Raw genomic sequence first — 54,407 nt, forward strand, 5'->3', positions numbered from 1 at the left:
ACGAGCTCCTCGACGCTCATGCTCAGCTCGGCCGCGACCTCTTCCGGCATCGGCGCGCGGCCGAGGTCGACGGTCAGGTCACGCTCGGTGCGCGAGATCTTGTTGATGAGCTCGACGGTGTGCACCGGGATGCGGATCGTGCGCGCCTTGTCGGCGAGACCACGCGAGATCGCCTGGCGGATCCACCAGGTGGCGTAGGTCGAGAACTTGTAGCCCTGCGTGAAGTCGAACTTCTCGACCGCACGGACCAGGCCGAGGTTGCCTTCCTGGATGACGTCCATGAAGGGCAGGCCGCGCTGCGAGTACCGCTTGGCGATGCTCACGACGAGGCGGAGGTTCGAGGTGATCATGCGCTCCTTGGCGCGCTCACCGTCGCGGACGAGCCAGCGGAGTTCACGCTGCAGGGTCTTCGCCAGACCCTTCTCGGTGGCGAGCTTCTCTTCGGCGAAGAGCCCGACCTCGATGCGGCGGGCGATCTGCGCTTCTTCCTCGGCGGTGAGGAGCGAGAGACGGCCGATGTGACGGAGGTAGTCGCCGACCTGGTCGACCGAGGCACCGCGGACACCGGCGAGCTGCTCGTCGGCCTCGACCTCGGTGTCGAGGGAGGTGGTGGCGGACTCGGCGGTCGCGGTCTTCGATGCCGATGCCTTCTTGGTGGCGGTGCGGCGGGTGGTGCTGGGTGCAGCCGTTGCGATCGTCATGGTGTTTCTCCCTGCGTTCGACGGTGATGGCTTCGTGGGGTGGTACCGGGGGGTGCTGATGAGTAAAGCGGCCCGGAGGTGTACCCCACAAATCGTTCGGAGCGATTCTCAGGGATCTCCGTGCTTCACCCTCGGCAGCATCCCCAGCGGGGTACAGCACACCGCCAGTCTGGTCCCCCATCAGGCCCCGGATCAAGCCGGAACTGCCGTGTTTCCGGCGTTGCAGACGTGTTTCACCAGCGTTTCCAACCGTGTACCCCGAGCGACTGCGTACTCCGGACATGCAAAAGGGGTACGTGCGACCCGATCAGTGCGATCTGGTCGTCGTACCCCGAACAAGGGATGGGTGGGGGTCACCAGGAGGGTTCGAGCCACCCGTCCCGGCGCTTGGACACCTCGAGGTCGGCGTCTCGGTCGAACTCGTCGTACTCGCTCTCGATGTCCCCGACGAGGCTGCGGCCCGTGAAGGGATGTGCGGTGGTTGCCATGCGGACGATGCTCACCCCGGCACGCGTCGGCGAGGTGAACGGTGTGTGACGGTCCGTCGGCGCTCAGACGTCGAGGTCGTCGACGTCGCCCTCGTCGTCGAGGGCTCCACCGTCGGCGACGCCGGTGGCTCCGCCGGGTCCGTCCGTGCCGTTCGGCGCGCCGGATGTGCCCGACACCCGGTGGCCGAAGGCGTCCTCCACGTCGAGGTCGTCGAGGTCGTCGACGGGATCGGGGGAGGTCGGCATGCGCGACAGGATCACACCGCGCGGTGAACACGGGGTGAAGTGGATCGTGCGCGGGCGGCTACTCGCCGGGGGTCGGAGCCGGCGCGGGACGACCGTGCTCGCGCTCGAAGCGGGCGCGCTCTTCGGCCTCGACCTTGGCGTACGCAGCGCGCTCGGTCCGGTCGGCACGCATGATCGCGCGCATCACGAACCAGAAGATCAGGCCGACGACGATGGTCGGCGTCAGGGCGAAGACGATCCCGCTTACGACTCCATCAGGCACCCGAGCATCGTACCCCGGTGGACTCGGAGTTATTTGACCAGTGGGAACAGGATCGTCTCGCGGATGCCGAGGCCCGTGATGGCCATGAGCAGGCGGTCGATCCCCATGCCCATGCCGCCCGACGGGGGCATCGCGTGCTCGAGCGCCCGCAGGAAGTCCTCGTCCACACGCATCGCCTCGAGGTCGCCGCCGGCCGCGAGCTTCGCCTGCTCGACGAAGCGCTCCCGCTGCACGACCGGGTCGACGAGCTCGGAGTACGCCGTGCCGAGCTCGAAGCCACGGACGTACAGGTCCCACTTCTCGACGACGCCCGGACGGGTGCGGTGCTGCCGGGTGAGCGGCGAGGTGTCGACCGGGAAGTTCATCACGAAGGTCGGACGGTCGAGCGAGTCGATGACGAAGTGCTCCCAGAGCTCCTCGACGTACTTGCCGTGCGTGGCGTGGGCGACCTCGACGCCCTCGGCCTCGGCGAGCGCCTGCAGCTCGGACAGCGGGGTCTCCGGGTTGATCTCGCGCCCGGCGGCCTCGGACAGCGAGCCGTACATGTCGACGCGGGGCCACTCGCCACCCAGGTCGTAGGTGCTGCCGTCGGGCAGGGTGACCTCGAGCGCACCACCGGTGACGGCGCGGGTCGCGTTCTGCACGAGCTCCTGGGTCAGGTCGGCCATCTGCTCGTAGTTGCCGTACGCCTGGTACGCCTCGACCATCGCGAACTCGGGCGAGTGCGACGAGTCGGCACCCTCGTTCCGGAAGTTGCGGTTGATCTCGAACACCCGGTCGATGCCGCCGACGACGGCCCGCTTCAGGAACAGCTCGGGGGCGATGCGCAGGAACAGCTCGGTGTCGAAGGCGTTCGAGTGCGTCACGAACGGTCGGGCCGAGGCGCCGCCGTGCTGGGTCTGCAGCATCGGGGTCTCGACCTCGAGGTACTCGTGGGCGGTGAAGGTCTGGCGGAGCGACGCCATCACGGCAGCTCGAGCACGCACGGTGGCGCGGGCTTCGTCACGGACGATGAGGTCGAGGTAGCGCTGGCGGACCCGCGTCTCCTCGTTGAGCTCGTTGTGCAGGTTCGGCAGCGGCAGGATCGCCTTCGCCGCGATCGCCCAGTCGTCGACCATGATCGACAGTTCGCCGCGGCGCGAGGAGATCACGCGGCCGTGCACGAACACGTGGTCACCGAGGTCGACGAACTCCTTCCAGCGGGCGAGGGAGTCGTCCCCCACCTCGGCCAGGGAGACCATCGCCTGGATGCGTGCGCCGTCGCCGGACTGCAGCGACGCGAAGCAGAGCTTGCCGGTGTTGCGCGAGAACACGACACGGCCGGCGATGCCGACGACGTCCTGGGTCTCCTCGCCGGTCTCCAGGTGCGCGTACTGCTCGCGCACGGCCGGGATCGTCGTGGTGAGGGGGAGCTCGGCGGGGTACGCCTCGATGCCCGACTCCAGCAGCTTCGCCCGCTTGTCGAGCCGGACCTGTCGCTGCTCGCTGGTCTCCTGCTCGGCCAGTGCGGCGGCGTCGGTGATCGCGGTGTCGGGGGTGACGGTCTCGTCGGTCATGCGGGTGCGGCTCCGATGGTCGTGGGGGTCGGGGGAAATGCTACCCGCGCCACGCTCCCGCCCCGGAACCGTGCCCGCCGGACCAGGAGCCGAGGCCGCGGTCACAACACCCCGCATGCATCACGCCCGCCGGTCACGATCTGTCGGCCGGAGCGCTCGCAGCCGACAGGTCGTGACCACTCGGGGGAACTGAGCGGGGAGTCATGACCTCTCGAGCGCCCCGCCCCGGCCCGCCCCGCCCTGCCCCGGTCACGGAACCGCTAGAGCGTCGACTGCCCGTCGGCCGCGGTCAGCGCGTTGTCGACGGCGGAGCGGACGAGCGCCCCGAGGACGCGACCCGGGTGTTCGACACCGATGCCGGACAGGGTGCCTGCGGACTGGTCGACGATCGCCGTCGAGAAGCTCACGGCCGCCCGCACCGCATCGGCGTACGCGGGCCGGTCGCCCTCCGCCACGACGAACGGCTCGGCGCCCATCTCGACCACCAGGGCCTGCGCGATCGGCAGCACGGGTGCCGGAGCGGTCACCGCGCAGTACGCGTCACGGAGCCGTGACAGGTCGACGCTGGTGCCCGTGAACGCCATCGCGGGGTGGATCGCGAGCGGGATCGCGCCGGCCGCCATCGCCGGGGCGAGGATGCCGACGCCGTGGTCCGGGCTGGTGTGCACGACGAGCTGCCCGGGCTGCCAGATGCCGGCGTCGGCCAACCCCTGCACGAGCGAGGCGAGCTGGTCGTCCGGCACCGCGAGCAGGACGAGTTCGCTGCGCTCGACCAGGTCGGGCGTCGCGAGCACCGGGGCGCCGGGCAGCATCGCCTCGGCACGGTCGCGGCCCTCTTCCGACACGGCGGTCACGCCGACGACGGCGTGCTCCGCGTTCGCCAGGGCTGCTCCGAGGACGGGTCCGACCCGTCCGGCGCCGACGATGCCGACCCCGAGACGCCCGGCCCTCATCGTGCGGCTCCGGTGGGCGGGACGTCGCCCCACCCCGGGCCGGGAGGCGCGGCGTCCTGCCGGTGGGCCGCGGCGGGCCCGGCAGGGGCTCCGGACCCGGGCCACGGTGCGTCCGCAGCGTGTGTGGCGGACGCGGGGCGGGCCTCCCGTTCGCGCCAGCGGTGGGTCGTGTCGACGGCGGCGGCATCGACGGCGCGCTGGGTGGTCTCGGACCAGAAGCGCTGCGCGTCACGCGCGTCGAGCGCGCCGATGCGTGCCGAGACCGGACCGGCGACGGTGTGGACGTGGACGGTCGCGACCCGCAGGGCACGCTCGAGCGGTCCCTGCTCAACCTTGACGCTCTGCACGCGGGGCAGCGGCACGATGACGAGCGACCGCCAGACGGCGCCGAGCCGCAGCAGCACCGCGCCCTGCACGAACCGGTAGCCGTTGCGCCGGAACGCGAACGGGCGGAGCCACGCGCCTCGCCGTGGGGAGTGCACGAAGCCGCCGCGGTCACCCGAGGTGGTGAGGCTGTCGTCGACGACGTCCACGGCTTCGGCCGCGCCCTCGCGCAGGGCTTCCGGCGAGGCCTCGGGGCCGGCGACGACGGTGCCGACGAGCCCCGGCAGGATGATGTCGAGGACCTCGCGGACGTCCGCCGTCGTGCCCACGGGCAGCACGATCGAGGACACCTGCTGGTTGCTGGACGCCCCGTTGCCGGCGCTCGTCGCGCGGTTGATGCGGATGTCCCACCAGCCGAACGGGCGCCACAGCAGCGGCTGCGCGACGCTCACGGCGTGGATGCGCCCGGGCGGCAGCGTCTCGTTCGACGTCGAGACCAGCCCGAAGCCGATCCGGATGCCGTCACGCGTCTCGGCGATCGTGTACTGCAACGAGCGGGAGAACTTGCGGACGTAGTACCCGCCGGCACCGAGGACGGCGGGGAACAGCCCGAACAGCACCGCGAACTCGCCGGTGAGGGCGACGCTGACGATCATGCCGGCGATGACGAGCAGCAGGAACAGCGTCGTGCCGGACAGCAGCATCGACACGATCAGCCGCCCCGGGCGCACCTTGACGATGCGGGTGGCGTGCACGGCCGCCGGGTCGAGCTCGGGCGAGAACATCTCGTCGACGCGGTCCTGCAGTGCGCCGTGCGACTGCCGCGACGGACCACCGTGGCCGTCGTCGTCCTTGGCGCCGGACGCCAGAACCAGGATCCGCTGCCGCAGGTCGTCGGCGGCGCGGACCCCGAGGTAGGCGAGCTGCACGTTGGCGTCGTTGCCGGCCTGCGCGATCTCGAGCTTGGCGGTACCGAACACCCGGGGCACGAGCGGCCGCTGGATGTTGATGCCCTGGATCCGGTCGAGCCGGGCCTTGCGGTGGTTCCGGAACAGCACGCCGGAGCGCACCTCGACGATCTCGCCGGTGACGCGGAACTCGTGCATGCGCCAGGACAGGTAGAACAGCCCGATCAGCACCAGGAGCAGCACCACGATGCCGAGCAGGACCCAGCCGACGACGCCGTGCTCGTACACGTACCGGACCGGGTCACCGTCCTCCTGCTGGTCGCCGGGGATGAAGAACTCGACGAGCTGGTCCCGCAGGCTGTTCAGCACGTAGCCGAGGACGACGATGAGGAAGATCCCGCCCTTGAGCAGCGGGGTGAGCGGGTGCAGGCGGTGCCACTCGCCGTCGGTCAGGGGTGCCGCGGCGGCCGCGTTGCCCCCGGTGGGCGGCGCGGGCGGAGCGGGCGGCGGGGTGCCGGGTCGGAAGGTCACGAACGGCCCCTACAGTCCGGCGCGACGGGACTCGGCGAGCTCGACGAGGCGGTCGCGCAGCTCGTCGGCGTCCGCTGCCGGCACACCGGGGATCCGCACGTTGGTCGCGGCGGCGGCGGTGACGAACTTCAGCTCGCTCATGCCGAGCGCCCGGTCGAGCGGGCCCCGGGCGACGTCGACGAGCTGCATCCGGCCGTAGGGCACGGCCGTGAAGCGCTGCCACATCAGCCCGCGGCGCACGACCAGGTCGTCGTCGCGGAGCGCGTAGCCGATGGCCCGGACCCGTCGGGGCGTGAGCGCGGCGGTGATCGCCGTGGTGACCGCGACCGCGATGCCGACGGAGAGCCAGACGGTGCCGGCCCCGGAACCGAACCCGTCGTTGACGACGCCGATGAGCACGAGGCCCGCGGTGAGCACGACACCGATCACGAGCGTGGCGATGAGTTCGGTCCACACGAGCTTCGTGGACACCCGGTGCCAGGCGATTCCACCGAGGCCGAGGCCCGGCTCGTCGAGTCGTTCACGCGGCATCGCGGGCCTCCTGGGGTTGCTCGGTCAGTTCACCGTCGTCGAGCCGTTGCGGGGATCGTCACGGTCGTCGTCGTCACCCGGGGGTGCGACGCACATCCGTTCCGCGACCAGTGCGCAGACCGTCAGGACGATCCCGCCCCCGACGGCGATCACGTTCGGCAGGGTCGAGCCTAGCGAAGGCGTCGCGGAACGGGTCAGCAGGTACAGCACCAGGCCCAGGGCGAACCCACCGAGCAGCGTGCCGCAGATGCTGGACGCCTTCGCGAGCACGACGACCCGGGTCGCGTAGAGCGGGTCGACGGGCCGCTGCCGCCCGGCGCCCTCGCGTGCGTGGCGGCGCACCGGCCTGGCCATCAGCACGACGGCGACGCCGATGAACGCGAGCGTGATGCCGAGCGGGAGCGAGAACAGGAACGTCGGCAGCTGGCGCGACGCCAGGACGGCGTCGAGGGCGAACCCGGCGGCCACCGTCACGACGGCGATGCTGAGCAGCGTGGAGGCGCGGGTGGGCTTCATGCGCTGGTCGCGCTCCTCGCCGGTCTGGAGGCCCGTGCCGGCTCCGCGAACAGGCGCGGCTCGTCGACGCGCTCGGTGTCGTCCCCCACGGCGGCGAGCAGGTCTGCCACCGGTCCGGCGCCGGGCAGGACGGCCTCGGGGTCGGCGTCGAGCCAGGGGGCGAGCACGAACGCGCGCTCCGCTGCCCGGGGGTGCGGCACGACCAGGGTGTCCGTGGCGATCCGCAGGTCGTCCACAGCGACGACGTCGAGGTCGAGGGTGCGGTCGCCCCACCGGACCTCGCGCGTGCGGCCGTGGGCGTCCTCGATGCCGTGCAGGGCGTCGAGGAAGGGCTGCGGCTCGAGGTCGGTGTCGACGACCACGACGGCGTTCCGGTACCGGGGTTTCGAGGTGTCGAGCCCGTCCAGGGTCACGGCGACCGACTCGACCTCGCGGCTCGAGGCCACCGGCACCACCCCGGGCAGGGCGGCGATCGCGGTGGCCGCCGCGCGGAGGGTGCTCCCCCGGTCACCGAGGTTCGCACCGAGGGCGACGACGACCCGGTGGGTCATTCTTCTTCCTCGTCCGGCACCGTGGCGCCGCGGCTGCGGTGGATGGTGATCGAGACGTCGGTGAACGGCACGGTGATCGGCGCCTGCGGCTTGTGCACCGTGACCTCGGTCGCCAGCGCGGCACGGTGGGTGAGCACGGCCGCGGCGATGCGCTCGGCCAGCGTCTCGATCAGGTCGACGGGGTCGCGTTCGATCTCGGCGACGACCTGCTCGGCGAGCACGCCGTAGTGCACGGTGGCGTCGAGGTCGTCGCTGCCCGAGGCCGCACGGGCGTCGAGCTCCACGGCGACGTCGACGACGAAGTCCTGGCCGTCCTCGCGCTCGTGGTCGAAGACGCCGTGGTGTCCGCGGGCGCGGACCCCGGTGAGTCGGATGGTGTCGTTCACGATCGAGCTGCCCTCCAGGCGTCCCAGACGTCGAGCACGGCACGGGTCGGTGCCGGGTCGTGCACGCGCACACCCCACGCGCCGCGTTCGGCGGCGAGCAGGCTGATGGCGGCGGTGGCGAGGTCGCGCTCCCTGGGAGGAGCGCCCTCGGGGCTCCCGACACCGTCGAGGAACCGCTTGCGTGAGGCGGCGACGAGCACCGGCAGGCCGATGGAGGCGAAGCGCTCGTAGCCGGCCAGGATCTCCCAGTTCTGCACGCCGTGCTTGGCGAAGCCGAGGCCCGGGTCGATGACGACCTGCTCCTGCCGGACGCCGAGCACGATGAGCTCGGCGACGCGGAGCTCGACCTCGCGACGGACTTCTTCGACGGCGTGGGTGTACTCGGCGTTGCGGTACATCCGGTCGCTGTGACCCCGCCAGTGCATGACGACGAAGCCGACGCCCGTGGACGCCACGACGCGGGCCATGTCCGGGTCGGCGAGGCCACCGGAGACGTCGTTGACGATGGCGGCACCGAGGTCGACGGCACGCTCGGCCGTCGCGGCGTTCATCGTGTCGACACTGACCGGGATGCCCTCGGCGACGAGCTGCTGCACGACCGGCAGCACGCGTTCCTGCTCGACGGGCACGGGCACGCGCTCGGACCCGGGCCGGGTGGACTCGCCACCGACGTCGATGACGTCGGCACCGGCGGCGACGAGGTCACGTGCGTGCTGCACGGCGGCGTCGTAGGCCTGGTGCAGACCGCCGTCGCTGAACGAGTCGGGGGTGACGTTGAGGATGCCGAGCACCCGGGTGCGCTCCTCGGCCGGACCACCGCGGTCACGGCGACGGCCGGTCACGACCTCGGGCACCGGCTGGGGTGCACGGAGGTCGATCGCGACCGTCGCCGGTTCGGCGGCGGCGGCGCGGGCACGACTCACCTCGGCGAGTCGACGCTCTCGTCGCGTCGGCAGCTCGGACATGCGGGCCTACGCGGGGGCGATACCCGGGTTGCCGAACGGGCGACGACGGGTCTTCGAGGTCGACTCGGAGTCCGTCGGGTCCGCTGCGGTCGCGGCGGCCTTGCCGGGCACGTCGATCGCGGGCAGGTTGCTGACCGGGCGCTTGTCGCTCGAGAGCCACTGCGGGCGCTCGGGCAGCTTGCGGACGTCCTTGAAGATCTCCACGAGCTCCGGGGCGTCGAGCGTCTCCTTCTCGAGGAGCTCACCGGCCAGGCGGTCGAGGATGTCGCGGTTGTCGTTGAGCACCTGGTAGGCCTCGTCGTGCGCGGCCTCGAGCAGGGCGCGGGTCTCGGCGTCGACCGTCTGGGCGATGTTCTCCGAGTAGTCCCGACCGGTGCCACCGCTCATGTCACGGCCGACGAACGGCTCGCTGGACCCGGAACCGAGCTTCACGGACCCGACGGCCTGGCTCATGCCGTACTCCGTCACCATCTTGCGTGCGGTGCCGGTGGCCTTCTCGATGTCGTTCGAGGCGCCCGTGGTCGGGTCGTGGAACACGATCTCCTCGGCGACGCGACCACCCATGGCGTAGGTGAGCTGGTCGAGGAGCTCGTTGCGGGTGACCGAGTACTTGTCCTCGAGCGGGAGCACCATCGTGTAGCCGAGGGCACGGCCGCGGGGCAGGATCGTGATCTTCGTGACCGGGTCGGTGTGCCGCATCGCCGCTGCCGCCAGGGCGTGGCCGCCCTCGTGGTACGCGGTGATCAGGCGTTCCTGGTCGGACATGATCCGGGTGCGGCGCTGCGGGCCGGCCATCACGCGGTCGACGGCCTCGTCGAGGGCACGGTTGTCGATGAGCTGCGCGTTCGAGCGGGCGGTCAGCAGGGCCGCCTCGTTCAGGACGTTCGCCAGGTCGGCGCCGGTGAAGCCCGGCGTCTTGCGGGCGAGCAGCTCGAGGTCGACGCTCGCGGCGAGCGGCTTGCCCTTCGCGTGCACCTCGAGGATCTGCTTGCGGCCGGCGAGGCCCGGGGCGTCGACGCCGATCTGACGGTCGAAGCGGCCGGGGCGCAGGAGCGCGGGGTCGAGCACGTCGGGACGGTTCGTCGCGGCGATGAGGATGACGTTCGTCTTGCCGTCGAAGCCGTCCATCTCGACCAGGAGCTGGTTCAGCGTCTGCTCGCGCTCGTCGTTGCCACCGCCGATGCCGGCACCACGGTGACGACCCACGGCGTCGATCTCGTCGATGAAGACGATGGCCGGCGAGTTTGCCTTGGCCTGTTCGAAGAGGTCACGGACGCGGCTCGCACCGACACCGACGAACATCTCGACGAAGTCCGAACCGGAGATCGAGTAGAACGGCACACCGGCTTCACCCGCGACGGCGCGGGCGAGCAGGGTCTTGCCGGTTCCGGGAGGGCCGTAGAGCAGCACGCCCTTGGGGATCTTCGCCCCGACGGCCTGGAACTTCGCGGGCTCCTTGAGGAACTCCTTGATCTCGTGGAGTTCCTCGATCGCCTCGTCGGCACCCGCGACGTCGGCGAACGACACCTGCGGGTTCTCCTTGTTGTTGATCTTGGCCTTCGACTTGCCGAACTGCATCACCTTCGAGCCGCCGCCCTGGGCGCTCGAGAGCAGGAACCAGAACAGGGCACCGATGATCAGGAACGGCAGCAGGATGCCGAGCAGCGACAGGAACCAGTTGCCCTGCTGCACGGTGTCGTTGTAGCCCTTGGGCAGGTTGGAGTCGTTCACCGCCTGGATGACCTCTTCGCCGCGGGGCGTGGAGTAGTAGAACTGCTCCTGCTTGTCGCCGTCCTTGAGGACGAGGTCGACCCGCTGCTCCGTGGAGTTGACGGTCACGGACGAGACCTTGTCGTCGGCGAGCTGCTCGAGACCCTTCTGGGTGTTGATCTCTTGCGTGCTGCCCTGGCTGATGACGCTCCAGCCGATGAAGATGCCCGCCAGCGCGATCAGCACGTAGAGGTACGGGCCGCGGAAGATGCGCTTGAAGTTCATGTGATCCGGGCGCGAGTGCCCGACACCTTTCTCTGCCGAAGTTGCGTGCAGGTCAGCATACGGCCGCGATTCTGTGGCGAGAATGGGTGTCCTCTGCGGGCGAACTCACCCCCGGGCCAGAGTCGGCCGAGTGCGACCCGAGCGCAGCGGGTCGCTCGTCGGTCAGGAGTAGACGTGCGGGGCGAGGACGCCGACGCCGCGCAGGTTGCGGTAGCGCTCGTCGTAGTCCAGGCCGTACCCGACGACGAACGCGTCGGGGATGTCGAAGCCCACGTACTTCACGTCGACCTCGACCTTGGCTGCCTCGGGCTTGCGCAGCAGGGCGACGATCTCGACGCTCGCGGCACCACGCGACTGCAGGTTCTGCTTGAGCCACGACAGGGTCAGGCCGGAGTCGATGATGTCCTCGACGATCAGGACGTCGCGCCCGTGCAGGTCGGTGTCGAGGTCCTTGAGGATCCGCACCACGCCGGACGACTTCGTGCCGGAGCCGTACGACGACACCGCCATCCAGTCCATCCGCGCCTGCATCTTGAGGTGGCGCGAGAAGTCCGCCATCACCATGACGGCACCCTTGAGCACCCCGACGAGCAGCGGGTCGCGGCCCGCGTAGTCGGCGTCGACGACCGCCGCGAGCTCGGCGAGCTTCTCGTCGATCTGCTCGGGGGTGAAGAGCACTTCGGACAGGTCTGCCTGGACGTCGGAGAGTTCCACCAGGCCAGCCTAACCGGCGCTGAACTCGATGCGGTCGCCGGTCCGCGTGGCACGGACGCCCGGCAGGTCGATCGGGCCCTGTCCGCTCCAGTCCGTGACGAGCCGGCAGACCTCGAGCGTCTGCACGCGGGACAGCGTCACCCCGAACTCGCTCTCCACCGCCAGGCGCACGAGCCGCTGCCGGAGTGCCGGCGGGTTCGCCCCGAGCGCCCGCACCGACAGCGAGATGCCCGCCTCGGAGTGCTCGGCTATGTCCTCCGCGATCTCCTCGGCGAAGTGGTCGAGTGCCGCGGAGTCCTCGCGCAGCTGGTCGGCCGTCCGGGCCAGGGCCTCGGGGACCCCGGCGCCGAGCTCCCGTTCGAGCACCGGCAGCAGGGTGTTCCGCACCCGCACCCGTGCGTACGCGGGGTCGTCGTTCTGTGGGTCCTGCCAGGGCGCCAGCCCCGCCGCGGCGCACGCCTGCCGGGTCGCGTGCCGCCGGACGGTCAGCAGCGGACGGCCGTAGGCCGGACCGGCGTCACGCCGGGCGAGCGGCTGCATGCCGGACAGGCTGTCCGGTCCGCTGCCGCGCAGCAGGCCGAGCAACACCGTCTCGGCCTGGTCGTCCAGGGTGTGCCCCAGCAGCACCAGGGGTGACCCGGTGGCGGCCGCGACCTCGGCGATCGACGCGTGGCGGGCCTCCCGGGCGGCGCCTTCCGGGCCACCGTCGGAGCCGACCGCGACCCTGCGGACCGTCACCGGGTCGAGTCCCAGCTCGGATGCCTGCCGGGAGGCACGGCTCGCGACCGCCTCGGAGCCCGCCTGGAGCGCGTGGTCGACGACCACTGCCCCGGCCCGGAGACCCTGCTTGCCCGCCTCGAACGCGGTGGCCGCGGCGAGGGCGAGGGAGTCCGGTCCGCCGCTCAGTGCGACGAGGACCAGGTCGCCTTCGGCGACCACGCCGCCGTCGACGGCTGCGGCGAGCAGGTCGCGGACGGCCAGACGGGTCTCGGCGACGGCGGGGTCGAGCCGGGGACGCGGAGAGTTCACCCGGTAACGTTAGCCGCGCTTTCGCAACACACGACAGTCCCCGAAGCAGACACAGGAGCGCAACATGGCCGCGTACGACGTCGTCGTCGAGATCCCCAAGGGCAGCCGCAACAAGTACGAGGTGGACCACGAGACCGGTCGTGTCTACCTCGACCGCGTGCTGTTCACCTCGTTCGTCTACCCCACCGACTACGGGTTCTTCGAGAAGACCCTGGCCGACGACGGTGACCCCGTGGACGCCCTGCTGCTGCTCGAGTTCCCGACGTTCCCCGGCGTGGGCGTCAAGGTCCGCCCGGTCGGCGTCTTCAAGATGAGCGACGAGGCCGGCATCGACGAGAAGGTCCTCGTCGTCCCCGCCAAGGACCCGCGCTGGGCGCACATCCAGGACATCGCGGACGTGCCGGAGCAGACGAAGGCCGAGATCGCGCACTTCTTCGAGCACTACAAGGACCTCGAGCCGAACAAGTGGGTCAAGGCCGAGGGCTGGGGCGACGCCGCCGAGGCCGAGCGCATCGTGCAGGCCGGTCAGGCCGCGTACGTGCCCGGTTCGCACTGACGATCCCCTGACGACGAACGGCGCCCGCTCTCCATCCGGAGGGCGGGCGCCGTTCTGTGCTGGTGCCTGCTCCCGCAGCCGCTCTGGGAGGGAACGGGCACACCGGGAGCTGGCTACAGGGAGCCGCTCGGGCGGGCGACGTACGGCATGAGCTGGTTCGGCAGCCAGATCGCTCGCTCGACGACGCCGACGCCGGGCCGTGCAGCCTCGACCATGGTGCCGTAGCTCGTCACGATCGAGTCGTGGTACGCCCCCGACGACGTGCCGTTCGACGAGTAGAACAGGATGTCGCCGGGCTGGCGCTGGGACAGCGGGACGAGGCGACCGATCGACTTGAAGTAGTTGTACTGCCAGACGACGTTGTGCCCGCCGGTCGCGATGCCCTGCGAGCTGTAGGCCATCATCACCAGGCCGGAGCAGTCCCAGGTGTTCGGGCCGGCGCCGTTCAGCACGTACGGCTTGCCGAGCTGTCCGCGGGCGAACGCGATCGCACCGGCGGCCTTCGAGGGGCTGCTGGGCGCGGGCGCCGGGGCGGGGGCTGGAGCAGGAGCGGGAGCCGGGGCCGGTGCAGGAGCCGGGGCGGGGTTGCTCGGCCGCGTCGGGGTGCTGGGCTTGCTCGGGGTGCCGGGGTTCGACGGGGTGCTGGGCTGGGCCGGAGTGGAGGTGCCGCCGGTGGTGCCGGAGTTGCTGCCACCGCCGGTGCTGCCGGTGCCGCCGGAGGAGCTGCCGGAGTTGCTGCCGCCGCCGGTGCTGCCGGTGCCGCCGGAGGAGCTGCCGGTGGTGCCGCCACCGGAGTTGCGCGTCTGCTTCGCGATGGCCGCCGCGGCTGCCTTCGCCTGCTGGGCGCTCCAGTACGCGGTCTCCGTCGCGACGCTCGTGCCCTTCAGGTACGCGAGCTGGCGCAGGACCTCGCCCTGCTGCTCCTGCTGCTTCTGCACCCGTTCCTGGGCGCCGGCAGCGGCGGCGTTGGCCGTCGCGAAGGTGGTCTTCGTCGCCTTCGTCGCCTTGCTCAGGGCCTTCTCGGCGGCGGACTGCTGGGCTGCCAGGGACTCCACGGTCTTCTGGTCGGCGCGGGCCTCGGCCAGGACCGTCGCGGAGCGCTCGGACAGGTGCGACATCGTGCCGACCCGGTAGAGCAGGTCCTTGGAGTCCGACGAGTCCATGAGCATCGTCGTCGACAGGTCGCCGCCACCGGTGCGGGACAGCTCGACCACGAGCCCGGCCACCTGGCCGGCGGAGTCGTCCGCCCGGGCCTTCGCGCGCTTCGACTGCGCGGACAGGTCGGCGAGGTCGTCCTTCGCCTCCTGCTGCTGCGACGCGGCAAGGGCGTACGCCTGCCCGGCCTGCTGCTCGGCGACGCCCGCCTGGTCGGCGGCATCCTGCAGCGTGCTGAGCCGGTCGCTCAGCTCGTCGACCGTCTGCTGGGCGTCGGCCGCGTCGGACTTGGCGGCCTTGACGTCGTCCCAGGAGGGGCCCGAGGGCGCGGCCTGGGCCGGCCCGGCGATGACGACCGACAGGCCGATGCCGAGCACGGCGATGGTCGCGATCCCGCAGGAGAACGAGCGAGCGGAGGTGGTCATGACGTGGGACGACTCGTTCCGGTGGCGCTGATGCTCATACCGAGATCCCCCGCGCTGCCATGAAGGGGACCGGGTCGACAGCAGCGCCGTTGATCCGGGTCTCGAAGTGGAGGTGGCACCCGGTCGACCAACCGGTCGAACCGATCTTGGCGATCTGCTGCCCCGCGGTGACGTGCTGGCCGGCGGTGACCATGATCCCGCCGTCGACGACGTGGCCGTACGCGGTCGAGATGCCGCCGCCGTTGTCGAGGATGACCTCGTTGCCGTACCCGCCACCGTTGCCGGCGAAGGTGACGGTGCCGTCGTGTGCCGCGTAGATCGGGGCGTAGCAGGCCGGGGCCAGGTCGACACCCGCGTGCAGGGCGCTGATGTGCGTGTACGGGTCGACGCGGTAGCCGTACGGGCTCGTCTGGAACCCTCCGGCGGGGCGGACCCACCCGGCGGGGTTGGCGCTGCCGCCGCCGGTGCCGCCCTGGCTGGTCGCCGCGGCCTTGGCTGCTGCCTTCGCGGCGGCTGCGGCGAGGCGGGCCTGGCGGGCCTTCTCGGCGGCGACGCCCTTGCGGTAGTCGGCCTCGACGCCGCGCTGCTTCGAGGTGAGCGCGGTCAGCTGCGCCTCGAGCCGGGATTCGTTGTCGTTCTGGGCGTCGACCGCGGTCTGTGCGGCGTCGGCTGCGCCCTGGGCCTGCTGCATCTTCGACTGCGCGGCGTCGGCGAGGTCCCCGAGGGCCTGCTTGGCACGATCGGCCTTGTCAGCGAGCCCCTGGGCCACGCCACGGTCCTGCGAGGCCTGTGCGTAGATGCCCTCGGACTGCTCGCTGAGCTTCGACATGGCGCCGAGCTCGTACAGCAGGTCGCCCGAGTCGGACGGGTGCGTGAGGATGTCCGTCGTCACGTCGTCGCCGCTGGTACGACCCAGCTGGGCGGCGAGCTGGCCGGCCTGCGCCTCGGACTGCGCGGCGGTCTGCTTCGCATCGTCGGCCTGCGACTGGAACTTCTTCTGCTTGAGCGTCGCCTCGTCGTACTTGTTCTGCGCTGCCTGGTACGCCTCACCGGCGGCCTGCGCGGCCTTCTGCTTGGCGGCGGCCTCGCTCTTCAGTGACGAGATGAGCGACTTGATCTCACTGACCTTCGCCTGTTGGGCGCTGGTCGACGACTTCGCCTGCTGCACCTCGTCCCAGCTGGGGTAGCTCGCAGCGCTGGCGGACGACGTCGGGGCGATGGCCGCGAGCGTGCCGGCCGTGAGCGCGACGGCGACCGCGGCGGCGATCAGGCGGCTGCGGGTGCTGAGGGAGAGCGGAGTGGAGGTCGACATGTATCTCGATTTCGTAACAGCGCGGCAAGGCTCACGCACGTAACACTGTTAACAGTTGCAACAGTAACAACACCGGTCGCAGGCGCGACAGCCCCTCGGACGAGGGGCGCGACCGCCGTCGATGCTCGCACCGACCGCTTCGGAGACCCGTGCACGGTCGGCGCGACACGCCGGGGATGCACGGTTGGCGAGGTCGGATTTGTGAAACCCCGGGGGCATCCGTATGCTTGTCCATCGGTAGCGCGATGCACTGCTTGCGGCCCTATCGTTTAGTGGCCTAGGACACCGCCCTTTCACGGCGGCAGCACGGGTTCGAATCCCGTTGGGGTCACTCCTAGAGTGAGCGAGCAAGTAGTACTGAGCAACACCACAGCAATTCAATATGGCCCTGTAGCGCAGCTGGTTAGCGTGCCGCCCTGTCACGGCGGAGGTCGCGGGTTCAAGTCCCGTCAGGGTCGCCACGGCTGGATAGCTCAGTTGGTAGAGCGTTCGACTGAAAATCGAAAGGTCCACGGATCGATGCCGTGTCCAGCCACCGGTGAAGGCCCCCTGCTTCGGCAGGGGGCCTTTTCCGTTGTCCGGCCAGTGTGACCTGCTCGCAAAACACCGGTGTTCGCGCATCGAGCCGCGGCCTGCGCGTGTTCAACGGGCGAACACCGGTGTTTCGCGGAGGGCCTACGCCTCGCGGGTCTTCGGGCTGCTGTCGTTCGTCTTCTCGGGGTCGCGTTCGACCACGGCGCCCAGGGCATCGTCGATCCGCGACATGAGCTCCGCCGGGATCGTGACGCCGGCAGCGCCCGCGTTGTCGTGGACCTGCTCCGGGCGCGATGCCCCGATGATCGCCGAGGCGACGTTCTCGTTCTGCAGGACCCAGGCGACCGCGAGCTGCGCCATCGACAGGTCGAGCTCCTTCGCGATCGGCTCGAGCTCCTGCACCGAGGACAGCACCTCGTCGCGCATGAAGCGCTTGATCATGTCCGCGCCGCCCTTGTCATCGGTTGCACGGGAGCCCTCGGGCAGCGGCTGACCCGGCTTGTACTTGCCGGTGAGCACCCCCTGGGCGATCGGGGACCAGACGATCTGCGAGATGCCGAGTTCCTTCGAGGTGGGGACGACCTCGTCCTCGATGACCCGCCACAGTGCCGAGTACTGCGGCTGGTTCGAGATGAGCTGGAAGCCGAGCTCCTTCGCGAGCGCAGCACCGGCCCGCAGCTGGTCCGCGGTCCACTCGCTGACGCCGACGTACAGGACCTTGCCCTGGCGCACGATGTCCGCGAAGGCCTGCATCGTCTCTTCGAGCGGGGTCTCGTGGTCGTAGCGGTGCGCCTGGTACAGGTCGACGTAGTCCGTCTGCAACCGCTGCAGCGAACCGTCGATCGACTCGAGGATGTGCTTGCGGGACAGTCCGGTGTCGTTGTGGCCCTTCGGACCGGTCGGCCCGAACACCTTCGTGGCGATCTCGAGGGACTGGCGCCGCTCCCCCTTGAGCGCTTCGCCGAGGACCGTCTCCGCGCCGGTGTTGGCATAGACGTCGGCGGTGTCGAACGTCGAGATGCCGACCTCGAGGGCCGCCTTGACGCAGGCGATCGCAGCGTCGTTCTCGACCTGGGATGCGTGGGTGAGCCAGTTGCCGTAGGTGATCTCGGAGACCTTGAGGCCCGAGTTGCCGAGGTAGCGGTACTCCATGTGCGTGTCACTCCTGTCGTGGGGCGCGTCGGTGCGACCCGAACCGTGACGGTAGTCGGCTCGGACGGTGCAGGATCACATGGGACGACGGCGCAGGGCTGCGCCGCGGAGAGCGAGGGAGCATCCATGACCGGAGCGAGCGTGTTGTTCATCGGCGGGAGCGGCGTCATCAGCGCCGCCTGCGTCCGGGAAGCCGTCGAGCAGGGGTTCGACGTGACCGTGCTCAACCGGGGGACCACCGGGGGCAGGCCGATCCCGGAGGGTGTGACGCGCCTCCAGGCCGATGTGTCGGACCGCAGCGCCCTGGCGGACGCACTCGGCGACCAGCGGTTCGACGTGGTCGTGAACTGGATCGCCTTCACGCCGGACCAGGTGCAGGCCGACGTGGACTTCTTCGCCGGGCGGACGCGGCAGTACGTGTTCATCAGCTCGGCCTCGGCGTACCAGACGCCGGCGACGCACCTGCCGATCACGGAGTCGACGCCGCTGAAGAATCCGTACTGGCAGTACTCGCGCGACAAGATCGCGTGCGAGGAACTGCTCATGCAGGCGTACCGGGAGCAGGACTTCCCGGTGACGATCGTGCGGCCGTCGCACACCTACGACGAGACGAAGCTGCCGCTGACCGGCGGCTGGACCGCGGTCGCTCGGATGCGCGTCGGCAAGCCGGTCGTCATCACCGGCGACGGCACGTCGCTGTGGACGCTGACCCACAGCCGCGACTTCGCGGTCGGGTTCACGGGGCTGCTCGACCGGGCCGAGGCGATCGGTGAGCCCTTCACGATCACGAGCGACGAGGCCCCGACGTGGAACGCCATCGCGCACGAGATCGCGGCTGCGGCCGGGGTCGAGGACCTGCGGATCGTGCACGTGCCGGCGGACGCGATCAACGCGGTGGACCCCGAGTGGGGCGCGGCGCTGCTCGGCGACAAGGCGAACAGCTCGGTGTTCGACAACAGCAAGATCCGGTCGCTCGTGCCGTGGTACCGGCCGCGCACGACCTACCGGCAGGGTGTGCGCGAGGTCCTCGCCTGGTACGAGGCACACCCCGAGGAGCAGGTGATCGACGAGCGGCTCGATGCCCTGATGGACGAGCTGGCGGCGCGCTGGGCCGTGTGAGCCGCGCTCGGTGACGCGCGCCGGCGCACGCAAGACACCGGTGTTCGCGCTCCGCACCGCGGCATGCGGGGGTTCAACGCGCGAACACCGGTGTTTTGCGGATCAGGTCAGGCGCGCGCGGCGAGCACCTCGGCCAGGGTTCCGATTGCGAAGCGCACCTCGTCGTCGGTGACGACCAGGGGCGGTGCGAAGCGGACCGTCGACCCGTGGGTGTCCTTCACCAGGAGCCCGCGGTCGGCGAGGTCCTTCGAGATCGCCTTGCCCGTGCCGAGTGCGGGATCGATGTCGATCCCGGCCCAGAGTCCGGCGACCCGGTGCGAGACGACACCCTTGCCGAGCAGGTCGTCGAGCAGGCCGCGCAACAGCGGTTCGCCGTCGAGGGCCCGCTGCTGGAACGTGCCCTCGCCGAGCATCGCCACGACCTCGGCACCGACGGCCGCCGCGAGCGGGTTGCCGCCGAAGGTCGATCCGTGCTCGCCGGGGCGCAGGACGCCCAGGACATCGCGCGAGCCCACCACCGCGGACACCGGCACGATGCCGCCGCCCAGGGCCTTGCCGAGCGTGATCAGGTCGGGACGCACCCCGACGCGCTGCACCGCGAGCGTGTGCCCCGTGCGACCGAGGCCGGACTGGATCTCGTCGGCGATGAACAGCGCACCGAACTCGTCGCAGACCGCGCGGACGTCAGGGAGGTACGCCTCCGGCGGGATGACCACGCCGCCCTCACCCTGGATCGGCTCGAGCAGCACGGCGACGACGGTCTCGTCCATCGCCTCGCGCAGCGCCGCAGCGTCGCCGTACGGCACCGTGCGGAAGCCGGGCGTGAACGGCCCGAAGTCGTCGTGGGCCGAGGGGTCGTCGGAGAACGAGATGATCGTCGTGGTGCGCCCGTGGAAGTTGCCGGACGCGACGATGATCGTCGCCCGCTCGGCCGGCACGCCCTTGACGCGGTAGCCCCAGGCGCGGGACACCTTGATCGCGGACTCGACGGCCTCGGCACCGGTGTTCATCGGCAGGACCATCTCGGTCTCCGTCAACGCCGCCAGTGCTGCCGCGAACGGCCCGAGCTGGTCGTTCACGAACGCGCGGCTGGTCAGCGTCACGCGGTCGAGCTGCGCCCGCGCGGCGTCGAGCAGTCGCGGGTTGCCGTGGCCGAAGTTCACCGCCGAGTACGCGGCCAGGCCGTCCAGGTACCGCTTGCCGTCGACGTCGGTGACGGTCGCTCCCTGACCCGACGCGATGACGACGGGCAGTGGACTGTAGTTGTGCGCGAGGGCGCGGTCCTCGACGGCGAGCGCCGCCGCGGTGTTGACCCCGAGCGACGCTGCCGCAGACATCAGCTGACCCCGAGCGAACGCGCGACCGAGGTGCCGGTGCCGACCGGGTGCAGATCGAGGGTGCAGCACTTCACGCCACCACCGCCGAGCAGCAGCTCGGACAGGTCGACGCCGATCGGGTTGTAGCCCTTCTCGCGCAGCTGCTCGGCGAACCGAACGGCCCGGGCGGCGATCACGACGTTGTACCCGTCGGAGTACGAGTTCAGGCCGAGGATCGCGGCGTCTTCTTCGGTGGCGATGATCGCGTCCGGGAAGCGCTCGCGCAGGATCGCCAGCGACGGCTCGTCGAAGGCGCTCTCCAGGTAGGCGATGTTGCTCGTCCCGTCGACGGCGGGCTCGGGGTCGAGCACGGCGATGGCGGTGTCGAGGTGGTAGAAGCTCGGGTTGATGAGCTTCAGCGTGACGACCTCGCGGCCGTAGATCGTCGCGAGCTCGTCGTGCGAGGTGCTGTCCGACCGGAAACCGGTGCCGGCGAAGATGGTGTCACCGATGAGCAGGAAGTCGCCCTCGCCCTCGTTGGTCTGCTCCGGCTCGGCGACGGTCAGGCCGGCCTGGCGGAACCAGTCCATGTACGCGGGGCCCTCGGGCTGGCGCTCGGGGTACTGGAACTTCGCGCCGTACGCGATGCCGTCGAGGACGAACCCGCCGTTGGCCGCGTAGACCATGTCCGGCAGGCCGTCGATCGGGTCGATGTACGAGATGTCGAAGCCGAGCTGCTCGTAGACGGCGACGAGCGACTCCCACTGCTCGACGGCCTTCGACGTGTCGGTCGGCTCCTCCGGGTGCATCCACGGGTTGATCCGGTAGCTCACGGTGTAGAAGTCCGGCTTGCACATCAGGATCGTGCGCTTCGTGGCGACACGGGCCGGGGTGGCGACGGACTCGGGGGCGGGTGCGGTGTTCGACATCAGTCCTCCTGGAAGGGACCGGGGCCCGAGCCTGCCAGGAACCGAAACGGAACGAGGAGAAGAGCTCCGGTGAGATGCAGGCTCACTCACCGCAGCGGACCAGGTCGACGCCACTCCGATCCTGACACACACCGTCCAGCAAGTGCAGTACGGGGGCCCCGACGGCGTGACACCCGTTCGGGTGACGCACGTTTCGTGCGCGAGACCCACCGGCCTCGCAACAAGTCCGCGTACGATAGGGGACAAATGGACACGCTCGACCACCGCATCCTGGATCAGCTCCGGGACAACGCCCGCGCCGGCTACGGCGACATCGGGTCGGTGGTCGGACTCTCGGCCTCGGCCGTCAAGCGCCGCGTCGACCGGCTGGTCGGTGACGGTGTCATCCAGGGGTTCACGATCAAGGTCGACCCCGCCGTCGAGGACCGCGGCACCGAGGCCTGGGTCGAGCTCTACTGCCGCGGCACCGTGTCACCCGACGAGCTGCGTGCCCTGCTCGACACCGTCCCCGAGGTCATCGACGCCGGCACGGTCACCGGCAGCGCCGACGCCGTCGTGCACATGCGTTCGAAGGACCTGTCCGCGCTCGAAGAGGCGCTCGACAAGGTCCGCCTCGCTCCCCAGGTCGACCACACCCGCTCCGCGATCGTGCTCTCCAAGCTCGTCAGTCGAGAGACCGCGTAACGTCCCACGCATGGGACGGAAGACGGCCGGGAGGCGCGGATCACCGCCCACGGGATCGCGTCCGGCCCGGCAGCTGGTCACCGCTGCGGGCCTCGCCTACGTCGCGAACTGCCTGTGGGGCACCGCGGTCGCCGTGCGGCTGATCCGCACGAAGAAGCTCCGCGTCGTGCACCACGGGCTGTTCGTCGTGACCGCGACCCTGACCGGTGTCGCCGCGACGACCCCCGTGTGGACGCGCGACCGGACCGCCCTGTTCCTGCTGCCAGCACTCGTGCCGCTGGCGGTCGCTCCACGCACGAACCCGCGCGCCGGAGCACACTGGAGGGTCGCGGTCGCCGCAGCACCGTCCTACCTGGGGGCCGTGCTCGCCCGCAGGCGATCAGAGAGGTGAGCAGTGGAGCTGTTCGAGGCCATCCGACGACGACGCACGACGAACGGGCCGTTCCTGCCCGATCCGGTGTCGGAGGAGCACCAGCGGCTGCTCATGGAGCTCGCCGGACGGGCGCCGTCGCAGCTCAACAGCCAGCCGTGGCGCTTTGTACTGGTCGAGGAGCGCGAGACGATCGACCGCGTCGCCGAGATCAGCGGCAGCTCGATGACCCGCACCATGGCCGCGGGCACGTTCTTCGAGCGGTACAAGCCGTACTTCCGGTTCTCGAAGGCCGAGATGGACGAGCGGCGCGACGGGATGCTGTTCGACAAGCTCCCCGGGCCGCTGCGGCCGTTCACGAAGCAGGTGTTCACGAAGCGCGGGCAGCTGCTCATGAACACGCTCCGGGTGCCGCAGACCCTGGGTGAGGAGAACCGGAAGCTCGTCGCCGGGTCGCCGCTGCTGCTCGGCGTGATGCTCGACCGCCACGAGTACCGGAAGGAGGAGCTGTCCGGCTTCTACTCGGTGTTCAGCATGGGCGCGGCGATGGAGAACATCTGGCTCGCGACGACCGAGCTCGGCCTGGGGATCCAGTTCGTGTCCTTCCCGATGGAGACCCCCGGCGCGTGGGAGGAGATCGAGGGACTGCTCCGCGTGCCCGAGTCGCTCGAGCTGATGGCCGTCTACCGGATCGGGTACCTGCCCCCGGAACGACGACGGCCGGCCATCGACTGGACGTCGAGCGAGCGGAAGCGTCCCTCGCAGTACGTGTTCCGCGGCACCTGCGACACCCCGCAGCGCGGGTGGGACGACGCACCCGTCGCAGCCCACATCGAACCGGAGGCGACCACATCGTGACCGACACCCGACCCACCCAGAGCGCCCCGGGCCTCCAGCCCGTCGCCCCCGGCCTGCCGGGCCGTCCCTGGATCTCGCAGGACTGGCTCGACGTCGTCTTCGTGCACTGGCGCGTCGACGTGTCGGCGGTGGCGCCGCTGCTACCGGCCGGCACACGGCCCGACACGATGGCGCTCGACGGCACCGACGACGGCGTGACCACCTGGGTGGGCCTCATCGCGTTCCGGTTCGAGGACACCCGGTTCCCGCCGTTCTCGACCGGGAGCATCGGCGACTTCGTCGAGCTGAACGTCCGCGTCTACACGGTCGACGAGCAGGGACAGCGCGGGGTGGTGTTCCTGTCGCTCGACGCCGGCAAGCTCCTGCCGACCATCGGGGCGCGAGTCGCGACGGGCCTGCCGTACCGGTGGGCGGTCGCGGAGTCGCGCAGCGGTGACGGCCGCGTGGGGTACGCGATGCGGCGGCACGGCACCCACCTGCGGTCGATGCTCGACGTCCGGATCGGTGAGGCGCTCGACGAGCCGGGGCCCCTCGAGACGTTCCTGACCGCGAGGTGGGGCATGCACGTGCACCGGGCCGGACGGACGCGGTTCTGGCCGAACGAGCACGAGTCGTGGCCGTTGCACCGGGCCTCGGTGGTGTCGCTGCGGGACGACCTGGTCGGAGCGGCCGGGCTGCCCTTCGGGCTGACGGAGCTCGAGCCGGACTCGGTGCTCTACTCGCCGGGGGTCACGACGCGGTTCGGTCGGGGGCGCTGAGCACGGCTGCTGCCGCGTCGGGGGACAGCGGCTGAGTGGTGCACGGGCGACCGCAGGTACAAGGGAGCCATGACTCGAGTGGCAGTGGTGACCGGTGGATCCGCAGGACTGGGACGGGCGACCGTCCGGGAGCTCGCCGCACGGGGGTGGGACGTGGCCGTCCTGGCCCGCGGGCAGGAGGGCGTCGACGCCGCCGTCGCCGAGGTCGAGGCCGCCGGGCGACGCGGGCTGGCCCTGGTCGCCGACGTCTCCGACCGCGACGCCGTCGAGGCCGCGGCCGACCGGGTCGAGCAGGAGCTCGGACCGATCGACCTGTGGGTGAACGGCGTGATGGTCGGGGTGTTCGGGAAGTTCCTCGACACCGCCCCGGAGGACTTCGAGCGGGCGCTGCACGTGACCTACCTCGGCTTCGTGAACGGCACCCGGTCTGCACTGTCGCGGATGGTCCCCCGCGGTCGTGGGCACGTGATCCAGGTCGGTTCGGCGCTCGGGTTCCGCGGGATCCCCCTGCAGGCCGCGTACTGCGGCGCGAAGCACGCGATCGTCGGGTTCACCGAGTCCGTCGTCTCCGAGCTGCGCGAACAGGGCAGCAAGGTCAAGGTGTCCCGCGTGGACATGCCCGCGCTCAACACCATCCAGTTCCAGTGGGTGAAGTCGAAGCTGCCGCACCACCCGCAGCCGGTCGCCCCGATCTACCAGCCCGAGGTCGGTGCCCGGGCCATCGCCGCGGTGGCCGAGCGGCCGCGCAGCCGCACCTGGGTGGGCGAGTCCACGGTCTACACGATCCTCGGCAACCGGATCAGCGGACGCTTCGCCGACTGGTACGCCGCCAAGACCCTGGTCGACGGGCAGCAGGCTCCGGACAAGGACGGCCTCGAGATGCGGGACAACCTGTACGAGCCGGTGCCGGGCGACCACGGTGCACACGGGGTCTTCGACGAGTCCGCGCACGCCTGGTCGCCGCAGACCTGGTGGGTGGAGCACCGCCGGGTCGGCAACGGGATCATCGGAGCGGTGCTCGGTGCCGCCGGGGCCGTCGCCCTCGTCGCAGGACGCCGACGATGAGCCGCCGGTCGTCGACCGTGCCCGGAGCAGCCGTCGTCGAGCTGGCCCGAGCTGGGCTCGGCCTGTGGCACCTGAGCCGTGCGGCCCGAGGGTCGGACCAGGCGGCGCTGCACGGTGTGCTCGGGATCCGACAGCTCGCACAGGCCACGCTCGTCGCGCGGGCGGGTTCCGGCAACGCGCACACCCTGAGCGCCGTCGTGGACACCATGCACGGCGTGACGATGGTGCCGCTGGCCGTCGCCGATCCCCGTCGCCGCCGGTTCGCGCTCGACCAGCTCTGGATCGCCGCCGCCCTGGCGATCGCCGAGGCAGCGGTCGTCGGTCGCGGCAGTCGGCGCTGAGTGCTGTCGGGGGTGCTCGGTAGCGTCCCCGGCATGAGCACGATCTACTCCGTCGCGTCCTCGTTGGACGGCTTCGTCGCTGCGCCCGACGACGACCTCGACTGGCTGCTGCGGTTCGGCTTCGAACCGTTCCAGGAGCACCACGACCGGTTCTACGCGGGCGTCGGCGCGATCGCGATGGGGTCGACGACGTACGAGTGGTTGCTCGAGCACGACGACAAGTGGGCGTACCCGGACCTGGCGACGTGGGTGTTCACCACGCGAGACCTTCCGGTGCCGAACGGCGCCGACGTGCGCTTCGTCTCGGGCGAGGTCGGCGACCACCAGGCCGACCTCGAGCGCGTGGCCGACGGCCGCGACGTCTGGGTCGTCGGCGGCGGACTGCTCGCGGCGCAGTACCAGCAGGCGGGCATCCTCGACGAGCTGCGGGTCACCGTGATGCCGGTCGCGCTCGGTGCCGGAGCGCCCCTGCTGCCGGTCGCCGCACCGACCCCGGTGTTCGAGCTCGTCGGCACCACGCAGTTCGACGGCGGGGCGGTCGAGCTCCACTACCGTTCCGCAGCAACCGCGGCGTAGCGTCCGGAGCATGAGCGACAACGAGCAGACCGAGCCCGTCATGGACGGTGCCACCGATGCCACGAACCACGAGAAGCTGCAGGGTCTGATCGAGCAGGTCGACCACGACCACGCCGGTGAGGGTGCCGGCGCGATGGCGGACCACCTGCGGGACCGCATGGCCGAGACCGGCGTCGAGGACGAAGACGCGGGTGACGCCGAGGACTGATCCCCGGGGCACTTCGTGAGCAGAAGAGGTCGGGTCCCGTCTGGGGATCCGACCTCTTCTGCTCACGAAGCGAAACGCAACGCGCGGAACTGCTCAGACGCGCAGCTCGGAGAACTCGCTGTCGACGTCGCCGAACCGGTGCGCGGTGATCGACACCGACTGCTCGCGCAGGTACGGCAGCATCTCGATCACGCCGGCCTCGACCACGGGGGCGTCGTGGATCGCGACGTCGATGCTCGCGCCCAGTGCTTCTTCGAGGGCCTGGGAGTCGCCGCCGAGCAGCCGGATGCGGGCCCCGGGACCACCGAACGCCGTGTGTGCCGGGCGGTCCTGCCCCTGTGACAGCACGGCCTCGAGCGCGTCGACGGGCTCGTCGTCCTGACCGCTGGACCAGTCCGCCTGGAACACCGCCCCCGACGACGCGCGGGCGTGGAACTCCTGGTCGGACTCGACCAGGTGGTCGACGACGTCGAGCGGCGACCGGTTCCCCGCCAGCAGCTGGGTGAGGGGGCCGGGCAGCGGCCGAGCCGTGCTCAGCAGGACGTGCGCCCGTGCCGAGGTCGCGGCGACGAGCGTCCGGACGAGGTCCACGGTCGAGGCGTCCTCGGCCTGGCGCACGATGACGGACTGGGGACGGTGGCGCAGCACGTTCCGCTGCACCACGAGTCCCGCCAGGTCCTGCGAGCGGAACAGGGTCTCGCGTGCACGGACGTCGCTCAGGGCACCGGCGCGCACACGGTCGAACTCCTCGAACGACAGCCCGCTGCGTGCGGCCTCGATCACCGCGGTCACGCGCGGGGGCAGGCCGTGCAGCTGGATGCTCCGGTGCACCGTGCGGGGCGTGGGCAGCCACCTGCCGAGCGTCGCGACGTACATCGGACCGCCGGCCTTGGTGCCGGTACCGACCGACGAACCCTTCCAGCCGCCGAACGGCTGGCGCCCGACGACGGCACCGGTGGTGCCGCGGTTGACGGAGAGGTTGCCGGCGCGGACACGGGCGAGCCACTCGGACACCTCGTCGACGTCGAGCGAGTGGATGCCCGCCGTCAGCCCGAAGTCGGTGCCGTTCTGGATCGCGATGGCCTGCTCGAGGGTCTCGGCCCGCATGATGCCGAGCACCGGGCCCGAGTACACGGCCTGGTGGAAGTCGCTGCCGGGGCGGACACCGTCGCGGATGCCCGGCGACCAGAGCCGACCGGAGTCGTCGACCGCCTCGGGCTGCACGAGCCAGGACTCCCCCGGGCCGAGCTCGGTCAGACCCTGACGGAGGGCGCCCTGCGGCTCCGTGATGAGCGGGCCGACCTGCGCCGTGGGGTCGTCGGGCCACGCCACCCGGAGCGTGCGGGTGGCGTCGACGAGCTGCCGCTGGAAGCGCTCGCTCTCGCCCACCGACCCGACCAGGATCACCAGCGACGCCGCCGAGCACTGCTGTCCGGCGTGCCCGAAGGCGGACCGCACGATGTCCTGCACCGCCAGGTCCAGGTCGGCGCTCGGCGTGACGACGATGGCGTTCTTGCCGCTCGTCTCGGCGTTGAGCGGCAGTCCGGCGCGCCACCAGCGGAACGAGCGGGCGGTGTCGGACGAGCCGGTCAGGATGATGCGGTCGACCGTGGGGTGGCCGACGAGGTCGCGGCCGAGTTCGTCCTCGGCCAGGTCGACGAGCTGCAGCAGCGAGTGCGGCACCCCGGCGTCCCAGAGCACGTCGGCGAGCACGGCCCCCGAGCGCTTCGCTTCGGGTGCGGGCTTGAACACGACACCGCTGCCCGCGGCGAGCGCGGCCAGCACGCCCCCGGCGGGGACCGCGACGGGGGAGCTCCACGGTGACACGACGACGGTCAACCGTGGCGGCACGTACTGGGCGCCCTCGACGTCCCCGAGGCGGCGAGCGCGCTCGGCGTAGTAGTGGGCGGCGTCGACGGCGTCGGTCACCTCGGTGTCGGCCTCGGTGAAGGTCTTGCCGGTCTCGGCGGCCATGACCTCGATCAGGTCGGCGCGGCGGGTCTCGAGTTCGTGTCCGATGAGGTCGAGGAGCTCGGCGCGGTCGGACGGGTCCTGTCGGCCCCAGTTCACGCCGGCCTGGGCGGTCCGGGCCATGATCCGCTCGAGCTTGGAGCGGTCGGCGACCTTCGCCCCACGGATCGTCTGCGCACCGAGCTGCGAGCGCGGCACCCGGCGCAGGACGTCGAGTGCCCAGGCCCGGTTCGCGGCGACGGACGGGTCGGTGTCGGGGGCGTTGCGGAACGCGTCCCGCAGGACCGGTTCACCGAGCGCGCGGTGGCGGTCCTGGGTGCGGTGGCTGGCGGGGACGGGTTCGTCGAGTGCGGCGACGGATGCCAGGAACCGGCTGTGCTCCCGCTCGAACACGCTGGCGTCGTGGTCGATGTCGGACGCGGCGGCGAGGAAGTTCTCGGGGCTGGCGCTCTCCTGCAGGCGGCGCGCCAGGTACGCGATGGCGGAGTCGAACTCGTCGGGCTGGACGACGGGTGTGTAGAGCAGGATCTGCCCGACGTCGGCGCGGACGGCCTGCGCGTGGGTCGACGCCATGCCGAGCAGCATCTCGACGTCGACGGCGTCGGTCACCCCGCGCCGCTGGGCGAGCACCCACGCGGTGGCGAGGTCGAACAGGTTGTGCCCGGCGACCCCGATCCGCACGGCGTCGGTGCGTTCCGGCGTCAGCGCGGCGTCGAGCATCCGGAGGTAGGCGGTGTCGGTCTCGCGCTTGCTGCCCCAGGTGGCGAGGGGCCACCCGTGCACGATCGCGTCGACGTGCTCCATCGCGAGGTTCGCGCCCTTGACGAGCCGCACCGTGATCGGGGCTCCGCCGCGCGACCGGCGTTCCTGCGCCCACTCGGTCAGCGCGTCGAGCGCTCCGGCGGCGTCGGGCAGGTAGGCCTGCAGCACGATGCCGGCCTGCAGGTCGGCGAACTCGTCACGGTCGAGCAGCGTCCGGAACACGGCGAGGGTGACGTCGAGGTCGCGGTACTCCTCGATGTCGAGGTTGATGAACTTGGCGGGGCGTCCGGCGGCCGTCGGCGCCGCGGCCAGGCGGTACAGCGGGACGAGCCGGTCGACGACGCGCTCGACGGTCTGGTCGAAGGCCCACGGCGAGGTCTGCGGCACGACGGCGCTCACCTTGATCGACACGTGGTCGACGTCGTCGCGGGCGAGCAGGTCCATCGTGCCCTGCAGGCGTCGGTCGCTCTCGGCGCTGCCGAGGACGGCTTCGCCGAGCAGGTTCACGTTGAGGCGGGTGCCCGGTCCGCGGAGCTTGGCGAGCGCGGGACCGAGCTTGCTCGTGCTCGCGTCGATCACCAGGTGCCCGGTCATCCGTCGCAGGATCCGGCGCGCGGTGGGGATCACGGCCCACGGCGCCATGGTGGCGAACCCGCCACCCAGCGTCACCGCACCGCGCAGGTACCAGGCGAGGAAGTCGGGGACGTCACGGCTCAGCTGCTCGAGGTTGCGCGCGGCGACCCGGGGGTCTTCGGGACGGACGACCTTGTCGACGAAACCACGGGTGAAGTCGAGGCCCTGCTCGTCGCGCAGGACCTGGGCCAGACGGGCCGCACCCGGGTCGGGCTTCACCCCGGCGGACGCCGCCAGCCACCGGCGCACGAGCGCGACGGCGTCATCGGTGGTGTCCTGGAGGCGAGCACTCGGCATCCCCCGATCGTATGCCGCACGTCCGACGCGACCTCGGAGCACGCCGTACGTCGGCCAGGAGTCATCCGAGCGGATGAAAGCACCCGTGGCGCGGTCCGATGCCCCGCCCGGTGGATACGCTGGTCGGCATGTCGACGGAGGGCAACGGTGGCCACGACTGGGTCACCTGGGACGCGTACCACGACGCCTGGCGACGGCTCGACCGGGCGCTCGACCGGGCCGTCCAGGCGGGAGCCGGCATCTCGGTCCCCGAGTTCGAGATCCTGATCGGCCTGCACCGCGACCCCGACCACCGTCTGCGCGTCCGGGACATCGCCACGGGGATCGGCTGGGAGAAGTCGCGCGTCAGCCACCAGGTCACGCGGATGGTGGCCCGCGGCCTGGTCGAGCGCGCCGACTGCCCGAGCGACGCGCGCGGCAGCTGGGTGGTCATGACCGCGGACGGTCGGCGAGCGGTGCTCGCCGGCATCCGCGCGCACACCGGTGCGCTGGAGGACCTGTTCTGGAGGCCCGTGGGGACCGACGCCGAGACGCTGCGGTCCGTCAGCGCGCGCGTCCAGGACGCCATCGGCCCCGACGACGCTGCGGACGAGGCCGACGCCGGCTAGAGCGTGACGACGGCGAGCGCGCCGCGCTCACCGCGCAGCCGCACCTGGACGCTCCTGATGTCGTCGCGCGGGATGTCCGTCGAGGCCGACAGTCCGCGCGCATCCGCACCGGCAGCCGTCCACGAGCCGACGGTCTGCGTCGTGCCGTCGTTCCGGACGACGACGAGGTCGTAGAGGATCGACCCGTCGGGGGACCACGCCTTGCCGCCGTACGAGCACCCCCAGTCGAAGCGGGTGCCCCACTGCTCGCCGCTGACGGCCAGCTTGACGTCGAGGCCCTGCACGCCGCTCATGTCGTACCGGTCGGCGGTGGCCGCAGCGGTCGGCGCGGAGCCGGCCTGCACCGTGGTGCGCTCCCCCGCTGCCCCGACCGCGAGCCCGCCCAGGACGGCGGCGACCACCGCGAGCCCCGCGGTGGCGGCGACCCAGACCCGGCGACGGCGGCGACGGTGTCGGACGCGGTGCGCGACGGAGGCGAGGTCGCTCTCGGAACGGGTGTCGGGCCTCCCGTCCGGTTCCGCGATCTCGATCGCCTGGTCGGCCGGCAGCTTGCCGAGCAGACCCGGCAGACCGACCAGCTCGGCGACGGCGGCCGCACAGCGGTCGCAGTTCTCGATGTGTCGTTCGTACTCCAGGCGCTCGCTCGCCGGGAGCGACCCGAGGACGTACGCCGCATCCCACTCTGCGTACTTGTCGTCGCTCATCGGGTCACTCCTCGTTCCTGCAGTGCGAGCCGGAGGGCTCGCAGCCCGTAGTGCAGCCGCGACTTGGCGGTGCCCTCCGGGATGTCGTGTCGTCGTGCGATCTCCGGCACCGTGTGCCCGAGCCAGTACGCGTCGACCACCACGCGGCGGTGGTCCGGGGTCAACGACGCGAGTGCGTCGGCGACCACGATCCGGTCCAGCACGGCGTCCGTGCTGTCCGACTCGATCCGTTCCACCTGGTGTTCGGTGCCGTGCTCGCGCCGGTTGTGTGCGGACCGCGCCTCGTCCACGACCAGGTTGCGCGCCACCGTGAACAACCACGCCCGTGCGCTGTCGGGTGCCCGTTCGAGCACGGCCGGGCGCTGCCAGGCGCGGACCATCGCCTCCTGCACGACGTCCTCGACCGTCGAGCCGTCCCGCGTGAGGTGCCGGACGTACCGCGTGAGCGCGTCACCGTGCTCGCGGTACAGCGTCGCGAGCAACTCGTCCGCGGAACGGCTCGTCACGGTCACTTCCCGAGGTCGAGGGAGAACTCGACGGAGCCCTTCCCGTCCACGGTGACGAAGCCGAGCGAGGGGGCCTTCACGCCGTAGTCGGCGAAGGTGATCGGCACGGTGCCGGCGACCTGGACGGTGCCGCCCTTGCCGACCGCGACCTGCGCGTCGGCCGTGACCGGCTTCTCGACGCCGTGCAGCTCCATCGTGCCGGTCAGGGTGACGTCCTGCGTGGAGCCGTCGAGCGCCTTCGTGACGTCGACGGGCTTGGTGAGCTCGAACGTCGCCGTCGGGTACTTGTCGGTCTGCAGTGCCGTGGAGCGGAAGTACTCGTCGCGTGCGGCTTCGGGGGTGCTGATCTTGCCGACCTGCACGGTGACGGACGCCTTGGTGAGCGAGCCGCCGTCGACGACGGCGGTGCCCTTGACGTCCTTCGTGCGACCGACCACGTTCACATCATTCCCCTGCAGGACCTCGTGCACCCGGTACCCGGCGTACGAGCTGCTCTTGCTGGTCCAGGTGCCGTCGGCGTCCTTCGCGTCGAGGGTGCCGGACGAGGACGCCGACAGCGAGGGTGCTGCCGCGGCCTGGCCGTTGACGGTGTTCGCGTAGATGACCGGGCCGGCGATGACGGCTGCTGCCGCCACGACGACGACGCCGGCGGAGATCCCGATGATGACCTTGGTGCGTTTGCGGAGTGCCATACCCAGACAACGAGGGAGCGGAGCGGATCGTTCAAACGGGTTTTCAGTCGGAGGTCCGGGCGGGGTCCTGGTCGGCTCGGTCCTGGTCGATCTCGGCTGCGCCGTCGTCGGTCGCGGGGGTCTCGCCGCGCATGCGCACGAGGCTCGCCAGCGTGGACACGGCCATCGCGGCGACGATCACGAGCAGGGACACCCACGTGTTGATCTCCGGTGCCCACTCGATGTGGTGGCCGCCGTTCAGGAACGGCAGCTCGTTGTCGTGCAGCGCGTGCAGGACGAGCTTCACACCGATGAAGGCCAGGATCACGGCGATGCCGTACTTCAGGTAGACCAGGCGCTCGAGCAGGCCGCCGAGCAGGAAGTACAGCTGGCGCAGGCCCATCAGGGCGAAGACGTTCGCGGTGAACACGATGAAGGGACTCTCGGTGATGCCGAAGATCGCCGGGATCGAGTCGAGCGCGAACAGCAGGTCGGTGGTGCCGATCGCGATGAGCACGACGAGCAGCGGCGTGAAGTGCCGGACGCCGTCGTGGTGGGTGCGGAACTTCATGCCGTCGAACGTGTCGGTGAGGCGGACCCGGCGGCGCAGCAGCCGGACGATGAAGCTGTCCTTCTGGTCGTCCTCGTCCTCGCCGCGGAGCTGCTGGATCGCCGTCCAGATCAGCCAGGCACCGAAGATGTAGAAGATCCACGAGAAGTTCTCGATGAGCTGCGCGCCGACCAGGATGAAGATCCCGCGGAGCACGAGCGCGATGATGATGCCGAGCAGCAGCACCTCTTGCTGGATCTTCTTCGGCACCGAGAAGCGCGCCATGATGATGACGAACACGAACAGGTTGTCGATGCTCAGGCTGTACTCGGTCAGCCAGCCCGCCAGGAACTGCCCGGCCGAGTCGCCGCCGGCGAAGACCAGCATCAGCACCGCGAAGACCAGCGCCAGCCCGACGTAGACGCCCACCCAGATGCCGGATTCGCGCAGCGTCGGCACGTGCGGGCGACGCGCGACGATGAGCAGGTCGGCGAGCAGGATCGCGACCAGGGCGATCATCGAGCCGACTTCGAACACGACGGGGAGCTCGGGCATGCGGAGCCTTCCTTGCTGGTGGTGGGGCGGGCCGCTTCGTGAGTGGCCCGGACCAGTCTCCGGCATGATCCGGGCGGTGGCGAACCCCGGGGCTGCGTGCGGCGGACAGTGCTGTCCACCTCGCGGGGGTCCGCAGCTGTTCACCTCGCAGGGTCCGCCCGGACCGGGAGCGGCCCTAGCCTGGGCACGTGGGGACTCCGCGAGCGATCGGCTTCGACCTGGACGGCACGCTGTTCGACCACCACGGGTCGGCTCGGGCAGGCGTGACCCGGTTCCTGCAGGGCTTCGGCGTCGAGGCCACGGAGGCGGTCCTCCGCGACTGGTTCACGGCCGAGGACGAGCAGTTCGAGCGTTGGCGGTCCGGGGCGATCAGCTTCCAGGAACAGCGACGCGCACGGCTCCGCACGGTCCTGCCGCCGCTGGGCGTCGAGGTACCCGAGGACGACGCCGGCCTGGACGCGGTGTTCGACGACTACTCGGGTGCGTACCGGGACGCGTGGCGGCTCTTCCCCGAGAGCCTGCCGCTGCTGCACGAGCTGCGCGAGCACGGACACCGCCTCGGGCTCCTGACGAACGGCACGGAGACCCAGCAACGCGACAAGCTCGCACGGACCGGGCTGGCCGACGCGTTCGACGTCGTCTGCACCTCGGAACGCATCGGGTTCCAGAAGCCGGACGTCCGCGCGTTCGGAACCCTGGCGCGGGAGCTCGGCGTGGACCCGGCGGACTGTCTCTTCGTGGGCGACGACCCCGAGCGCGACGTGGTCGGTGCCAGGGCGGCCGGGATGCGGGCGGTGCTGGTCGACCACGGGCAGCCGGAGCGCCCCGGCATCCGGGAGCTCGTGCTGTCAGCGCTCTGACGTCACCGCGTCCGCGACGGCGCGGGCGACCTCGCTGGCCGAGGTGTCGGTCGCGTCGATGACCTCGGCCTCGACGTGCAGCCAGCCGCGCGCCGCTTCGGCGTAGGCGTCGACGTACGCGAACCGGAACGTCGACGGGCCCACGATCGGGTCGTGCTGGATCCGGTCGCGGAGCGTCGGCTCGTCGACGTGCAGCACGAAGTGCCGGACCGGGATGCCGTGGGCGGCGAGTCCCGCGGCGATCTCGCGCCAGTAGGCCTCGACCAGGACCGTCATCGGCATGATGAGCGGTCCGCCCACGTAGTCGTGCACCCGGCGGGCGGTCTCGACCACGAGCGGCCGCCACGGGTCCCAGTGCTGGAAGTTGTCACTGGCCGGCAGCCCCGGCGTGACGTCCATCAGCACCTCGCCGACCTTCTCGGCATCGAGGACCCGCGAGCCGGGCAGCAGCGGCTGGAGCAGTCGGCTCGTCGTCGTCTTGCCCGCCCCGTGTGTTCCGTTCAACCAGACGATCACACCAGGACCCTAGCCGCCGACCACCCCGTGGGGCGGTCGGCGGCCGGTTGTCGATCGACGAACGATCAGCGACCGCTGAGGTCGTACGGGCTCATCGTCGAGTCGACCGTCGTCATGTACCCACCCCCGGCGAGAGCCGTGGGCAGCGTGATGGTGCGGAGCACGGACGGCGTCGCGCCGGCGGTGTCGATCTGGGTGATCTTCCCCTCGTCGCCCCGCGTCACGAACACACTGCGGCCGTCGTCGGTCGCCGCGGTGAACCGCACCGACGCCCCGGTGGCCGGCTGTCCGGCGACGGGCCCCTTGCGCAGCGGCGTGAGCGCGACCGAGGTCGTCCGGCCGGAGTAGACGCCGTCGGCCTGCTTGCGCACCAGGACGAGCGAGTCGCCGGTGCCCGACGTCAGCGCGACGGCGGCGAACCGCGCGGTCACGGCGACCCGGGTGAAGGAACCGGTGCCGAGGTCGACGCTGCTGATCCTGCTCGACGACGTCGACGAGGTGGTCAGGTAGGCGGGGACGGCGTTCCACGGGGTCCCCGCGGCCGTGGTGCCGGCCTGGGTGCCGACCACGGTCGTGCCGTCCGGTGCCATGCGGGGCCGGTAGCTCTGCACGCTCGGCTTCGGGTAGGCGACGGACCGGGAGCCCGTGAAGCCGGTCCGTGTCACCCGGACGGTCTGCACGCCGGCGGCCAGGTCGGAGCCGATCACCGTCCCGGTGGCGTTGACGATCGGGCCGTGCGGGTAGGCGCCGAGGGGCGTGGTCGCGACGGGGCGCGGGTGGGTCGCACCCTGCATGATCGCGGACACGGAGTAGGCGTCGAGTCGTCCGCCCGCGGTGACTACCAGGCGCAGGGGGCTGCCGACCAGGAACGTCTCGACCTCTTCGGTGCCGCGCTTGCCCGTCGTGGCGAGCTGCACGGCCGAGGTGTCGATCCGAGCAGTGTGCTCCGTCTTCCGCCGCAGGTCGATCACCGTGACCCGCTGGCGCTCGGAGCCGTCGAAGTCGGACCCGACCGCCAGGTGACGCCGCGCCGTGTCGGTGGACAGCCAGCCGGCGCGCTCCCACCGGCCGTCGCCGTTCGGGATCGCGTAGTGCTGCGCGATGCGGGCCGTACCGCGGGGGCCGATGGCCAGGACGTCGAGCTGCGGCTTCGACTCGTCCATGAACGCGATCTGCCCGTGGCCGAGCTGCACCGAGCCCGCGTGGGTGCCGAACTCGATCCCGCTCAGGGTGGCGGTCCGCCTGCCGGTCACGGCGTCGTTGACGTACACGCGCTTCGCGGTCGGGTCGGCCGTGACGAGCCAGCTGTGGTGGGCGGTCCGGGTCACGGTGGGTGCAGCCGAGGCGGGGACGGCGATCGCGGTGGCGACGAGTGGGACGAGCCCCGCGATGACGAGTGCCGGGAGGAGACGTGGAGGTCGAGCGGACATGGAGCTCCTGAGTGCAGTGCGGATGAGGGTCATCTAGACGATAACCGTTCTCATCTAGGCGAGACGCTCCAGAACTGTACGAAGACGCTCAGCATCCCGACGAAGGGGATGGCACCCACGGCCACCGACAGGGCAGCGAAGCAGATCGCCGGCGTCCTGGCTTCGAGTCCGCGGAGCCGCACCGCAGCGACGAGCGCGCCGACCGCGAACGGGAACGTCCCGAGCACGGCGTACAGCGGCCACGACAACGGCGCCCACGACGCAGCGCTCTCCCCCACGGCTCCGACGGAGACGATCGAGCCGGCGACGACGAGCGCGATCTCGACGAACGGGGGCACGGCGATCGCCACGTCACGCACCACCCGTCGCCGCTGCCGCCCCATGCGCTGACCCTAGTGATCCGTGATGTGCGCGCCTCCCCGCCTTCCACCAACCGGCCGTGCCAGTGTCGAGCCGTGCAGAACTCCACGACAGTCGTCATCGCCGGATGCGGCGACCTCGGGACCGAAGCCGGCCTGCGCTTCGCCGACCAGGGCCACCGCGTGATCGGACTCCGCCGCCGCGCCGAGCTGGTCCCCGCGCCGATCACCGGCCGGAGCGTCGACCTGCGCCACGAGGTCCCCGCGATCCCGGCCGACACGAGCGTCGTCGTCGTGGCCTTCGCCGCCGGCAGCCGCGACGTCGACGAGTACCGCGCGACCTACGTCGACGGTCTGCGCAACGTGCTCGACGGCATCGACGCCTCGGACGCCGACCCCCGGGTGCTCGTCGTGTCCTCGACCGCGGTCTACGACGTCGCCGACGGCAGCGAGGTCACCGAGGAGACCCCGGCGCGTGGTGCGACCCCGACCGCCGAGGTCCTGGTCGAGGCCGAGGTCCTGCTGCGCGAACGGGCTCCCGGCGCCGTGCTGGTCCGACTGTCGGGCGTCTACGGCCCCGGCCGCGAGCGACTCATCGACCAGGTCCGGTCCGGGTCCGCGCGACTGGCGCCGGGCACCTCACCGCACACGAACCGCATCCACCGCGACGACGCTGCCGCCGCACTCGTGCACCTGGCGTCGCTGCCCGACCCGGCACCGCTCTACCTGGGTACCGACGACGAGCCGAGCCGGCTGGACGACGTGCTGCGGTTCCTGGCCGACGAGCTCCACGTCGCCGGGCCGTCGATCGGCGACGGCGACGCACGGCAGGCCGGCGGCGACAAGCGCCTGTCGAACGCGCTGCTCCGGTCGACGGGGTGGACGCCGCAGTACCCGACGTTCCGCGAGGGCTACCGCGCCGTCCTGGCGGGCGAGGGCACCCGCCACCCCTGACGCCCTGCGAGACACCGGTGTTCACGCTCCGAACACGCGCGTGCCGGTGTGCGACGCGCGAACACCGGTGTTCTGCGGACGACCGCTCAGTGGCCGCGGTGGTCCTGGATCGTGATCCGCGGCCCGAACGACGGCTTCCGGAACCCCGAGCCGGCGATCAGGCGCACGATGCGCTCCCGGTGCCCGCGCCAGGGCTCGAGCAGCTCGAGCATCCCGTCGTCGTCGACCGGCGAACCGGCCAGCGCCCACCCGACGAGCGCCGGCACGTGGAAGTCCCCCACGCTCGGTGCGTCCGGGTCGCCGTGGGATCGCTGCGCCGTCTCGGCGGCGGTCCACCGGCCGACCCCGGGGATCGACTGCAGCTTCGTGGACACGGCCTCGCCGCCGCGGCCGTGCGCCAGGGTCCGCTCGAGTGCCGGCGCGAGCTGCACGGCGCGCATCACGGTCGCCGAGCGCCCCGGTTCGATGCCGGCCCGGTGCCACTCCCAGCTCGGGATCCGAGCCCACGTCCGGGCGTCGGGCGGCACCATCATGCCCGCGGGTGCCGGGCCGGGCGCCGGGGTGCCGTGCCGACGGAGCAGGTACCGCCACGCGCCCCACGCCTGACGCGAGGTCACCTTCTGCTCCATGATCGCCGGCACGAGCATCGCGACGACGGTGTTCGTGCGGAGCAGCCGGAGCCCGGGCTGCCGGTGTCGTGCCGCGGCCAGGAAGTCGTTGCCGGAGACGTCGAACGACGACCAGTCGTCGCCGCGACCGAGCAGCTCAGGAGCGTGGGAAACGGCCCAGGGCGCTCCGCTCCCCCACGCCGAGACCGCGATGGTGTCGCCGGCCCGCCGGATTGCGACGGAAGCGGGGCCGGAGGGCGTCTGCAGCGCGAGCCACACGACACCGCCGGCCACCTGGAAGGCCGGGTCGCCGGAGCCGCGCTGCAGGGGCCGCAGGGTCGACGCGACGTCCACCGCGCCTCCAGGCCGGTACACCGTGTCGACGCGCGACGCGTCACCGGACGCACCAGCGTCGTCGACGGCAGCGGCGGCGGAAGCGAGCAGGGACACACGGGGATGGTAATGCTGAACCACCGTCAGTCATGATGGGCAGTGATCCCCACCACCCGACGACGGAGTTCACCATGCGCATCGGCATCCTCACCTCCGGAGGCGACTGCCCCGGCCTGAACGCGGTCATCCGCGCGATCGTCCTCAAGGGCATCGCCATCTACGGCCACGACTTCGTCGGCTTCCGCGACGGGTGGCGCGGCGTGGTCGACGGCGACATCGTCCCGCTCGGCCGCAAGGACATCCAGGGCATCGCGAAGCAGGGCGGCACCATCCTCGGCACCAGCCGCACGAACCCGTTCGAGGGCCCCAACGGCGGGGTCGAGAACATCGAGCGGATGCTCGAGAAGCACGGCATCGACGCCATCGTCGCGATCGGCGGCGAGGGCACCCTCGCCGCCGCGAAGCGCCTCACCGACGCCGGGCTGAAGATCGTGGGCGTGCCGAAGACCGTCGACAACGACCTGGGTGCGACCGACTACACGTTCGGCTTCGACACCGCCGTCGCCATCGCGACCGAGGCCATGGACCGCCTGCGCACCACGGGCGAGTCGCACTCGCGCTGCATGGTCGCCGAGGTGATGGGCCGGCACGTGGGCTGGATCGCGCTGCACTCCGGCATGGCCGCGGGCGCGCACGCGATCCTCATCCCCGAGCAGAAGACGAGCATGGAACAGATCGCGAAGTGGGTGCGGGCCGCCTACGACCGCGGTCGTGCCCCGCTCGTGGTGGTGGCCGAGGGCTTCGTCCCCGACCACGAGGACACCGCGCACACCGAGCGTGGCCTCGACGCCTTCGGGCGCCCGCGGCTCGGTGGCATCGGCGAGCGCCTCGCGCCGCTCATCGAGGAGATGACGGGCATCGAGACGCGGGCCACGACCCTGGGGCACATCCAGCGCGGCGGCACGCCGACGGCGTACGACCGGGTGCTGTCGACCAGGCTCGGCCTGGCGGCGATCGACTCCGTGGTCGAGGAGCGCTGGGGCCGGATGGTGGCGCTCCGGGGCACCGAGATCGAGCACGTCTCGTTCGAGGAGGCGCTCGGCGAGCTCAAGACGGTGCCGCAGGCGCGCTTCGACGAGGCCGCCATCATGTTCGGCTGAGTGGGCTGGGCTGGGCTGGGGGCTGTTTCGGGCGCACCTGGTCGAATCGGGCGTACCCCGTCGGTTGTTCCGCCCCGGTACGCCCGATCCCACCAGCCATCGCGCACGTTCTGGGGGAAGAACGGGCAGACCGCCGGGCGCGACCGGCTCGGCGATGACGCGCCAGCGGCATGCCGGGCACGCCGACCGAGCCTGCGAGGGAGGGGGTAGCGTCCGGCGCATGACCCGCGCCGTCCTCGTGTCCAGTGCAACCCCGCCCACCGTCACCGACGTCGACCTGCCGGACCCGGCCGAGGGCGAGGTCTTGGTCGACGTCACGTACTCGAGCGTCAACTACAAGGACGGGCTGGCCCTGGCGCGGAACCCCGGCGTCGCTCGGCTCGACCCGCTCGTTCCGGGGATCGACGTCGTGGGCACGGTGTCCGGCCTCGGTCCCGGCGTGCACGAGGTGACGATCGGCGACCGGGTGGTGCTGAACGGTGCCGGCCTAGGTGAGAGCAGGCACGGGGGCTGGGCGGCGCAGGCGGTCGTGCCGTCCGGATCGCTCGTCGTGCTGCCCGAGACGATCGACGACTCGTTCGCGGCGGCCATCGGCACTGCGGGGTTCACCGCGATGCTCAGCGTGCTGGCGCTCGAGCGCTTCGTCGCGCCGGACGACGGGCCGGTGCTCGTGACCGGCGCGTCCGGCGGGGTCGGCACCGTGGCGATCGCCCTGCTCGCGGCCCGCGGGTACCGGGTGACGGCGTCGACGGGTCGCTCGGCCAACACGGACTCGCTCCGGCGGCTCGGTGCCACCGAGGTCATCGACCGCGGCACACTGTCCGAGCCGGGCAAGCCGATGCAGCGTGCCACGTGGGCCGGAGCGGTGGACAGCGTCGGCGGGGCCACCCTGGCGAACGTGCTGGCCTCGACCCGGTGGGGTGGCGCGGTGACGGCCTGCGGGCTGGCGCAGGACTCCGCGCTGCCGACGACCGTGCTGCCGTTCATCCTGCGGTCGGTCTCGTTGCTCGGCATCAACTCCGTCGACGCCCCACCGGAGCTCCGCCGTCGAGCGTGGGACCGGCTGGCGACCGACCTCGACGCGGCGCTGCTGGCCGACGTCACCCGCACCGTCACGCTCGAGCAGGCGATCACGGTCGGCGCCGAGGTGGTCGCAGGGCGGGTGCACGGTCGCACCGTGGTCGCCATTGCGGGCTGAACCCCGGCGTTTTTTAGCAAACGTTTGCATATTGGCACGCTAGGATTTCGAGTGTCGATTTCGTCCTCGAGGAGATGACATGCCGGTCCCCAAGTCCACCGTGGAGAGCTCTCCCCGGAAGCTCCTGCGCGACGTCGTCTACGACAAGATGCTCGCGGCGCTCCGTGACGGCACGCTGCAGCACGGCGAGCGCCTGAACGACGACGAGCTGGTCCAGTGGCTGGGTGTGAGTCGCACCCCGATCCGTGAGGCGATCGCGAAGCTCGTCGACATCGGCCTGGTCGAGATGGAGGCGAACCGGTACACCCGCGTCGCCACACCGACCTTCGACGACTGGGTCACCGCGACCCGCGCGACCGCCGGGTTCTTCGAGCTCAGCCTGCGCTGGGGCGTCCCCGAGTACAGCGACGAGGACGTCGAAGCCCTCACCGCGCTGCTCGACAAGGCCGACCGCATGCGCAAGGTGCGGGACTACGGCTTCAGCGGCGCCCTCACCGAGATCATCGAGTTCGCCGTCGAGCACTCCGGCAACCCCCTGGTGCAGAACGCGGCCGTGGGTGCCATGGAGCGGGTCCGCTTCACGCTCAACCCGACGCCGCCGTTCGAGCAGTACGGATCCGAGGCGTTCTTCTCGATCCTGCGCGAGGCCCTCACCGAGCGTGACGGTGAAGGGGCCGCCGAGGCCGGTCGAGCCCTCACCCGCAACTTCGAACAGCACATCGAGGCGGTCCGCGCCGACCGCGGCTGACCCGTGGTCGTCGGCGAGTGGGGTGACGCCGACCCCTGGGCGGCGGCGAACGACGACGCCTACGCGTCCCTGCTCGCCCACGTCCGCACCGGCCCGCGTGGACCGGTGCCCGTCGACCTCGACGCACTGGGGTGGGAGTGGGGCACGCCTCGCGGCCGGGTCCGTGCAGCGGCGGCTCGCCTCGAGGACCTCGGCATCCTGTCCCGGCGCCCGGACGGCTCGTGGTGGTACGACGAACTGTCCGACGCCGACCTCTCGGACACGCTCGACTTCTGGGTCGCGCTGGTCGGCCCGGCCCTCCGCGCGACCATCCCGGCGCTCACCCCTCAGCTCCACGCCGAACTCGACCGCCGGGTCGCGCGGGCTCGCACCACTGCGGCACTCCGGTTGCCGGAGTACCCGACGGTGTTCTCCGCCGCCTGCCAGTTCTGGTTCGAGCACTCCCCAAACACCCTGGTGCGCAGCCTGGGCCTGCGTGCGTTCGAGCGGATGCGGTGGGCCCGGGTCCCGACGCAGCTCTGGTCGGTCCACGAGGTGCACACCTGGTTCGCCACCACGTCCCGCGCGGTGGAGTCCGGTGACCCGGCCGTGGCGACGGCGGCGGCCGAGGTCATGGACGGGCTGTTCGAGGTCCACCGGCGGAACGTCGGGATCCCGCGGACGCACCGCCCGGCGGACGACACCACCGAAGACCGCGTCGGTCCGGTCGGCCGTACCCTGCTGCGAGACGTCCGCTCCGGCGCGTTGGCGGTGGGGTCCACACATCGGCTCGAGGACCTCGTGACACGGACCGGTGCCACACCCGAGCAGGTGCACGGAGCACTGCGCTGGCTGCACGACCTGGGGCTCGTCGACGACGACGACGGCCGGTACCGCGTCGGGCAACCGTCGCTCGCAACCTGGCGCGACACGATGGAGCTGCTCACCGGCGTCTTCACCCACGGCGCCGTCCACGTCCTGCCCGGCCTGCGGGGCCCCGCGCTCGAGGAGTTCCGCACGCTCGTCGCACGGGCACGCGCGGACGGCCAGGTGCGCGATCACCGGTACACGGAGAGTTCGTTCGCGGTCACACGCTTCCTGTCCGAACAGTCCGGCAACCGCTGGGTGCGTAAGGCCCTGCGCCTCGCGATGGCCCGGCTCGCCTACGCGTTGCCCGAGGCACCCGCGTTCCGGCAGTGGGACGCAGAAGCGCTCTGGCTCACGCTCGACGCGGCCGCCGGCAGCGGCGACGTCGAGACCGCCCGAGCCGCTGCCCGCCGGTTCGTCGACGTCGCACGAGCCCACGTGGACGACGTCACGGCGCGGTGGGGCACGATGGGGTCATGACCGACGCGCGCGACGACGTCCTGATCCACGCCACCGGGGTCCGCGTCACGCGCTCCGGCCGCGACCTGCTGCACGACATCGACCTGACCGTCCGCCGCGGCGAGCACTGGGCGCTGCTCGGACCGAACGGTGCCGGCAAGTCCACCCTGCTCGCCGTCCTCGGCGCGACCGGACACCCCACCGCGGGCACGGTCGAGGTCCTCGGTCGCCGACTCGGACGCGTCGACGTCCGCGAACTCCGTCAGCACATCGGCCACGTCGACCCCCGACACCGCATGCTGTCGCCGCTCACCGTCCTCGAGACGGTGCTGACCGGCCTGACCGGCACGACGGACCTCATGATGCGGTGGGAGCCCTCGGCCGAACAGGTCGCCCTGGCCGAGCAGCACGTCGCCGACGTGGGGCTCACGGCTCGGCGGGACGCCCGGTGGCCGGTGCTGTCGCAGGGCGAGCGGGGCCGCGCCCTCATCGCCCGGGCCCTGATGTCCGAGCCCCAGCTGCTCCTGCTCGACGAGCCCGCGACCGGGTTGGACGTCGCCGCCCGGGAGCACCTGCTCGAGACCGTCGACGCCCTGCGGCACCGGCACCCGGGCCTCGGCAGCGTCATGGTGACCCACCACCTGGAGGACCTGCCGGCCTCGACGTCGCACGCGATGCTCCTGCGCGACGGCGCCGCGGTGGCCCAGGGCACCTCGGACCAGGTCATCACGTCGTCGGCGGTGTCGCACGCGTTCGACTTCCCGCTCGCGATCCTGCGGGCCGAGGGGCGCTGGGCCGCACGCCGATCCGCCTGACGCGTGCTTGAATGGGCGTTCCGTGTCCGCGGCCCGTGTCGGGGAGGGACCCGGCACCGCACCACGGTGTCACGCCGCTGACCGTCACCAGGGGGAACCATGACGAACACGCCGCCGCCCTTCCCGGGGTCCGAGCCGCAGCCGAACGACGGCCAGCCGAACACCGGCCAGCCGAACGGCCAGCAGTACCCGCAGCAGCCCGCCGGGCCGCCCCAGCCCGACGGCCAGCCGTCCGCGCAGCAGCCGCCGCAGTACCAGCAGCAACCCCCCGCCGGCCAGCAGTACCAGCAGCAGCCGTACACCGGTCAGCCGCAGGCCCAGCAGCCGTACGCCCAGCAGCCGTACGCCCAGGCAGCCCCGGCCGGTGCCGCACCGTACGCGCCCCCGCCCAAGTCCTCGTCCCGCGGCAAGCGCGTCCTGATCTCGGTGCTCGGCGTCGTCGTCGCCGTCGTGGTGGCGTTCCTCGTCCGCCAGGGCCTGAACGCGGCCTTCAGCGACTCCACCGAGGAGAAGGTCTCGAAGGCGGTCGAGCAGATCCGCGAGCAGAGCGACCTGCCGAAGCAGGTCGACTCCGTCACGACGTGGACCGGGATCGAGGCCGAGGGCGCCGCGATCCACTACGACTACACGGTGTCGGCGAACGTCGACCCGGCCTCGATCACCGAAGGTGCCATCCGCGACGCCGTCGGGCCGAACCTCTGCTCGAACAGCGAGACGAAGAAGCTCCTCGACGAGGACGTCGACATGCGGTACACCTACAAGTTCGAGGGCTCGTCGAAGACCGTCGACACGACCTTCACCAAGGCCGACTGCTCCTGAGGCCCGCGGCCCGTCACGCGGTCGCTGCGGCAGCAGCCCCCGCGCCCGTCACGCGGTCGCGGCGGCAGCAGCCCTCGCGGCCGCGGGCAGGGCGTCCAGGATCCGTCCGACGGCGCGGTCGTCGTGGGCGGCGGTGACGAACCACGCCTCGAACACGCTCGGCGGCAGGGTCACCCCGGCGTCGAGCATCGCGTGGAAGAACGGCGCGTAGCGGAACACGTCCTGTGCCCGCACGTCGTCGTAGTTGCGCGGTGCCTGCTCGGTGAACGCGAACGAGAACAGGTTGCCGGCGTGCTGCACGGTGTGGGCGACGCCCGCGGCCGACAGTGCCTCGCTCGTGGCGGTCGCGATGGTCGACGCCGTGCGGTCGAGGTGCTCGTACACCTCGGCCGTCGCGGCGCGGAGCGTGGCGGTGCCGGCAGCGACCGCGAGCGGGTTGCCGGAGAGCGTGCCCGCCTGGTACACCGGCCCGAGCGGGGCGAGGAAGTCCATCACCTCGCGCCGACCACCGAGGGCGGCGAGGGGCATGCCACCACCGATGACCTTGCCGAACGTGATGAGGTCGGGCTTCCACCCGGCGCCGTCCGGCACGACCTTGGACGCCTCGAGGCCCCACCAGCCTGCAGCTCCGACCCGGAACCCGGTCAGGACCTCGTCGACGATGAGCAGCGCCCCGTGCGCCTGCGTGATCTGCGCCAGTGCCCGGTTGAAGCCGCGTTCGGGAGCCAGCACGCCCATGTTCGCGGCGGCCGACTCGACGATCACGGCGGCGATCCGCTCGGAGTGCTCGTCGAAGGCCCGGCGGACGGCGTCGAGGTCGTTGTACGGCAGCACGAGGGTCTGCGCGGCGGTCTCGGCGGTGATGCCCGCGCTGCCCGGCATGGCCAGGGTCGCGACACCCGAACCGGCCTCGGCCAGCAGGGAGTCCGAGTGGCCGTGGTAGTGCCCGGCGAACTTCACGAGCAGGTCGCGGCCGGTGTACCCGCGGGCCAGTCGGATCGCGGTCATCGTGGCCTCGGTGCCGGTCGACACCATGCGGAGCTTCTCGATGGGGCCGTCGCCGTCCACCGACACCCGCTGCTTCACGAGTTCGGCCAGCTCGGTCTCGCCCGGGGTCGACGCCCCGAACGACAGTCCGCGCGCGGCGGCCTGCTGCACGGCCTCGACCGTGCCGGGGTGGGCGTGCCCGAGGATCGCTGGCCCCCACGACGCGACGAGGTCGACGTACTCGCGACCCTCGGCGTCGGTGACGTAGGCGCCCTTCGCGGACACCAGGAAGCGCGGGGTGCCGCCGACCGACCCGTAGGCGCGGACCGGGGAGTTCACGCCACCGGGGATCGCGTTCTTGGCGCGGCCGAAGAGCTGGTCGTTCGTGGTCATTCGGGGGCCTTCCCGGTCGAGGCGATGCCGGCGACGTCGGCGGTGCTGCCCGAGGTGCGGAGGCCCGCTTCCTCGTTGAGCTTCCGCGCGATGTCGACGGCGAAGTAGGTCAGGATCGCGTCGGCACCGGCGCGCTTGATGCCGACGAGCGACTCCATCGCGGCTGCGTCGCGGTCGATCCAGCCGTTCTGCGCTGCTGCGGTGATCATCGCGTACTCGCCCGAGATCTGGTACGCCCAGACCGGGACCGGCGAGGTCGCCGCGGTCTCGGCGAGCACGTCGAGGTAGCTCATCGCGGGCTTCACCATCACGATGTCGGCACCCTCGTCGACGTCGAGTGCGACCTCGCGCAGGCCCTGACGACCGTTCGCGGCGTCGATCTGGTAGGTCCGACGGTCACCGACGAGCGACGACGACACCGCCTCACGGAAGGGACCGTAGAACGCCGAGGCGTACTTCGCGGCGTAGGCGAGCAGCGCGGTGCCGCTGTGCCCGGCACCGTCGAGGGCGTCACGTGCGGCGGCGATCTGGCCGTCCATCATGCCGCTCATGCAGACGAGCTCGGCACCGGCCTCGGCCTGCGCGACCGCCATGTCGCGGTAGCGCAGCAACGTGGCGTCGTTGTCGACGGAGCCGTCGGCGGCCAGCACGCCGCAGTGCCCGTGGTCGGTGAACTCGTCGAGGCACAGGTCGGACTGCACCACGAGGGCGTCCCCCACCTCTTGCCGAGCCACGCGGATCGCCACGTTGAGGATGCCGTCCGGATCGGTCGCACCGGAGCCGTCGGCGTCCTTCGTGGTCGGCACGGCGAACAGGTTCACGCCACCCACACCGACCGACGCGGCGTCGACCAGCGCACGGCGGAACGAGTCGAGGGAGTGCTGCTGCACACCCGGCATGCTCGAGATGTCCACGGCGTCGGTCGCGCCTTCGCGGATGAACATCGGCAGCACGAGCTCGGCGGGGTGGAGCCGGGTCTCGGCCACGAGTCGTCGCATCGCAGGGGTGGCGCGGAGCCGACGGGGGCGGACCTGGGGGAAGCGTCCAGTCACGGGTGACCTTCCTGGTGGGGGGTGGTGGGGTTCAGTGCCGCGACGACGGCGTCGAGCAGGGCTTCTGCGGACCGGTCGTGTGCGACGGCGTGCACGGGCAGGCCGGCGGCACGTGCGTCGGTTGCGGTCCCGGGGCCGATGCAGGCCACGGTGGTGCGGGGGTCGAGCGGGGTCATCCGGCGGGCGATCTCGCGGGCGACGCTGCCGCTCGTCACGAGCACCGCAGCGGGCGCCGTTTCGAAGGTGATCGGCTCGTCGCCGGTCCCCACGGTACGGTACGCGACCACGTCGTCCACGTCGATGCCGCGGGCACGCAGGCCGTCGACGAGCGTGGGTGCCGCGATCTCGGAGCGGGGGAACAGCACGGTGCCGTCGGTGTCCGGCAGCTCCTGCACCAGTCCGGCGGCGGACGTCTCGGCCGGGACCAGGTCGACGACCCAGCCCGCAGCGCGCGCGGCACGGGCGGTCGGCTCGCCGACCGCGGCGACGCGCACCCCGGCCGGGAGGCCCGCCACGCGTCCCGCCAGGACCGTCACGGCCGTCGCACTGGTCACCACGACCCATGCGTAACCAGCCACGTTGGTTCCGTCACCGACAGAACCGGGTGATCCGGGCCTCCCGGCCGCACCGGAGGCGACCAGTCGCCGGACCGCAGCGTCGAGCGCGGAGGGGTCCGACGGCGGAGCGTCCGTGATGAGGGGGACGACGACGGGGGCGAGCCCACGGGCCCGGGCGGCCGCGGCGACCCGGTCCCCCCACGCACCGCCACGCGGGACGAGGACGACCGGGGGTCGCGCCTCGTCCGTCGCGGTGGTGGAGGGTTCCGTGGTGACCGCCTACTCGGCCGGCGTCGCCAGGCCGGGGCCCGCGGTGTACGGCCCGTCCGTGGTGTCCTCGGCGACGGTGGTCGCCAGGTCGGCGAGCTCCGCAGCACCGTTCTCGAGCAGCTCGGTCGCCACGCGGCCACCGACCGCGAGCGCCTCGTCGAGACGGTCCTGCGCCGAACCGTCGAGCACGGCCGCGTGCGATGCGGTGCGGTACTCGGTGCCGTCGGGGCGGTAGACGGTCGCGGACACGAGCAGGAGCTCGGTGTCCACGACGGCCGTCGCACCGATCGGAGCGGAGCAGCCGGCCTCGAGCTTGGCGAGCACCTCGCGCTCGGCCGTCACCGTGAGGCGGGTCGGGGCGTGCTCGATCTTGCGGAGTGCCGCGAGCAGCCCCCGGTCGGTCTCGTCCGTGCGGATCTCGACCGCGAGCGCACCCTGCCCGGGAGCACTCGGCCAGAAGCCGAGGTCGAGCAGTTCGGTGGCCGCCGACAGGCGGTCGATGCGCCCCAGGCCGGCGGCGGCGAGCACCACGGCGTCCAGGTCGTCGTCCACCCGACCGAGGCGGGTGTCGATGTTGCCGCGGATGTCGACGACGTCCAGGTCGGGCCGTGCGGCACGGAGCTGCGCGGCACGGCGCGGCGAACCGGTACCGACCTTCGCGCGGTCCGGCAGCGTGTCGACGGTCGCACCGTTCCGGGCGACGAGGACGTCGCGGGCGTCCGCCCGCTTCGGGACGGCACCGATCGTCAGACCCGGGTACGGGGCGGTCGGCAGGTCCTTCAGCGAGTGCACGAGCACGTCGACCTCGCCGGCGACCAGGGCTTCACGCAGGGCACTGGCGAAGACACCGGTGCCGCCGAGCGAGGCCAGGGACGCACGGTTCGTGTCGCCCTCGCTCGTGACGGTGACGAGTTCGACGGGTCGACCGGCCGCCTTCGCAAGGCGGTCGGCGACGTCCTGCGACTGCGCGACCGCGAGCCGGCTGGCACGGGTGCCGAGCCGGATCGGGGCCGGGCGATCGGGGGACGTCGTGTTGGGGTCGTTCACGGGTGCGTCGGTCACGGGGCGACGCCGGCGGCGGCGGGCTTGAACCCCGCTCGCACGTTCTCGCAGCAGCCCGGACGGCACACGTCGTACCAGGGGCCGATGTCGGTCATGTGCGGACGCTCGGCCTTCGGCGTGCCGTTGACCCGCTCGAGCACCAGGTCGACGAGACCGGACACGTAGGCCGGGTCGATGCCGGGGGTCTGCGTGCGGAGCGACCAGAAGCCGAGCTCACCGGCGGTCTCGGTGGCTTCCTCGTCGAGGTCCCACATGACCTCCATGTGGTCGCTGACGAAGCCGAGCGGGACGATCAGCACGGCACGCGTCGGGCCGCCCTTGAGGTCCTCGTTCATGTAGTCGTTGATGTCCGGCTCGAGCCACGGCTGCGTCGGGGGGCCGGAACGCGACTGGTAGACGAGCTTCCAGGCGGGCTTCGACGTGCCCTGCAGGTGGGCGTGCTCGGGCTGCTCGAGGAGCTCGGCCCAGGCCTGGTCGAGCACGACCTCGCCCACGGCGAGGTGCTGCGCCTCGTACGCGCCGTGCTCGTCGAACCCGCGGTAGTCGGGGCCGGAGCGGGCGGCGTCGGTCGAGGGGATCGAGTGCGTCGAGAAGAGCACCTGCAGCTCGGTCGCGACGTCCAGGCCATCGTTCTCGGCGATCGCGCGGGCCATGCCGTCGCGGACGCCGTCGATGAACGGGCGGACGAAGCCCGGGTGGTCGAAGAACTGGCGGACCTTGTCGATCTGGATCGTGTCGATCAGACCGGTCTCGTTGAGCACGCGGGCGTAGTCCTCGCGGTACTGCCGGCAGCTCGAGAACGACGAGTACGCGCTCGTGGCGATGGCGACGAGCTTGGTGTAGCCCTTGTCCGCCGCCTCGGTGAAGGCCTCTTCGAGGTAGGGCGCCCAGTTGCGGTTGCCCCAGAGCACCGGCATGTCGATGCCGCGCGACGCCAGCTCGGCCTCGAGCGCGGCCTTGAGCGCACGGTTCTGCGCGTTGATCGGGCTCACGCCGCCGAAGTGGCGGTAGTGGTGCGCGACTTCTTCGAGCCGCTCGTCCGGGATCCCGCGACCGCGGGTGACGTTGCGCAGGAAGGGGATGACGTCGTCCTGGCCCTCGGGGCCGCCGAAGCCCGCGAGCAGGATCGCGTCGTACGCGGTCGGGGTCTCGACGTGCTCGGGTCCGGACGCTGCCGCTGGGGTCGCGGCGAGGACCTGGCCGTTCGTGATCATGCTGGTGTCGGTCATGACAGCACCTCCGGGAGTTCGGCGGTCGTCACGCGACGACCCGTGAAGAAGGGGACCTCTTCGCGCACGTGCATGCGCGCCTCGGTGTAACGGAGATCGCGCATCAGGTCGACGAGGTCGACCAGGTCCGGGCTCTCGAGCGGCAGGATCCACTCGTAGTCGCTCAGGGCGAAGGTCGCGATGGTGTTCGTGAGCACGCGGCGGTACTTCGCGCCGGCGATGCCGTGGTCGCGGAGCATCTTCGAGCGCTCGTCCTCGGGCAGCAGGTACCACTCGTAGGAGCGGACGAACGGGTACACCGTGATCCACGCCTCGGGGTCCTTGCCGCGCAGGAACGCGGGGGTGTGCCGCTTGTTGAACTCGGCTTCGCGGTGCATGGCCATCACGTGCCACACCGGCTCGGCGTCCTGGAACAGTCCGGTGCGGCGGATCTCGCGCAGCACGGCCTGGATCGCCTGTGCGTCGTCGCCGTGCAGCCAGACCATGACGTCGGCGTCGGCGCGGAAGGCCGAGACGTCGTAGAAGCCACGGATCGTGACCCCGCGCTCGGCGGCGCTGGCGATCACGGTGTCGAGTTCGGCCACGGCGTCGTCGCCGACGCGGTGGATCGGACCGAGGGGCCGGCGGAACACTGCCCAGAGGGCGTACGCCGTCAGCAGGTTCGGGTCGATCCCGGAGTCCGGGTGACCGGTCTCGGCGGGTTCGGCGTGGGGGTGGTCGTTCGCGGGCACGGGCGCGTCGGAGCTCATGGATCCATTGTCCTATCGGTTGCCAGGGTGGTGGCCGCCCCGCCTCCGGTGGACCGCGCTCGGGCGGTCTACCGCCGTCGGAGCACCATCACGACGATACCCCCGACCACTGCCACGCCGGCTGCGAGACCGGCCAGGTAGGGGACGGGCTGCTCGTCGAGGCCGCGCTTGAACCTCGACGCGGCGATCCCGATCTGCTTCGGGACGTTGAGCTTGTCCTCGATCGCGTCGAGGGTGTCGAACAACTGGGCGCGGGTCGCGGCGACGCGGGCAGCGAGATCGTCGTGCGGGTCGGTCACGGTTCCTCCGTCGGTGGTGCGGCTGTCGGGGCTGTCGGCACTCAGGAGCGGCTGTCGACGTCCGGCTTGCGGCTGCCGTACTGCGTCGGCGGGGTCGGCTTCTTGCCGAGGCCCTTGACCGCGTTGATGTCGTTCTTGACGCTGTCGATCGTGCGCTTGGGCGTGAGGGGCAGGCCCTTCTTCAGGCGCTTCCAGCCGACCAGGCCGAGGATCGCGGCGATGACGAGCATCACCACGGCCACCACCAGTGCGGCCAGCCACGCCGGCATCACGGTCGCCAGGCCCATCACGGCTGCGGTCAGCAGGACGCCGATCGCGTAGAGCACCACGACGAGCGCACCGACCAGCAGCCCGGCTGCCAGACCGAAGATCTTCGCCTTCGCGAGCATCTCGGCCTTGAGCAGGTCGATCTCGCCCTTGACCAGGCCCTTGACGAGCTTCGGGACGTCACCGACCAGGCCGAACAGCGAACGCGACTTGCGATCGCGGGTGTCCGTCATGAGGTGGTGGTGTCCTTCTTCTGGCCGACCTTGCGGACGGCCTTCTTGGTGGTCTCACCGATGAACTCGGCGACGTCTGGGGTCTTGTCGGCGATGAAGTCTTCAGCGACGTGCACGCCCTTCTGGACGCCGTTGCTGTTCCAGACCTTGCCGCTGACGGTCTTGATCTGCTCGTACCGCGCCCGTCCGGCTCGCGATCCCAGGACGTACCCGAGTGCGGCGCCGGCGACGAACAGGAGCTTTCCGCGCATGTGCGATTCCTCCGTGCATTGGTTGTGCGGTGGTCATGCACCGAACGGAATACGTCCGGCGGTCTCACCAACAGTAGCCCTCAGGGGCTGCGCGGTCCGCTCAGGAACGAAGGAGCTCGTCGGCTGCCTTCCGGGCCGCGCCGATGATGCCCGCCAGGCCGCGTCCGGTCGAGGCCTCGCCGATGCCGACGACACCCTCGGCCAGCCCGGCTTCGGTCAGGTCCGGCCCGTACCAGCCGACGCGTGCGGCCCCGCTGACGCGGTCCGCCGTGATCGGCACGCCGAGCAGCGTGGAGGCGTCCTGCAGGGCACGGCTGCCGACGGGGTCGGCCGGGTCGACCGGGAGGCTCGTGGCCACGCCCGCCGTGTCCGTCGCGCTGGTCGCGTAGCTGAGTCGCAGGACGTGGCGTCCGTCCGCCACGTCGGCCAGCCACGGCCACTTCACGGTGGCGTGCGTCAGGGCCTTCGCCGAGACGGCCTGCGCGTCCGGGTGCACGAGCATGCCGGTGCCACGCGGGGCGGCGTCGAGCTCCGGCTGGTCGACGACGAGCGTGACGAGCTGGATGCCCGTCCGGTCGGGTGCAGCCGTGCGCTCCGGGTCGGCGACGGAGGAAAAGGTGTGCTGGGCCGGCAGCCGTTCGGTGGTGCCGTCGGCGCGGACGGTCTCCACCGCGTGCGCCTCGATCCGGGTCGCCCGGGTGTGCAGTCGGACGTCGACGCCGTAGGTGGCCATGTCGGCGACGAGTTCGTCCACGAGCCGCACCGTGCCACCGCGGATCCCCTGCACCGGGGTGCCGGCGGCCGCCCGTGCCCGCAGCGACAGGACCGCCCGTGCCAGGGAGCCCTCGCGCAGCAGTGCGGCGCGCAGGCCCGGAGCCACCCGGTCGGGGTCGAGCTGGTCGGGGTGGGTGGAGTGCACGCCACCGGCGATCGGCACCACCAGGTCGTCGAGCACCCGCTCCCCCATGCGCCGGCGGACGAGTTCGCCGAGCGAGGAGGCCTTGGCGCCCACCGGAGCCGGCAGCAACGAGTCCATCTGGGCGCGCAGACCGCCCTGCTGTCCGACCACGGCCAGCACGTCGGCCGCCATCGGGGTGCTCGGGATGCCGAGGAGCCCGGTCGCGGGGATCGGCGAGGTCCGGCCGTCGCGGGTCATCAGCCACGCGCCGCGGGGGTCGGGGGCGACGACGTCGTTGCCCAGTCCCAGCTCGGTCGCCAGGCGGCCGACGGCGTCCGTGCGGGTGGCGAACGAGTCCGCCGCCATGTCCAGGTCGATCCCGCCGACGGTGTGCCGACGGATCATGCCCCCGAGCTCGCCCGAGGACTCGACGAGCACCACGTGGGCGCCGCCCTTGGCCAGGTCACGCGCGGTGACGAGCCCGGCGATCCCGCCGCCGACCACGACGACGTCGGTCATGCGCCGGCTCCGTCCCCGAGGGAGTGGACGAGCTCGACCACGCGGGTCAGGACGTCCGGGTCGGTCTCCGGCGGGACCCCGTGGCCCAGGTTCACGACGTGGGCCCGTGCGGCACCGCCCCGACGGACGACGTCGCGGACGTGCGCTTCGAGGACGTCCCACGGCGCCGATAGCATCGCCGGGTCGATGTTGCCCTGCACGCTGACGCCGGTGCCGACGCGCTGGACTGCCTGGTCGAGGGGCAGGCGCCAGTCGACCCCGATCGCGTCGACGCCGACGGTGTCCGTGCCGAAGGTCGTCATGTCGGCCAGGACCTCGCCGCTGCCGACACCGAAGTGGATGCGCGGGACCCCGAGCTCGGCGACGTACGACATGGCCCGGGCGGAGTGCGGCGCGACGTACCGGATGTAGTCGGCGCGGGAGAGCGACCCGACCCACGAGTCGAACAGCTGCGCGGCCGAGGCCCCGGCGAGCACCTGGGCCCGCAGGAACATCCCGGACACCTCGGCGGCCCAGGCGAGCAGCCGCGACCAGGTCTCGGGGTCGGCGTGCATGAGCGTGCGCGCGCGGATGTGGTCCTTCGACGGGCCGCCCTCGACCAGGTAGGCGGCCAGGGTGAACGGTGCCCCCGCGAAGCCGATCAGCGGGGTGTCGCCGAGCTGCTCGACCGTTCGGCGGACGGCCTGCTCGATGGGGGCGAGGGCCGCGGGGTCGAGCTGCTCGAGCGCGTCGACGTCCGCGGGGGTGCGGATCGGCGACGAGAGCACCGGACCACGACCGGGGACGATCTCGACGTCCACGCCGGCGAGCTTGATCGGCACGACGATGTCGCTGAAGAAGATGCCCGCGTCGACCCCGTGCCGGCGCACCGGCTGCAGGGTGATCTCCGACGCCATCTCCGGGTCGAGGCACGCATCGAGCATGGCTGTGCCGATCCGAAGCTCGCGGTACTCCGGCAGGGACCGTCCGGCCTGCCGCATGAACCACACCGGGAGCGTCTCCGGACGGTCACCCCGCAGGGCCCGTACCAGGCGGGAACCACTCGTCCGCCCTGATGCCAGGGGGTGGGAGTCGGGGAGGGATGTGCTCGTCGCTTCGGTCACCGGATGATTCTCCCATCGAGCGCGTTACCATTGACTACGTGCTCATCTGTCTCACGGCGTCGCATCGCAACGCCAGCTTCGATCTCCTGGAGCGACTGAGCA

60 protein-coding genes and 3 tRNA genes (2 of these 63 running past the window's edge) are annotated in these 54,407 nt (G+C 71.5%); 23 read left to right on the top strand and 40 right to left on the bottom strand.

Annotated elements, in window-relative coordinates; translation table 11 throughout:
- From H489_RS30830 to tilS, 15 genes are all read right to left on the bottom strand, one after another.
- Window positions 1-701, bottom strand: the 5' portion of a protein-coding gene (locus tag H489_RS30830; protein WP_017887673.1) for a sigma-70 family RNA polymerase sigma factor. 358 nt of this gene lie to the left of the window's left edge; 701 of the gene's 1,059 nt are visible here — the first part of the coding sequence; the start codon lies at window positions 699-701; its stop codon lies off the left edge, out of view.
- Between the two features lie 353 nt (window positions 702-1,054).
- Window positions 1,055-1,189 carry a hypothetical protein gene (locus tag H489_RS38760; protein ID WP_258320880.1) on the bottom strand — a complete coding sequence of 45 codons (135 nt, stop codon included), beginning with the start codon at window positions 1,187-1,189 and terminating at the stop codon, window positions 1,055-1,057.
- 63 nt (window positions 1,190-1,252) lie between these two features.
- Window positions 1,253-1,435, bottom strand: coding sequence for a hypothetical protein (locus H489_RS30835; RefSeq protein WP_139179570.1), 183 nt, complete (start codon window positions 1,433-1,435; stop codon window positions 1,253-1,255).
- Between the two features lie 58 nt (window positions 1,436-1,493).
- A complete protein-coding gene (locus H489_RS30840; protein WP_017887676.1) occupies window positions 1,494-1,697 on the bottom strand; it encodes a hypothetical protein in 204 nt (67 codons plus the stop codon).
- Between the two features lie 29 nt (window positions 1,698-1,726).
- Complete coding sequence (lysS, locus tag H489_RS30845) at window positions 1,727-3,253, bottom strand: lysine--tRNA ligase (protein ID WP_017887677.1); 1,527 nt, start codon at window positions 3,251-3,253, stop codon at window positions 1,727-1,729.
- A 260-nt stretch (window positions 3,254-3,513) separates the two neighbouring features.
- Window positions 3,514-4,206, bottom strand: coding sequence for a Rossmann-like and DUF2520 domain-containing protein (locus tag H489_RS30850; protein ID WP_031260037.1), 693 nt, complete (start codon window positions 4,204-4,206; stop codon window positions 3,514-3,516).
- Window positions 4,203-5,969, bottom strand: a complete 1,767-nt coding sequence (locus H489_RS30855) for a PH domain-containing protein (protein WP_017887679.1) — start codon at window positions 5,967-5,969, stop codon at window positions 4,203-4,205. The genes H489_RS30850 and H489_RS30855 overlap by 4 nt, the downstream gene beginning before the upstream one ends.
- A 9-nt stretch (window positions 5,970-5,978) precedes the next feature.
- Complete coding sequence (locus tag H489_RS30860; protein ID WP_017887680.1) at window positions 5,979-6,500, bottom strand: PH domain-containing protein; 522 nt, start codon at window positions 6,498-6,500, stop codon at window positions 5,979-5,981.
- Between the two features lie 24 nt (window positions 6,501-6,524).
- Window positions 6,525-7,016, bottom strand: coding sequence for a DUF3180 domain-containing protein (locus tag H489_RS30865; protein WP_017887681.1), 492 nt, complete (start codon window positions 7,014-7,016; stop codon window positions 6,525-6,527).
- Complete coding sequence (gene folK / locus H489_RS30870) at window positions 7,013-7,567, bottom strand: 2-amino-4-hydroxy-6-hydroxymethyldihydropteridine diphosphokinase (RefSeq protein WP_017887682.1); 555 nt, start codon at window positions 7,565-7,567, stop codon at window positions 7,013-7,015. Before folK ends, H489_RS30865 begins: the two co-directional genes overlap by 4 nt.
- Window positions 7,564-7,953 carry a dihydroneopterin aldolase gene (gene folB, locus H489_RS30875; RefSeq protein WP_017887683.1) on the bottom strand — a complete coding sequence of 130 codons (390 nt, stop codon included), beginning with the start codon at window positions 7,951-7,953 and terminating at the stop codon, window positions 7,564-7,566. The genes folK and folB overlap by 4 nt, the downstream gene beginning before the upstream one ends.
- A complete protein-coding gene (gene folP / locus H489_RS30880) occupies window positions 7,950-8,918 on the bottom strand; it encodes a dihydropteroate synthase (protein WP_017887684.1) in 969 nt (322 codons plus the stop codon). Before folP ends, folB begins: the two co-directional genes overlap by 4 nt.
- A gap of 6 nt (window positions 8,919-8,924) precedes the next feature.
- Window positions 8,925-10,913, bottom strand: a complete 1,989-nt coding sequence (gene ftsH / locus H489_RS30885) for an ATP-dependent zinc metalloprotease FtsH (RefSeq protein WP_017887685.1) — start codon at window positions 10,911-10,913, stop codon at window positions 8,925-8,927.
- Between the two features lie 162 nt (window positions 10,914-11,075).
- Window positions 11,076-11,627, bottom strand: a complete 552-nt coding sequence (gene hpt / locus H489_RS30890) for a hypoxanthine phosphoribosyltransferase (RefSeq protein ID WP_017887686.1) — start codon at window positions 11,625-11,627, stop codon at window positions 11,076-11,078.
- Window positions 11,628-11,636: 9 nt separating this feature from the next.
- A complete protein-coding gene (gene tilS, locus H489_RS30895; protein ID WP_017887687.1) occupies window positions 11,637-12,656 on the bottom strand; it encodes a tRNA lysidine(34) synthetase TilS in 1,020 nt (339 codons plus the stop codon).
- 64 nt (window positions 12,657-12,720) lie between these two features.
- Between tilS and H489_RS30900 the strand changes: the two genes are divergently transcribed.
- Window positions 12,721-13,212 (top strand): inorganic diphosphatase, encoded by a 492-nt coding sequence (locus tag H489_RS30900; protein WP_017887688.1) that lies wholly within the window; start codon window positions 12,721-12,723, stop codon window positions 13,210-13,212.
- A gap of 113 nt (window positions 13,213-13,325) precedes the next feature.
- Here H489_RS30900 and H489_RS38515 read toward each other — a convergent pair whose 3' ends face one another.
- Window positions 13,326-14,792, bottom strand: coding sequence for an NlpC/P60 family protein (locus H489_RS38515; RefSeq protein WP_031260046.1), 1,467 nt, complete (start codon window positions 14,790-14,792; stop codon window positions 13,326-13,328).
- Between the two features lie 34 nt (window positions 14,793-14,826).
- A complete protein-coding gene (locus tag H489_RS30910; protein WP_017887689.1) occupies window positions 14,827-16,104 on the bottom strand; it encodes a M23 family metallopeptidase in 1,278 nt (425 codons plus the stop codon).
- A gap of 258 nt (window positions 16,105-16,362) precedes the next feature.
- Between H489_RS30910 and H489_RS30915 the strand changes: the two genes are divergently transcribed.
- From H489_RS30915 to H489_RS30925, 3 genes are all read left to right on the top strand, one after another.
- Window positions 16,363-16,435: transfer RNA gene (locus H489_RS30915), tRNA-Glu, on the top strand.
- 53 nt (window positions 16,436-16,488) lie between these two features.
- Window positions 16,489-16,565 (top strand) — tRNA-Asp (locus tag H489_RS30920).
- Between the two features lies 1 nt (window position 16,566).
- Window positions 16,567-16,639: transfer RNA gene (locus H489_RS30925), tRNA-Phe, on the top strand.
- Window positions 16,640-16,779: 140 nt separating this feature from the next.
- Here the strand turns inward: H489_RS30925 and H489_RS30930 are convergent.
- Entirely contained in the window at window positions 16,780-17,790 is a 1,011-nt protein-coding gene (locus H489_RS30930; protein ID WP_017887690.1) for an aldo/keto reductase family protein, read from the bottom strand.
- Between the two features lie 126 nt (window positions 17,791-17,916).
- Between H489_RS30930 and H489_RS30935 the strand changes: the two genes are divergently transcribed.
- On the top strand, window positions 17,917-18,909 hold the full coding sequence (locus H489_RS30935; RefSeq protein WP_017887691.1) for an NAD-dependent epimerase/dehydratase family protein: 993 nt from the start codon (window positions 17,917-17,919) through the stop codon (window positions 18,907-18,909).
- A 107-nt stretch (window positions 18,910-19,016) separates the two neighbouring features.
- On the opposite strand, the gene rocD is transcribed toward H489_RS30935, so the two are convergent.
- Both rocD and ddaH read right to left on the bottom strand, forming a co-directional pair.
- Window positions 19,017-20,246: an ornithine--oxo-acid transaminase gene (gene rocD / locus H489_RS30940; protein WP_017887692.1), complete on the bottom strand. Its 1,230-nt coding sequence runs from the start codon at window positions 20,244-20,246 to the stop codon at window positions 19,017-19,019.
- Window positions 20,246-21,154 carry a dimethylargininase gene (gene ddaH / locus H489_RS30945; RefSeq protein WP_017887693.1) on the bottom strand — a complete coding sequence of 303 codons (909 nt, stop codon included), beginning with the start codon at window positions 21,152-21,154 and terminating at the stop codon, window positions 20,246-20,248. The genes rocD and ddaH overlap by 1 nt, the downstream gene beginning before the upstream one ends.
- A 246-nt stretch (window positions 21,155-21,400) precedes the next feature.
- On the opposite strand from ddaH, the gene H489_RS30950 reads away from it, so the two are divergent.
- The 8 genes from H489_RS30950 to H489_RS30985 all read left to right on the top strand — a co-directional run bounded on the left by H489_RS30950 (window position 21,401) and on the right by H489_RS30985 (window position 26,014).
- Window positions 21,401-21,838 carry an Lrp/AsnC family transcriptional regulator gene (locus tag H489_RS30950; protein ID WP_017887694.1) on the top strand — a complete coding sequence of 146 codons (438 nt, stop codon included), beginning with the start codon at window positions 21,401-21,403 and terminating at the stop codon, window positions 21,836-21,838.
- Between the two features lie 10 nt (window positions 21,839-21,848).
- The gene (locus H489_RS37815; RefSeq protein ID WP_017887695.1) at window positions 21,849-22,229 is read left to right on the top strand and encodes a hypothetical protein; all 381 of its coding nucleotides are present in this window, start codon (window positions 21,849-21,851) and stop codon (window positions 22,227-22,229) included.
- A 3-nt stretch (window positions 22,230-22,232) separates the two neighbouring features.
- Window positions 22,233-23,066, top strand: coding sequence for a nitroreductase family protein (locus tag H489_RS30960; RefSeq protein ID WP_017887696.1), 834 nt, complete (start codon window positions 22,233-22,235; stop codon window positions 23,064-23,066).
- Entirely contained in the window at window positions 23,063-23,824 is a 762-nt protein-coding gene (locus H489_RS30965) for a YqjF family protein (protein ID WP_017887697.1), read from the top strand. The genes H489_RS30960 and H489_RS30965 overlap by 4 nt, the downstream gene beginning before the upstream one ends.
- A 69-nt stretch (window positions 23,825-23,893) precedes the next feature.
- Entirely contained in the window at window positions 23,894-24,889 is a 996-nt protein-coding gene (locus H489_RS30970) for an SDR family oxidoreductase (protein ID WP_031260052.1), read from the top strand.
- Complete coding sequence (locus H489_RS30975) at window positions 24,886-25,230, top strand: hypothetical protein (RefSeq protein WP_017887699.1); 345 nt, start codon at window positions 24,886-24,888, stop codon at window positions 25,228-25,230. The genes H489_RS30970 and H489_RS30975 overlap by 4 nt, the downstream gene beginning before the upstream one ends.
- 33 nt (window positions 25,231-25,263) lie before the next feature.
- Window positions 25,264-25,806 (top strand): dihydrofolate reductase family protein, encoded by a 543-nt coding sequence (locus tag H489_RS30980; RefSeq protein WP_031260054.1) that lies wholly within the window; start codon window positions 25,264-25,266, stop codon window positions 25,804-25,806.
- Window positions 25,807-25,816: 10 nt separating this feature from the next.
- The gene (locus H489_RS30985; RefSeq protein ID WP_017887701.1) at window positions 25,817-26,014 is read left to right on the top strand and encodes a hypothetical protein; all 198 of its coding nucleotides are present in this window, start codon (window positions 25,817-25,819) and stop codon (window positions 26,012-26,014) included.
- A 93-nt stretch (window positions 26,015-26,107) separates the two neighbouring features.
- On the opposite strand, the gene H489_RS30990 is transcribed toward H489_RS30985, so the two are convergent.
- Window positions 26,108-29,677 carry a bifunctional proline dehydrogenase/L-glutamate gamma-semialdehyde dehydrogenase gene (locus H489_RS30990; protein ID WP_017887702.1) on the bottom strand — a complete coding sequence of 1,190 codons (3,570 nt, stop codon included), beginning with the start codon at window positions 29,675-29,677 and terminating at the stop codon, window positions 26,108-26,110.
- Between the two features lie 128 nt (window positions 29,678-29,805).
- Between H489_RS30990 and H489_RS30995 the strand changes: the two genes are divergently transcribed.
- Entirely contained in the window at window positions 29,806-30,285 is a 480-nt protein-coding gene (locus H489_RS30995) for a MarR family winged helix-turn-helix transcriptional regulator (RefSeq protein ID WP_017887703.1), read from the top strand.
- Here the strand turns inward: H489_RS30995 and H489_RS31000 are convergent.
- From H489_RS31000 to H489_RS31015, 4 genes are read right to left on the bottom strand one after another with little or no spacing between them, the layout of a single operon-like run.
- On the bottom strand, window positions 30,282-30,989 hold the full coding sequence (locus H489_RS31000) for a zf-HC2 domain-containing protein (RefSeq protein WP_017887704.1): 708 nt from the start codon (window positions 30,987-30,989) through the stop codon (window positions 30,282-30,284). The two genes, H489_RS30995 and H489_RS31000, sit on opposite strands and share 4 nt — an antisense overlap.
- A complete protein-coding gene (locus H489_RS31005) occupies window positions 30,986-31,501 on the bottom strand; it encodes a sigma-70 family RNA polymerase sigma factor (protein ID WP_017887705.1) in 516 nt (171 codons plus the stop codon). The genes H489_RS31000 and H489_RS31005 overlap by 4 nt, the downstream gene beginning before the upstream one ends.
- Complete coding sequence (locus H489_RS31010) at window positions 31,498-32,187, bottom strand: YceI family protein (RefSeq protein ID WP_017887706.1); 690 nt, start codon at window positions 32,185-32,187, stop codon at window positions 31,498-31,500. The genes H489_RS31005 and H489_RS31010 overlap by 4 nt, the downstream gene beginning before the upstream one ends.
- A 43-nt stretch (window positions 32,188-32,230) precedes the next feature.
- A complete protein-coding gene (locus H489_RS31015; RefSeq protein ID WP_017887707.1) occupies window positions 32,231-33,271 on the bottom strand; it encodes a TerC family protein in 1,041 nt (346 codons plus the stop codon).
- Window positions 33,272-33,459: 188 nt separating this feature from the next.
- On the opposite strand from H489_RS31015, the gene H489_RS31020 reads away from it, so the two are divergent.
- Window positions 33,460-34,131 (top strand): HAD family hydrolase, encoded by a 672-nt coding sequence (locus tag H489_RS31020; RefSeq protein ID WP_017887708.1) that lies wholly within the window; start codon window positions 33,460-33,462, stop codon window positions 34,129-34,131.
- Here the strand turns inward: H489_RS31020 and H489_RS31025 are convergent.
- The 3 genes from H489_RS31025 to H489_RS31035 form a co-directional block, all read right to left on the bottom strand.
- Window positions 34,120-34,647 carry an AAA family ATPase gene (locus tag H489_RS31025; protein ID WP_017887709.1) on the bottom strand — a complete coding sequence of 176 codons (528 nt, stop codon included), beginning with the start codon at window positions 34,645-34,647 and terminating at the stop codon, window positions 34,120-34,122. The two genes, H489_RS31020 and H489_RS31025, sit on opposite strands and share 12 nt — an antisense overlap.
- Before the next feature lie 65 nt (window positions 34,648-34,712).
- Window positions 34,713-36,077 (bottom strand): hypothetical protein, encoded by a 1,365-nt coding sequence (locus H489_RS31030; protein ID WP_017887710.1) that lies wholly within the window; start codon window positions 36,075-36,077, stop codon window positions 34,713-34,715.
- A 50-nt stretch (window positions 36,078-36,127) separates the two neighbouring features.
- Window positions 36,128-36,460 (bottom strand): hypothetical protein, encoded by a 333-nt coding sequence (locus H489_RS31035; protein ID WP_020381114.1) that lies wholly within the window; start codon window positions 36,458-36,460, stop codon window positions 36,128-36,130.
- A 72-nt stretch (window positions 36,461-36,532) separates the two neighbouring features.
- On the opposite strand from H489_RS31035, the gene H489_RS31040 reads away from it, so the two are divergent.
- Window positions 36,533-37,390 (top strand): NAD-dependent epimerase/dehydratase family protein, encoded by an 858-nt coding sequence (locus H489_RS31040; RefSeq protein ID WP_017887711.1) that lies wholly within the window; start codon window positions 36,533-36,535, stop codon window positions 37,388-37,390.
- Between the two features lie 86 nt (window positions 37,391-37,476).
- Here the strand turns inward: H489_RS31040 and H489_RS31045 are convergent, their stop codons facing one another.
- Window positions 37,477-38,448 carry a DNA-3-methyladenine glycosylase family protein gene (locus H489_RS31045; RefSeq protein WP_017887712.1) on the bottom strand — a complete coding sequence of 324 codons (972 nt, stop codon included), beginning with the start codon at window positions 38,446-38,448 and terminating at the stop codon, window positions 37,477-37,479.
- A gap of 74 nt (window positions 38,449-38,522) precedes the next feature.
- Here H489_RS31045 and H489_RS31050 point away from each other — a divergent pair, with 74 nt between their 5' ends.
- The 6 genes from H489_RS31050 to H489_RS36960 all read left to right on the top strand — a co-directional run bounded on the left by H489_RS31050 (window position 38,523) and on the right by H489_RS36960 (window position 44,436).
- On the top strand, window positions 38,523-39,551 hold the full coding sequence (locus H489_RS31050) for a 6-phosphofructokinase (protein ID WP_031260061.1): 1,029 nt from the start codon (window positions 38,523-38,525) through the stop codon (window positions 39,549-39,551).
- 220 nt (window positions 39,552-39,771) lie between these two features.
- Window positions 39,772-40,749: an MDR family oxidoreductase gene (locus H489_RS31055; protein ID WP_017887714.1), complete on the top strand. Its 978-nt coding sequence runs from the start codon at window positions 39,772-39,774 to the stop codon at window positions 40,747-40,749.
- Window positions 40,750-40,828: 79 nt separating this feature from the next.
- Complete coding sequence (locus tag H489_RS36955) at window positions 40,829-41,497, top strand: GntR family transcriptional regulator (RefSeq protein ID WP_017887715.1); 669 nt, start codon at window positions 40,829-40,831, stop codon at window positions 41,495-41,497.
- 3 nt (window positions 41,498-41,500) lie between these two features.
- Complete coding sequence (locus H489_RS31065; RefSeq protein WP_017887716.1) at window positions 41,501-42,823, top strand: hypothetical protein; 1,323 nt, start codon at window positions 41,501-41,503, stop codon at window positions 42,821-42,823.
- A complete protein-coding gene (locus H489_RS31070; protein ID WP_017887717.1) occupies window positions 42,820-43,617 on the top strand; it encodes an ABC transporter ATP-binding protein in 798 nt (265 codons plus the stop codon). The genes H489_RS31065 and H489_RS31070 overlap by 4 nt, the downstream gene beginning before the upstream one ends.
- Window positions 43,618-43,716: 99 nt before the next feature.
- Window positions 43,717-44,436, top strand: a complete 720-nt coding sequence (locus H489_RS36960; RefSeq protein ID WP_017887718.1) for a hypothetical protein — start codon at window positions 43,717-43,719, stop codon at window positions 44,434-44,436.
- A 48-nt stretch (window positions 44,437-44,484) separates the two neighbouring features.
- Here the strand turns inward: H489_RS36960 and hemL are convergent, their stop codons facing one another.
- From hemL to hemE, 11 genes are all read right to left on the bottom strand, one after another.
- Window positions 44,485-45,816, bottom strand: a complete 1,332-nt coding sequence (hemL, locus tag H489_RS31080) for a glutamate-1-semialdehyde 2,1-aminomutase (RefSeq protein ID WP_017887719.1) — start codon at window positions 45,814-45,816, stop codon at window positions 44,485-44,487.
- Window positions 45,813-46,868, bottom strand: coding sequence for a porphobilinogen synthase (gene hemB / locus H489_RS31085; RefSeq protein ID WP_081612315.1), 1,056 nt, complete (start codon window positions 46,866-46,868; stop codon window positions 45,813-45,815). Before hemB ends, hemL begins: the two co-directional genes overlap by 4 nt.
- On the bottom strand, window positions 46,865-47,446 hold the full coding sequence (locus tag H489_RS0119480; protein WP_235045685.1) for a uroporphyrinogen-III synthase: 582 nt from the start codon (window positions 47,444-47,446) through the stop codon (window positions 46,865-46,867). The genes hemB and H489_RS0119480 overlap by 4 nt, the downstream gene beginning before the upstream one ends.
- Window positions 47,447-47,704: 258 nt before the next feature.
- Complete coding sequence (hemC, locus tag H489_RS31090) at window positions 47,705-48,757, bottom strand: hydroxymethylbilane synthase (protein WP_235045686.1); 1,053 nt, start codon at window positions 48,755-48,757, stop codon at window positions 47,705-47,707.
- Window positions 48,754-49,986 (bottom strand): ferrochelatase, encoded by a 1,233-nt coding sequence (locus H489_RS31095; protein WP_017887723.1) that lies wholly within the window; start codon window positions 49,984-49,986, stop codon window positions 48,754-48,756. The genes hemC and H489_RS31095 overlap by 4 nt, the downstream gene beginning before the upstream one ends.
- On the bottom strand, window positions 49,983-50,735 hold the full coding sequence (gene hemQ, locus H489_RS31100) for a hydrogen peroxide-dependent heme synthase (RefSeq protein ID WP_017887724.1): 753 nt from the start codon (window positions 50,733-50,735) through the stop codon (window positions 49,983-49,985). Before hemQ ends, H489_RS31095 begins: the two co-directional genes overlap by 4 nt.
- A gap of 68 nt (window positions 50,736-50,803) precedes the next feature.
- The gene (locus tag H489_RS31105; RefSeq protein WP_017887725.1) at window positions 50,804-51,034 is read right to left on the bottom strand and encodes a DUF3618 domain-containing protein; all 231 of its coding nucleotides are present in this window, start codon (window positions 51,032-51,034) and stop codon (window positions 50,804-50,806) included.
- A gap of 41 nt (window positions 51,035-51,075) precedes the next feature.
- Window positions 51,076-51,534 carry a phage holin family protein gene (locus H489_RS31110; RefSeq protein ID WP_017887726.1) on the bottom strand — a complete coding sequence of 153 codons (459 nt, stop codon included), beginning with the start codon at window positions 51,532-51,534 and terminating at the stop codon, window positions 51,076-51,078.
- Window positions 51,531-51,785, bottom strand: coding sequence for a hypothetical protein (locus H489_RS31115; RefSeq protein ID WP_017887727.1), 255 nt, complete (start codon window positions 51,783-51,785; stop codon window positions 51,531-51,533). Before H489_RS31115 ends, H489_RS31110 begins: the two co-directional genes overlap by 4 nt.
- 100 nt (window positions 51,786-51,885) lie before the next feature.
- The gene (locus tag H489_RS31120) at window positions 51,886-53,202 is read right to left on the bottom strand and encodes a protoporphyrinogen/coproporphyrinogen oxidase (protein WP_017887728.1); all 1,317 of its coding nucleotides are present in this window, start codon (window positions 53,200-53,202) and stop codon (window positions 51,886-51,888) included.
- Complete coding sequence (hemE, locus tag H489_RS31125; RefSeq protein ID WP_031260073.1) at window positions 53,199-54,305, bottom strand: uroporphyrinogen decarboxylase; 1,107 nt, start codon at window positions 54,303-54,305, stop codon at window positions 53,199-53,201. The genes H489_RS31120 and hemE overlap by 4 nt, the downstream gene beginning before the upstream one ends.
- Before the next feature lie 38 nt (window positions 54,306-54,343).
- Between hemE and H489_RS31130 the strand changes: the two genes are divergently transcribed.
- On the top strand, window positions 54,344-54,407 hold the start of the coding sequence (locus H489_RS31130; protein WP_017887730.1) for a glutamyl-tRNA reductase. Its footprint extends 1,259 nt past the window's final position; only the first 64 of its 1,323 coding nucleotides appear in the window; its start codon is at window positions 54,344-54,346; the stop codon falls past the right edge of the window.

Source organism: Curtobacterium flaccumfaciens UCD-AKU (genome assembly GCF_000349565.1).
Taxonomy (GTDB): domain Bacteria; phylum Actinomycetota; class Actinomycetes; order Actinomycetales; family Microbacteriaceae; genus Curtobacterium; species Curtobacterium poinsettiae.

Excerpts from the sequence above, each read along its gene's own strand:
- H489_RS31000 (WP_017887704.1), bottom strand. The coding sequence starts at position 30,989 with ATGAGCGACGACAAGTACGCAGAGTGGGATGCGGCGTACGTCCTCGGG.
- H489_RS31055 (WP_017887714.1), top strand. The coding sequence starts at position 39,772 with ATGACCCGCGCCGTCCTCGTGTCCAGTGCAACCCCGCCCACCGTCACC.
- H489_RS31010 (WP_017887706.1), bottom strand. The coding sequence starts at position 32,187 with ATGGCACTCCGCAAACGCACCAAGGTCATCATCGGGATCTCCGCCGGC.
- H489_RS30860 (WP_017887680.1), bottom strand. The coding sequence starts at position 6,500 with ATGCCGCGTGAACGACTCGACGAGCCGGGCCTCGGCCTCGGTGGAATC.
- H489_RS30910 (WP_017887689.1), bottom strand. The coding sequence starts at position 16,104 with ATGTCGACCTCCACTCCGCTCTCCCTCAGCACCCGCAGCCGCCTGATC.
- lysS (WP_017887677.1), bottom strand. The coding sequence starts at position 3,253 with ATGACCGACGAGACCGTCACCCCCGACACCGCGATCACCGACGCCGCC.
- H489_RS30865 (WP_017887681.1), bottom strand. The coding sequence starts at position 7,016 with ATGAAGCCCACCCGCGCCTCCACGCTGCTCAGCATCGCCGTCGTGACG.
- ddaH (WP_017887693.1), bottom strand. The coding sequence starts at position 21,154 with ATGTCGAACACCGCACCCGCCCCCGAGTCCGTCGCCACCCCGGCCCGT.
- H489_RS31035 (WP_020381114.1), bottom strand. The coding sequence starts at position 36,460 with ATGGGGCGGCAGCGGCGACGGGTGGTGCGTGACGTGGCGATCGCCGTG.
- H489_RS31015 (WP_017887707.1), bottom strand. The coding sequence starts at position 33,271 with ATGCCCGAGCTCCCCGTCGTGTTCGAAGTCGGCTCGATGATCGCCCTG.
- H489_RS30835 (WP_139179570.1), bottom strand. The coding sequence starts at position 1,435 with ATGCCGACCTCCCCCGATCCCGTCGACGACCTCGACGACCTCGACGTG.
- H489_RS30935 (WP_017887691.1), top strand. The coding sequence starts at position 17,917 with ATGACCGGAGCGAGCGTGTTGTTCATCGGCGGGAGCGGCGTCATCAGC.
- ftsH (WP_017887685.1), bottom strand. The coding sequence starts at position 10,913 with ATGAACTTCAAGCGCATCTTCCGCGGCCCGTACCTCTACGTGCTGATC.
- H489_RS30990 (WP_017887702.1), bottom strand. The coding sequence starts at position 29,677 with ATGCCGAGTGCTCGCCTCCAGGACACCACCGATGACGCCGTCGCGCTC.
- H489_RS30970 (WP_031260052.1), top strand. The coding sequence starts at position 23,894 with ATGACTCGAGTGGCAGTGGTGACCGGTGGATCCGCAGGACTGGGACGG.
- H489_RS30900 (WP_017887688.1), top strand. The coding sequence starts at position 12,721 with ATGGCCGCGTACGACGTCGTCGTCGAGATCCCCAAGGGCAGCCGCAAC.
- folP (WP_017887684.1), bottom strand. The coding sequence starts at position 8,918 with ATGTCCGAGCTGCCGACGCGACGAGAGCGTCGACTCGCCGAGGTGAGT.
- hemQ (WP_017887724.1), bottom strand. The coding sequence starts at position 50,735 with ATGAGCTCCGACGCGCCCGTGCCCGCGAACGACCACCCCCACGCCGAA.
- H489_RS30850 (WP_031260037.1), bottom strand. The coding sequence starts at position 4,206 with ATGAGGGCCGGGCGTCTCGGGGTCGGCATCGTCGGCGCCGGACGGGTC.
- H489_RS38760 (WP_258320880.1), bottom strand. The coding sequence starts at position 1,189 with ATGGCAACCACCGCACATCCCTTCACGGGCCGCAGCCTCGTCGGGGAC.
- H489_RS38515 (WP_031260046.1), bottom strand. The coding sequence starts at position 14,792 with ATGACCACCTCCGCTCGCTCGTTCTCCTGCGGGATCGCGACCATCGCC.
- H489_RS30980 (WP_031260054.1), top strand. The coding sequence starts at position 25,264 with ATGAGCACGATCTACTCCGTCGCGTCCTCGTTGGACGGCTTCGTCGCT.
- H489_RS30930 (WP_017887690.1), bottom strand. The coding sequence starts at position 17,790 with ATGGAGTACCGCTACCTCGGCAACTCGGGCCTCAAGGTCTCCGAGATC.
- H489_RS37815 (WP_017887695.1), top strand. The coding sequence starts at position 21,849 with ATGGGACGGAAGACGGCCGGGAGGCGCGGATCACCGCCCACGGGATCG.
- H489_RS36960 (WP_017887718.1), top strand. The coding sequence starts at position 43,717 with ATGACGAACACGCCGCCGCCCTTCCCGGGGTCCGAGCCGCAGCCGAAC.
- H489_RS30995 (WP_017887703.1), top strand. The coding sequence starts at position 29,806 with ATGTCGACGGAGGGCAACGGTGGCCACGACTGGGTCACCTGGGACGCG.
- hemL (WP_017887719.1), bottom strand. The coding sequence starts at position 45,816 with ATGACCACGAACGACCAGCTCTTCGGCCGCGCCAAGAACGCGATCCCC.
- H489_RS31095 (WP_017887723.1), bottom strand. The coding sequence starts at position 49,986 with ATGACCGACACCAGCATGATCACGAACGGCCAGGTCCTCGCCGCGACC.
- rocD (WP_017887692.1), bottom strand. The coding sequence starts at position 20,246 with ATGTCTGCGGCAGCGTCGCTCGGGGTCAACACCGCGGCGGCGCTCGCC.
- H489_RS31110 (WP_017887726.1), bottom strand. The coding sequence starts at position 51,534 with ATGACGGACACCCGCGATCGCAAGTCGCGTTCGCTGTTCGGCCTGGTC.
- folK (WP_017887682.1), bottom strand. The coding sequence starts at position 7,567 with ATGACCCACCGGGTCGTCGTCGCCCTCGGTGCGAACCTCGGTGACCGG.
- H489_RS30950 (WP_017887694.1), top strand. The coding sequence starts at position 21,401 with ATGGACACGCTCGACCACCGCATCCTGGATCAGCTCCGGGACAACGCC.
- H489_RS31030 (WP_017887710.1), bottom strand. The coding sequence starts at position 36,077 with ATGTCCGCTCGACCTCCACGTCTCCTCCCGGCACTCGTCATCGCGGGG.
- H489_RS36955 (WP_017887715.1), top strand. The coding sequence starts at position 40,829 with ATGCCGGTCCCCAAGTCCACCGTGGAGAGCTCTCCCCGGAAGCTCCTG.
- H489_RS31050 (WP_031260061.1), top strand. The coding sequence starts at position 38,523 with ATGCGCATCGGCATCCTCACCTCCGGAGGCGACTGCCCCGGCCTGAAC.
- H489_RS30975 (WP_017887699.1), top strand. The coding sequence starts at position 24,886 with ATGAGCCGCCGGTCGTCGACCGTGCCCGGAGCAGCCGTCGTCGAGCTG.
- H489_RS31070 (WP_017887717.1), top strand. The coding sequence starts at position 42,820 with ATGACCGACGCGCGCGACGACGTCCTGATCCACGCCACCGGGGTCCGC.
- H489_RS31120 (WP_017887728.1), bottom strand. The coding sequence starts at position 53,202 with ATGACCGACGTCGTCGTGGTCGGCGGCGGGATCGCCGGGCTCGTCACC.
- H489_RS30985 (WP_017887701.1), top strand. The coding sequence starts at position 25,817 with ATGAGCGACAACGAGCAGACCGAGCCCGTCATGGACGGTGCCACCGAT.
- H489_RS31115 (WP_017887727.1), bottom strand. The coding sequence starts at position 51,785 with ATGCGCGGAAAGCTCCTGTTCGTCGCCGGCGCCGCACTCGGGTACGTC.